46 protein-coding genes (1 of these 46 only partly in view) are annotated in these 57,671 nt (G+C 43.7%); 22 read left to right on the top strand and 24 right to left on the bottom strand.

The features are described 5' to 3' along the window. Positions 1-79 carry the beginning of an LruC domain-containing protein gene (locus INE92_RS11880; protein ID WP_008025957.1) on the bottom strand. It extends 1,310 nt beyond the left edge of the window, so 79 of the gene's 1,389 nt are visible here — the first part of the coding sequence; its start codon is at positions 77-79; the stop codon falls past the left edge of the window. An 82-nt stretch (positions 80-161) separates the two neighbouring features. Here INE92_RS11880 and INE92_RS11875 point away from each other — a divergent pair, with 82 nt between their 5' ends. The 4 genes from INE92_RS11875 (at position 162) to INE92_RS11860 (ending at position 3,734) form a co-directional block, all read left to right on the top strand. Continuing rightward, positions 162-500, top strand: coding sequence for an MGMT family protein (locus tag INE92_RS11875; RefSeq protein ID WP_004312618.1), 339 nt, complete (start codon positions 162-164; stop codon positions 498-500). Between the two features lie 299 nt (positions 501-799). Then, positions 800-2,026: a quaternary amine ABC transporter ATP-binding protein gene (locus tag INE92_RS11870; RefSeq protein WP_015531537.1), complete on the top strand. Its 1,227-nt coding sequence runs from the start codon at positions 800-802 to the stop codon at positions 2,024-2,026. Beyond that, entirely contained in the window at positions 2,023-2,847 is an 825-nt protein-coding gene (locus tag INE92_RS11865; RefSeq protein WP_015531536.1) for an ABC transporter permease, read from the top strand. The genes INE92_RS11870 and INE92_RS11865 overlap by 4 nt, the downstream gene beginning before the upstream one ends. A gap of 20 nt (positions 2,848-2,867) precedes the next feature. Then, positions 2,868-3,734: a glycine betaine ABC transporter substrate-binding protein gene (locus INE92_RS11860; RefSeq protein ID WP_212702039.1), complete on the top strand. Its 867-nt coding sequence runs from the start codon at positions 2,868-2,870 to the stop codon at positions 3,732-3,734. A 152-nt stretch (positions 3,735-3,886) separates the two neighbouring features. Here INE92_RS11860 and nifJ read toward each other — a convergent pair whose 3' ends face one another. Next, positions 3,887-7,435, bottom strand: coding sequence for a pyruvate:ferredoxin (flavodoxin) oxidoreductase (gene nifJ / locus INE92_RS11855; protein ID WP_061448592.1), 3,549 nt, complete (start codon positions 7,433-7,435; stop codon positions 3,887-3,889). Positions 7,436-7,467: 32 nt separating this feature from the next. Continuing rightward, positions 7,468-8,646 (bottom strand): ATP-binding protein, encoded by a 1,179-nt coding sequence (locus tag INE92_RS11850; protein ID WP_004311727.1) that lies wholly within the window; start codon positions 8,644-8,646, stop codon positions 7,468-7,470. A 162-nt stretch (positions 8,647-8,808) separates the two neighbouring features. Between INE92_RS11850 and INE92_RS11845 the strand changes: the two genes are divergently transcribed. Then, positions 8,809-10,011 (top strand): hypothetical protein, encoded by a 1,203-nt coding sequence (locus INE92_RS11845; protein ID WP_015531534.1) that lies wholly within the window; start codon positions 8,809-8,811, stop codon positions 10,009-10,011. 10 nt (positions 10,012-10,021) lie between these two features. Here INE92_RS11845 and INE92_RS11840 read toward each other — a convergent pair whose 3' ends face one another. From INE92_RS11840 to INE92_RS11825, 4 genes are all read right to left on the bottom strand, one after another. Beyond that, positions 10,022-11,578, bottom strand: coding sequence for an ATP-binding protein (locus tag INE92_RS11840; protein ID WP_004315119.1), 1,557 nt, complete (start codon positions 11,576-11,578; stop codon positions 10,022-10,024). Between the two features lie 461 nt (positions 11,579-12,039). Then, a complete protein-coding gene (gene tnpC / locus INE92_RS11835; protein ID WP_151928351.1) occupies positions 12,040-13,809 on the bottom strand; it encodes an IS66 family transposase in 1,770 nt (589 codons plus the stop codon). Between the two features lie 107 nt (positions 13,810-13,916). Continuing rightward, complete coding sequence (tnpB, locus tag INE92_RS11830) at positions 13,917-14,249, bottom strand: IS66 family insertion sequence element accessory protein TnpB (RefSeq protein WP_004316244.1); 333 nt, start codon at positions 14,247-14,249, stop codon at positions 13,917-13,919. Continuing rightward, positions 14,243-14,617, bottom strand: a complete 375-nt coding sequence (locus INE92_RS11825) for a hypothetical protein (protein ID WP_008641868.1) — start codon at positions 14,615-14,617, stop codon at positions 14,243-14,245. The genes tnpB and INE92_RS11825 overlap by 7 nt, the downstream gene beginning before the upstream one ends. Positions 14,618-15,191: 574 nt before the next feature. On the opposite strand from INE92_RS11825, the gene INE92_RS11820 reads away from it, so the two are divergent. Further along, a complete protein-coding gene (locus tag INE92_RS11820) occupies positions 15,192-16,859 on the top strand; it encodes an ISL3 family transposase (RefSeq protein WP_203462761.1) in 1,668 nt (555 codons plus the stop codon). Between the two features lie 131 nt (positions 16,860-16,990). Here INE92_RS11820 and INE92_RS11815 read toward each other — a convergent pair whose 3' ends face one another. After that, positions 16,991-18,457, bottom strand: coding sequence for a glycoside hydrolase family 10 protein (locus INE92_RS11815; RefSeq protein ID WP_004310288.1), 1,467 nt, complete (start codon positions 18,455-18,457; stop codon positions 16,991-16,993). Positions 18,458-18,566: 109 nt separating this feature from the next. Here INE92_RS11815 and INE92_RS11810 point away from each other — a divergent pair, with 109 nt between their 5' ends. Genes INE92_RS11810 through INE92_RS11800 form a run of 3 tightly spaced genes read left to right on the top strand, consistent with a single transcriptional unit; the run spans position 18,567 to position 20,714 of the window. After that, complete coding sequence (locus INE92_RS11810; RefSeq protein WP_004310289.1) at positions 18,567-19,997, top strand: carbon starvation CstA family protein; 1,431 nt, start codon at positions 18,567-18,569, stop codon at positions 19,995-19,997. Further along, positions 19,994-20,224, top strand: a complete 231-nt coding sequence (locus tag INE92_RS11805) for a hypothetical protein (RefSeq protein ID WP_004310290.1) — start codon at positions 19,994-19,996, stop codon at positions 20,222-20,224. Before INE92_RS11810 ends, INE92_RS11805 begins: the two co-directional genes overlap by 4 nt. 4 nt (positions 20,225-20,228) lie before the next feature. Next, positions 20,229-20,714: an outer membrane beta-barrel protein gene (locus tag INE92_RS11800; RefSeq protein WP_004300961.1), complete on the top strand. Its 486-nt coding sequence runs from the start codon at positions 20,229-20,231 to the stop codon at positions 20,712-20,714. Positions 20,715-20,810: 96 nt separating this feature from the next. On the opposite strand, the gene uvrA is transcribed toward INE92_RS11800, so the two are convergent. Continuing rightward, positions 20,811-23,582 carry an excinuclease ABC subunit UvrA gene (gene uvrA, locus INE92_RS11795; RefSeq protein WP_004310291.1) on the bottom strand — a complete coding sequence of 924 codons (2,772 nt, stop codon included), beginning with the start codon at positions 23,580-23,582 and terminating at the stop codon, positions 20,811-20,813. A gap of 16 nt (positions 23,583-23,598) precedes the next feature. On the opposite strand from uvrA, the gene INE92_RS11790 reads away from it, so the two are divergent. Beyond that, positions 23,599-25,185 carry a glycoside hydrolase family 10 protein gene (locus INE92_RS11790; RefSeq protein WP_171035994.1) on the top strand — a complete coding sequence of 529 codons (1,587 nt, stop codon included), beginning with the start codon at positions 23,599-23,601 and terminating at the stop codon, positions 25,183-25,185. A 111-nt stretch (positions 25,186-25,296) separates the two neighbouring features. Here the strand turns inward: INE92_RS11790 and INE92_RS11785 are convergent, their stop codons facing one another. The 4 genes from INE92_RS11785 to purL all read right to left on the bottom strand — a co-directional run bounded on the left by INE92_RS11785 (position 25,297) and on the right by purL (position 34,486). Continuing rightward, positions 25,297-25,845 carry a chromate transporter gene (locus INE92_RS11785; RefSeq protein ID WP_004300958.1) on the bottom strand — a complete coding sequence of 183 codons (549 nt, stop codon included), beginning with the start codon at positions 25,843-25,845 and terminating at the stop codon, positions 25,297-25,299. Positions 25,846-25,963: 118 nt separating this feature from the next. Then, positions 25,964-26,506, bottom strand: coding sequence for a chromate transporter (locus tag INE92_RS11780; RefSeq protein WP_004300957.1), 543 nt, complete (start codon positions 26,504-26,506; stop codon positions 25,964-25,966). Beyond that, the gene (locus INE92_RS11775) at positions 26,503-30,513 is read right to left on the bottom strand and encodes a hybrid sensor histidine kinase/response regulator transcription factor (RefSeq protein WP_008644839.1); all 4,011 of its coding nucleotides are present in this window, start codon (positions 30,511-30,513) and stop codon (positions 26,503-26,505) included. The genes INE92_RS11780 and INE92_RS11775 overlap by 4 nt, the downstream gene beginning before the upstream one ends. Positions 30,514-30,781: 268 nt before the next feature. Then, on the bottom strand, positions 30,782-34,486 hold the full coding sequence (gene purL / locus INE92_RS11770; RefSeq protein WP_009040525.1) for a phosphoribosylformylglycinamidine synthase: 3,705 nt from the start codon (positions 34,484-34,486) through the stop codon (positions 30,782-30,784). A gap of 258 nt (positions 34,487-34,744) precedes the next feature. Between purL and INE92_RS11765 the strand changes: the two genes are divergently transcribed. The 11 genes from INE92_RS11765 to INE92_RS11715 all read left to right on the top strand — a co-directional run bounded on the left by INE92_RS11765 (position 34,745) and on the right by INE92_RS11715 (position 45,039). Then, the gene (locus INE92_RS11765; protein WP_004310295.1) at positions 34,745-35,398 is read left to right on the top strand and encodes a LysE family translocator; all 654 of its coding nucleotides are present in this window, start codon (positions 34,745-34,747) and stop codon (positions 35,396-35,398) included. Between the two features lie 11 nt (positions 35,399-35,409). Beyond that, entirely contained in the window at positions 35,410-35,955 is a 546-nt protein-coding gene (locus INE92_RS11760) for a DUF4924 family protein (RefSeq protein ID WP_015533028.1), read from the top strand. Beyond that, the gene (rfbD, locus tag INE92_RS11755; protein WP_015533027.1) at positions 35,956-36,822 is read left to right on the top strand and encodes a dTDP-4-dehydrorhamnose reductase; all 867 of its coding nucleotides are present in this window, start codon (positions 35,956-35,958) and stop codon (positions 36,820-36,822) included. It abuts the gene before it with no gap. 90 nt (positions 36,823-36,912) lie between these two features. Then, positions 36,913-38,487 (top strand): peptide chain release factor 3, encoded by a 1,575-nt coding sequence (locus INE92_RS11750; RefSeq protein ID WP_009040526.1) that lies wholly within the window; start codon positions 36,913-36,915, stop codon positions 38,485-38,487. 77 nt (positions 38,488-38,564) lie between these two features. Then, the gene (locus INE92_RS11745; RefSeq protein ID WP_008025991.1) at positions 38,565-39,155 is read left to right on the top strand and encodes an RNA polymerase sigma factor; all 591 of its coding nucleotides are present in this window, start codon (positions 38,565-38,567) and stop codon (positions 39,153-39,155) included. A 10-nt stretch (positions 39,156-39,165) separates the two neighbouring features. Beyond that, positions 39,166-40,005 (top strand): FecR family protein, encoded by an 840-nt coding sequence (locus INE92_RS11740; RefSeq protein WP_128859128.1) that lies wholly within the window; start codon positions 39,166-39,168, stop codon positions 40,003-40,005. Positions 40,006-40,983: 978 nt separating this feature from the next. Continuing rightward, a complete protein-coding gene (locus INE92_RS11735; protein WP_004300941.1) occupies positions 40,984-41,244 on the top strand; it encodes an OadG family protein in 261 nt (86 codons plus the stop codon). A 26-nt stretch (positions 41,245-41,270) separates the two neighbouring features. Further along, complete coding sequence (locus tag INE92_RS11730; RefSeq protein ID WP_004300939.1) at positions 41,271-43,106, top strand: biotin/lipoyl-containing protein; 1,836 nt, start codon at positions 41,271-41,273, stop codon at positions 43,104-43,106. Next, entirely contained in the window at positions 43,106-44,341 is a 1,236-nt protein-coding gene (locus tag INE92_RS11725; RefSeq protein ID WP_004300937.1) for a sodium ion-translocating decarboxylase subunit beta, read from the top strand. Before INE92_RS11730 ends, INE92_RS11725 begins: the two co-directional genes overlap by 1 nt. 103 nt (positions 44,342-44,444) lie before the next feature. Then, positions 44,445-44,708: a hypothetical protein gene (locus INE92_RS11720; protein ID WP_004304421.1), complete on the top strand. Its 264-nt coding sequence runs from the start codon at positions 44,445-44,447 to the stop codon at positions 44,706-44,708. Continuing rightward, the gene (locus INE92_RS11715; protein ID WP_004300933.1) at positions 44,698-45,039 is read left to right on the top strand and encodes a type II toxin-antitoxin system RelE/ParE family toxin; all 342 of its coding nucleotides are present in this window, start codon (positions 44,698-44,700) and stop codon (positions 45,037-45,039) included. The genes INE92_RS11720 and INE92_RS11715 overlap by 11 nt, the downstream gene beginning before the upstream one ends. Before the next feature lie 107 nt (positions 45,040-45,146). Here the strand turns inward: INE92_RS11715 and INE92_RS11710 are convergent, their stop codons facing one another. The 6 genes from INE92_RS11710 to INE92_RS11685 form a co-directional block, all read right to left on the bottom strand. Next, positions 45,147-46,418 (bottom strand): TolC family protein, encoded by a 1,272-nt coding sequence (locus INE92_RS11710; RefSeq protein WP_195436562.1) that lies wholly within the window; start codon positions 46,416-46,418, stop codon positions 45,147-45,149. Positions 46,419-46,466: 48 nt separating this feature from the next. Next, positions 46,467-49,499 (bottom strand): efflux RND transporter permease subunit, encoded by a 3,033-nt coding sequence (locus tag INE92_RS11705; protein ID WP_004314201.1) that lies wholly within the window; start codon positions 49,497-49,499, stop codon positions 46,467-46,469. Between the two features lie 66 nt (positions 49,500-49,565). Beyond that, positions 49,566-50,621: an efflux RND transporter periplasmic adaptor subunit gene (locus INE92_RS11700; RefSeq protein ID WP_004304417.1), complete on the bottom strand. Its 1,056-nt coding sequence runs from the start codon at positions 50,619-50,621 to the stop codon at positions 49,566-49,568. 189 nt (positions 50,622-50,810) lie between these two features. Continuing rightward, positions 50,811-50,906, bottom strand: a complete 96-nt coding sequence (locus INE92_RS11695; RefSeq protein WP_149939068.1) for a smalltalk protein — start codon at positions 50,904-50,906, stop codon at positions 50,811-50,813. 49 nt (positions 50,907-50,955) lie between these two features. After that, positions 50,956-51,465, bottom strand: a complete 510-nt coding sequence (locus INE92_RS11690) for an HU family DNA-binding protein (protein WP_087322471.1) — start codon at positions 51,463-51,465, stop codon at positions 50,956-50,958. A 36-nt stretch (positions 51,466-51,501) separates the two neighbouring features. Beyond that, positions 51,502-51,648, bottom strand: coding sequence for a hypothetical protein (locus INE92_RS11685; protein WP_008771318.1), 147 nt, complete (start codon positions 51,646-51,648; stop codon positions 51,502-51,504). Between the two features lie 50 nt (positions 51,649-51,698). On the opposite strand from INE92_RS11685, the gene INE92_RS11680 reads away from it, so the two are divergent. Further along, a complete protein-coding gene (locus INE92_RS11680; protein ID WP_004304415.1) occupies positions 51,699-51,893 on the top strand; it encodes a DUF4248 domain-containing protein in 195 nt (64 codons plus the stop codon). A 3-nt stretch (positions 51,894-51,896) separates the two neighbouring features. Here the strand turns inward: INE92_RS11680 and INE92_RS11675 are convergent, their stop codons facing one another. The 5 genes from INE92_RS11675 to INE92_RS11655 form a co-directional block, all read right to left on the bottom strand. Next, complete coding sequence (locus INE92_RS11675) at positions 51,897-53,696, bottom strand: toprim domain-containing protein (RefSeq protein ID WP_008644865.1); 1,800 nt, start codon at positions 53,694-53,696, stop codon at positions 51,897-51,899. 28 nt (positions 53,697-53,724) lie between these two features. Then, positions 53,725-55,029, bottom strand: coding sequence for a Lin1244/Lin1753 domain-containing protein (locus INE92_RS11670; protein ID WP_149959061.1), 1,305 nt, complete (start codon positions 55,027-55,029; stop codon positions 53,725-53,727). 338 nt (positions 55,030-55,367) lie between these two features. Beyond that, positions 55,368-55,733 (bottom strand): SH3 beta-barrel fold-containing protein, encoded by a 366-nt coding sequence (locus INE92_RS11665; protein WP_004311392.1) that lies wholly within the window; start codon positions 55,731-55,733, stop codon positions 55,368-55,370. 307 nt (positions 55,734-56,040) lie between these two features. Continuing rightward, positions 56,041-56,472, bottom strand: a complete 432-nt coding sequence (locus tag INE92_RS11660; protein ID WP_049703492.1) for a hypothetical protein — start codon at positions 56,470-56,472, stop codon at positions 56,041-56,043. A 734-nt stretch (positions 56,473-57,206) separates the two neighbouring features. Further along, a complete protein-coding gene (locus INE92_RS11655; RefSeq protein WP_004304410.1) occupies positions 57,207-57,614 on the bottom strand; it encodes a hypothetical protein in 408 nt (135 codons plus the stop codon). Positions 57,615-57,671: the final 57 nt, after the last annotated feature.

Raw genomic sequence — 57,671 nt, 5'->3', positions numbered from 1 at the left:
TTGTTTTGTTAATAATAGGGTTGCTTTTAATGGGTACAAAGGTCGGGATTATTTGTAAATAAAGCAAATAAAGTTGCATATTTTATTTGAAATGCTTTTGTTATTTGCAAATTCTCTTCTTTTTATCTAGCTTTGGGAATGAAATAAATAAAGTCCAGGCGATGAAAGATTATAAAGTAGATAAGGCAAGCCTTTCCACATCCTTTTGTCAGGAGGTGTATCAGGTTGTTCGGGAAATTCCGGTAGGTAAAGTTTCTACCTATGGGGGAATTGCCGCATTATTGGGAATGCCTCAATGTTCCCGTATGGTGGGGCGTGCCTTGAAACAGGTTCCGGATGATTTATCTACGCCTTGTCACCGGGTTGTCAATGCATCGGGACGCCTTGTTCCGGGGTGGACAGAGCAGAAACAACTCTTGTTGGAAGAAGGGATCTCTTTCAAGCAAAATGGATGCGTAGACTTGAAAAAGCATCTTTGGAATTACTCCGTATCTGAATGAAATTTGCATATTTAATCTATTTCCCTTACCTTTGTGCCAACAATATGCAAGAACAGACTGTTATTTATTTATGAAAATACTGTTTTCTACTGTTCATTGAGAGGATAATCTTATCAAATTCTATTCCTTTTAAACTACTCAGTCTGTCTTTTAAAACCATTTTAAAAAACGTCGGATCATCATGTTGTCATGTGACATGACTGAACCATGCGAACATTCAACTTGTTTATCGTAAGTGAGAATGAGGAACGCAGCAGTTGAAAACAAAACAACTATTATAATCTAAACCAATATATTATATGAGTAAAATAGAAATAAAGGATTTGTACCTTATCTTTGGTCACGAGAAGCAGAAAGCACTCAAGATGTTGAAAAAAGATAAGAGTAAAGAGGAAATTCTGAAAGATACCGGTTGTACGGTAGGAGTGAAAGATGCCAATCTTTCAATTAATGAAGGAGAGTTTTTTGTGATAATGGGACTCTCGGGAAGTGGAAAATCGACATTACTGCGTTGTATCAATCGTCTGATACGTCCTACTGCCGGACAAGTGCTTGTAAACGGAGTAGATATATCTAAAATATCCGAAAAAGAGTTATTGCAAGTTCGCCGGAAAGAGTTGGCGATGGTTTTCCAGAATTTCGGTCTGTTACCTCACCGTTCCGTATTGAGCAATATCGCGTTCGGTCTCGAACTTCAGGGAGTGAAGAAAGAGGAACGTGAGAAGAAAGCGATGGAAAGTATGAAGCTTGTCGGATTGAAAGGATATGAAAATCAGATGGTGGGCGAGCTTTCCGGTGGAATGCAACAGCGTGTCGGACTGGCCCGTGCTCTGGCTAATAATCCCGAAGTGCTTTTAATGGATGAGGCTTTCTCTGCGCTCGATCCTCTGATTCGTGTGCAAATGCAGGATGAACTGCTGGCTTTGCAGTCGAAGATGAAAAAAACAATTGTCTTTATTACCCATGACTTGAGTGAAGCGATTAAACTGGGCGACCGTATTGCCATTATGAAAGACGGAGAGGTGGTGCAGGTAGGTACTTCAGAAGAAATACTGACCGAACCGGCTAACGATTATGTAGCCCGTTTTGTTGAAAACGTGGACAGGAGTAAAATTATCACCGCTTCTTCTTTAATGATTGACAAACCACTGGTGGCCCGTCTGAAGAAAGAGGGACCTGAAGTATTGATTCGTAAGATGCGTGCGAAGAATATCACCGTATTACCTGTCATAGACGCCGATGATAAACTGGTCGGAGAAGTACGTCTGAACGACCTGCTTAAGTTACGTAGCAGACAGGAAAAATCCATTGAAACGATTGTGCGTACAGAAGTACATTCTGTATTGGAGGATACAGTGTTGGAGGATATACTTCCTTTAATGACAAAGAGCAATTCGCCGGTATGGGTGATTGATGAGACGCATGAGTTTTTAGGAACAATCCCGCTTTCCTCCTTAATCATCGAAGTGACGGGGAAAGATAAAGAAGAAATAAACGAAATAATTCAAAACGCAATAGATTTATGATAAATATAGGACAATATATAGAGATGGCCATCAATTGGATGATGGTACATTTTTCCACTTTCTTTGATGCCGTGAATGCAGGCATCGGTAGTTTTATTATAGGATTCCAACACGTACTTTTTGGAATACCTTTTTATATAACCATTCTAGTGCTTGCTGCACTCGCATGGATGAAGGCAGGACGTGGTACGGCAATTTTCACCGCATTAGGATTATTACTGATTTATGGAATGGGATTTTGGGAGGCTACTATGCAAACCCTGGCTCTCGTTTTTTCATCTACCTGTCTGGCTCTGATTGTTGGTGTACCTTTAGGAGTGTGGACGGCAAACAGTCCGCGTGCAGAGAAAATACTTCGTCCTGTTCTCGACTTGATGCAGACGATGCCTGCTTTTGTTTATCTGATTCCTGCCGTTTTGTTTTTCGGATTGGGAGCAGTGCCGGGAGTGTTTGCCACCATTATCTTTGCTATGCCTCCTGTGGTCCGCCTTACTGGATTGGGAATTCGGCAAGTTCCTAAAAATGTAGTGGAAGCTTCCCGTTCGTTCGGGGCTACCCGTTGGCAGTTATTGTATAAAGTGCAGCTTCCTTTGGCGTTGCCAACCATCCTGACAGGTGTCAATCAGACAATAATGATGTCGCTTTCTATGGTTGTCATTGCTGCCATGATTGCTGCCGGTGGTCTGGGAGAAATTGTATTGAAAGGTATTACCCAAATGAAAATCGGACTTGGGTTTGAAGGTGGTATCGCAGTTGTTATTTTAGCTATCATCTTAGACCGTATCACACAAGGAATGGCAGGACGAAAAAATAAGAACTAAACGGAAAGGATAAAATACGTATGAGAATATATAAAATAGTAGGAATAGTATTGTCAGCTATACTTTTGCTGGCTTCCTGTACTAATTCAGATTTAGAGAAAAAGAAAGTAAAGATAGCCTATGCCAATTGGCTGGAAGGTATTGCCATGAGTCATTTGGCTAAGGTGGTATTGGAAGAACATGGATATGAGGTTGAACTGCAAAATGCTGACCTTGCCCCCATCTTTGTATCTATGTCAGGAAAGAAATCTGATGTCTTTCTGGATGCCTGGTTACCAATAACGATGAAAGATTATATGGATCAGTATGGAGACAGCATCGAATTTTTGGGTGAGGTATATGGAGAAGCCCGTGTAGGACTGGTTGTTCCTCAATATGTTACGATCCAGTCTATTAGTGAGCTGGAAGCTAATAAAGACCGTTTCTCTTCTGAAATAGTGGGAATTGATGCCGGAGCAGGAATTATGAAGACGACCGATAAGACCATTGCTGCTTACGGACTTGATGGGTATACCCTCATGACTTCAAGTAGTTCCACCATGCTGGCTTCTTTGAAAAAAGCGATGGACAAAGGAGAATGGATTGTCATCACGGGGTGGACACCGCATTGGATGTTCGACCAGTTTGACTTGAAATTCTTGGATGATCCGAAGAAAGTATATGGAGACTTGGAAGAAATACATGCTATTGCATGGAAAGGATTCAGTGAGAAAGATCCGTTTGCTGCCGAATTCTTTGGCAACATCAAACTAACGACAGAAGAACTTAGCTCTTTTATGACAGCTATGAAGGATGCCCGGATGGATGAAGAAGAAATAGCCCGTAAATGGAGGGATGAACATCGGCAGTTGGTGGATAGTTGGATTCCGAAGTCAGAGAATAAATAGATTGGAGCATTGTTATTTTTAATTTTAAATATAAAATAGACATGAACTCTAGTGGGAAAAAGGGAGTATTGTTTATGTTAGACAGAGTTCATACAATAAAAAAACGGTAATCTTCTACAAGATTACCGTTTTATATTTATAGGGTATTACTATTATTCAGCACCCCAGTTTTCTCTAGCCAAACGTTTGTAGCTGTTGTAACGCCATTTAGCGTTTTCTTCAGCAGCTTTGAACAGTTCTTCAGCTTCAGCAGGATATTGTTTCATTACAGAAGCGTAACGAACTTCACCCTTCAAGAAACCTTGGAAATCTTCCCAGTTCGGTTCTTTGCTATCCAATTGGAATGGGTTCTTGCCTTCTTCTTCCAAAGCCGGGTTGTAACGCCACAAGTGCCAGTAACCGCACTTAACAGCTTTTTCTTCTTCTTCTTGGCTCTTACCCATACCTGCTTTCAGACCGTGGTTGATACATGGAGCATAAGCGATAATCAAAGATGGTCCCGGATATGCTTCAGCTTCACGGATAGCTTTCAGAGTTTGAGCTTGGTCAGCACCCATAGCGATCTGTGCAACATATACATAACCGTAAGTAGTAGCCATCAGACCGAGGTCTTTCTTACGTACGCGCTTACCAGCAGCAGCGAACTTAGCGATAGCACCTACCGGAGTAGCTTTAGAAGACTGACCACCTGTGTTAGAGTAAACTTCAGTATCCAGAACGAGGATGTTAACGTCCTTACCGGAAGCGATTACATGGTCAAGACCACCGTAACCGATATCGTAAGAAGCACCGTCACCACCAATGATCCACTGGCTGCGTTTTACAAGATATTGTTGCAGTTCAGCGATTTGTTTGCAGTGGTTACATTTATCCTTGTTAGCTTCAACAACCGGAATGATCTTAGCAGCCAATTCCTTAGTCTTGTCCGCATCCAGCATATTGTTGATCCATTCAGCGAACAGTTCTTTTACTTCAGCAGGAGTGCAATCAGCAGCAATAGCCTCGTTCATCACTTTCACGAGACGAGCACGCATCTTTTCGTTAGCCAGTTCCATACCCAAACCGAATTCACAGAAGTCTTCGAACAGTGAGTTAGCCCAAGCAGGACCGTGTCCGTTTTCGTTTGTAGTATACGGAGTAGAAGGAACAGAACCAGAGTAGATAGAAGAACATCCGGTAGCGTTAGCAACCATTTCACGGTCACCGAACAATTGAGAAATCAATTTCACGTACGGAGTTTCACCACAACCAGAGCAAGCGCCGGAGAACTCAAACAACGGAGTAGCGAACTGTGAGTTCTTCACGTTAGCCTTGATATCAACAAGATGTTGTTTAGTCTTCACGTTTTCAGCACAGTAAGTCCAGTTTTCAGCTTGAGCCAATTGGCTTTCGAGGTGTTTCATTGTCAATGCTTTGCCACCCTTCTTCGGATTACCCGGACAGATGTCAGCACAGTTACCGCAACCCAGACAGTCGAGAACGTCCACCTGGATACGGAATGTCATACCGTCGAATGCTTTACCTACAGCTTTCAGTTGTTCGAACTTAGCACCCTTCTGCTCTTCAGCGTCGAGTACGAACGGACGGATAGAAGCGTGAGGGCAAACGTATGCACACTTGTTACACTGGATACAGTTTTCCGGATTCCATTCAGGAACGAATGCAGCTACACCACGTTTTTCGTATTTAGCAGTACCTTGATACCAAGTACCGTCTTCGATACCCTTGAATGCAGATACCGGCAACAAGTCACCGTCTTGTGCATTGATCGGACGAACTACTTCGTTGATGAATGCAGGATCGTTGTTTTCAGCTTTTGCGTCATCCGGAAGGTTAGCCCAAGCAGGATCAACAGCCAAAGTCTTGTATTCACCACCACGGTCAACGGCAGCATAGTTCTTGTTAACAACGTCTTCACCCTTCTTGCCGTAAGACTTAACGATGAATTTCTTCATCTGCTCAACAGCTTGGTCTACAGGAATAACGCCTGTGATACGGAAGAATGCAGATTGAAGGATTGTGTTGGTACGGTTACCCAAACCAATTTCCAGTGCAATTTGTGTTGCGTTGATATAGTATACAGAAATGTTGTTCTGTGCAAAATATTTCTTAACCTTGTTAGGCAGGTTCTTAGCCAGTTCTTCACCTTCCCAGATTGTGTTCAGCAAGAAAGAACCGTTCTTACGCAAACCACGAGTTACATCGTACATGTGCAGGTAAGCCTGAACGTGACAAGCAACGAAGTTCGGAGTATTTACCAGATAAGTAGAACGGATTGGATTGTCACCGAAACGCAAGTGAGAACAAGTGAAACCGCCCGACTTCTTAGAGTCATAAGAGAAGTAAGCCTGGCAGTGTTTGTCAGTGTTGTCACCGATAATCTTTACAGAGTTCTTGTTAGCACCTACTGTACCGTCAGCACCCAAACCGTAGAATTTAGCTTCGAACATACCTTCGCCGCCTAAAGCGATTTCTTCTTTTTGAGGAAGAGAAGTGAAAGTAACGTCGTCTACGATACCGATAGTGAAGTGGTTCTTCGGCATTGGCATAGCCAAGTTTTCGAATACTGAAAGGATTTGAGCAGGAGTAGTATCTTTTGAACCCAAACCGTAGCGACCGCCAACGATAACCGGAGCATTTTCTGCACCGTAGAAGCAGTCTTTAACGTCAAGGTAAAGAGGTTCACCGTTAGCACCCGGTTCTTTAGTACGGTCAAGAACTGCGATAGTCTTAGCAGTCTTAGGTACAGCAGCCAAGAAGTGTTTAGCAGAGAACGGACGATACAGGTGTACGGCAACCATACCCACTTTTTCGCCGTTTGCTACCAGGTAGTCGATAGCTTCGCGGGCAGCTTCTGTTACAGAACCCATAGCGATAATTACGCGTTCTGCATCTTCTGCACCATAGTAATCGAACAAACCGTATTTACGACCTGTGATCTTAGAAATTTCATTCATGTATTCTTCTACGATAGCAGGAACTGCTTCATAGTAGTTGTTGCATGATTCACGATGTTGGAAGAAATGGTCAGGATTTTCAGCCATACCACGAGCTACCGGTTTCATCGGGTTCAGTGCGCGGGCACGGAATTCAGCCAAAGCTTCTTGGTCGATCAGCGGAGCAAGATCATCATTTTCCAACATTTCAATCTTTTGGATTTCGTGAGATGTACGGAAACCATCGAAGAAGTTCATGAACGGAACGCGAGATTTGATGGTAGCCAAGTGAGCAACACCAGCCAAATCCATAACTTCCTGTACAGAGCCTTCAGCCAACATAGCAAAGCCAGTCTGACGAGCTGACATTACGTCTTGGTGGTCACCGAAGATACACAATGCGTGAGAAGCCAATGTACGAGCAGATACATGGAATACGCAAGGCAAGAACTCACCGGCAATTTTGTACATGTTAGGGATCATCAGGAGAAGACCCTGGGAAGCAGTGTAAGTAGTAGTCAACGCACCAGCCTGAAGAGAACCGTGAACTGCACCGGCAGCACCACCTTCAGATTGCATTTCCTGTACTAATACTGTTTCGCCGAAGATGTTCTTACGTCCTGCGGCAGCCCATTCGTCTACGTACTCAGCCATAGTCGAAGAAGGAGTGATGGGGTAGATAGCTGCTACTTCAGAGAACATATACGAGATATGCGCTGCAGCCTGGTTACCATCACAAGTGATGAATTTCTTCTGTTTAGTCATAACTAAATTAAATATTTAAGTAAATAAATCTTTTAATATAAAAAGCCGAACATCCAGAGAGGTATCTGGTTGCCCCGACCTATTTCAGCCTTATGCAACGCGTACGTTACATTCGGATTGTTCTTGATCTTTGCGCCTTCCTGGCAAATTTTGAACGGCATTACTTCGTCCACCATAAAAGAGACGTTTTTATCTCCTTTATGTACCTTATGGTCTTTCCATAAAGAATTTGCAAAGAATGTGTCGAGCACATCCTGCTCTTCCACTTTCACCGGATAGATGGAATACATCAGGTTGGAGTTGTGCATCATTATCTTTGAAGGTTTTTTAGGGAATTCTTCCCCTTTCGGATAAACCAGATTAATGAGTCGCGCATCTGCCAGATACTTGATATAGTTCATCACCGTGGCGCGAGATGTCTGTATGTCGCTTGCTAGTTGGCTCACATTTGGAGCTTTCGGCCCGTCGACAGCGAGCAAATATAGTAATTTTTTTATCTTTGAAAGATATTTCAGTTCAATTTGTTTGATGAGAAGTATATCTACTTCCACCATCATGTTCATCGTTTTCAGCAGATTCTCCGAAAAGTTACGCTTTTCGAGGAAGAACGGATAGAAGCCGTGGTGCAGATAATCCTGGAAATAATCCAACGGACGGACTTTGGAGAGTACTCCTTTGGCAATCTGTTCGTGAGTGCTAAGAATTTCTTCGAGACTGTATGCCCTGAATTTCATGCCTGTTTGCAAGTTTAGGAATTCACGGAAAGAGAATCCACGCAGGTTATAGCTCTTGGCGATATCACGTAATTCAAGATTTTCTTCTTTCAGTCGCATCACGGACGAGCCGGTGAAGACAATTTTCAGGTTAGGAAAACGGTCGTAACACATGCGTAACTCTTTGCTCCATTCCGGATGTTTGAACACCTGGTCGATCAACAATACTTTTCCGCCACGTTTCTGAAATTCGTTGGCGAAGTCTACAATGCTGTGGCCCGAGAAATAGAAGTTGTTCATGTTGATGAACAGACAGGAACGGTCGTTCCCGAATTTCTCTTTGGCGTATTGGAGAAGGAAAGTGGTTTTTCCTACGCCACGTGTCCCTTTGATACCAATCAGGCGGTCGCTCCAATCGATCTCGTCCATAAGATCGCGGCGAACGGGGGCATTGGTGTGCTCAACGAGGTAGGCGTGTGTGCGGTAGAATGATTCCATTTCAGTTCTTTGTTTTTCGGGTGGCAAATATACTGCTTTTTTTAGGATTTGCAAAGTAGAGATGGCAAAATTGTGTGTTTAATTCCAACTTTCTGTTTATTGTAGTCATTCCTGACTATTTCCTGTATATATTTGCAGAATAAAGTTTTGAATTCATTTGAAATGACAAAAAAGGCTCTTTATATATTCAATCCGGAACATGACTTGGCGTTGGCCAGCGGTGAAACTAATTATATGGCTCCAGCTTCGGCCAGACGTATGGCTTCCGAGTTGGCTTTGCTTCCGATGTGGTATGCAGAGGAGGGGAGTGCTGTATTAGCTTCTTCCGCTTATAATCTGGATTATTTGAAGCAAATGCAGGAATTGCTGGGAGTTTCGATTCATTTGATGACTGAACCGGAACTTGCTGTCGGACCGGATTTGGATATTCGTCCTTGGGGGTGGGATGTAGCTTTGCGGAAACGGCTTTCAGGGCTGGGCGTGGATGAAGCCCTGTTGCCTTCTATGGAGCAATTAAACGGTCTGCGGGAATACTCCCATCGTTCTAAAGCCGTCTCATTGCTTCCGGAATTACAACTGAATGAATATTTCTGCGGAGAATCTTATTATTTGAAGACACAAGAAGAATGGAAAACCTTTGTGGAAGAGCGGGAATGCTGCCTGTTGAAAGCTCCGCTTTCGGGAAGCGGTAAAGGCTTGAACTGGTGTAAAGGCATATTTACTCCTTTTATATCCGGTTGGTGTACGCGTGTGGCTGCTTCGCAGGGTGGAATCATTGCGGAACCTATATATAATAAGGTAGAAGACTTTGCCATGGAGTTTTATTCCGATGGTACAGGTGAAGTGACATTTATGGGATATTCCCTCTTCCATACCGGAAAGAGTGGAATGTATGAAGGGAATCGTTTGCTTTCTAATGAGGCAATCTGGAAACAACTTTCGCAATATGTCCCTTCAAAGGTTCTGACGGATTTGGAGAACTGTTTGAAATATAGACTTTCTGCGTTGGTAGGAACCGTTTATAAAGGTTATCTTGGGGTTGATATGATGATTTGTCGGTTTCCGGAAAATGAAAAGCCGGTTTTTCGGATTCATCCCTGTGTGGAAATTAATCTGCGCATGAATATGGGAGTTGTTGCGCGTTTTTTATATGACCGTTATGTACGTTCTGGTTCAACAGGGCGTTTTGTGATTGATTATCATCCTTCGGAAGGTGAAGCCTTGCAGGAACATGAACGAATGTCCGCAACTTATCCGTTGGAAATCAGGGAAGGTAGAGTGTACTCCGGTTATTTACCTTTGGTTCCTGTTCATAGGAGAAGTTGCTATCGCGCATGGATATGGGTAACTCCTGATAATATTTAACTTTATCTGTTCACACCAGCCAGCGACTGATATTGCGTTTTTCCGCACTGAACTCTACCCCGATCTTTATCACTTCACGTCCGTCTGCCTGATACGGTATCAGATAGCCTTTATCGTCGATCTGCTTCAATGCCGCTTCTGCTGTGTCATGCAGCTTGAATTCGAAGACATAGATATATTTAGGTGTTTTCACTACGGCATCTGCACGACCGCGGGCGCTGCGTACTTCGGCATCGGTGAACTGTCCCATAAGTTTGAAGACAATATAGAAAACTACTTGGTAGTGACGCTCTGTCTGCTCGTTCAATTCGTAGGTGAAATCGGCAAAGAAGGCTTGCAGGCGGGTAAGAAAGGCATCGTAGTCTCCCGAACGAAGTTCTTGTACAAACTTGCCGATGTAAAATCCTTGGTCACTGTTTCTCACTCCGGTGTAAAATGGAACCAGGAAATTAATGAAGCCGTAGCGGACTTCATCATTAGGAAATTGCAATAGATAGTTACCAAATTCCCTATCGAAATCTTTTATCGTCAGATAGCCACTTTGGTAAATTAACGGAATCGGATTATTGGAATCTACACGATATTCGGAGAACATGGAAGACGGTGCTTCGATCCCGTCAAGCAAAGTACGCAGGTCGTATTCGGTTTCTTGCAGCATCTCGACGAGGAAAGTCGGTGTGCCGGTCTGGAACCAGTAATTGTCGAACACTTTTGATTTCAGGACATTCAGTACACTGAACGGGTTGAAGATACCTACTGAATTAATGCAAAAATGATAGCCATCGTAGAGACGTGTCATTCGTTGTACCGCGTCATCATAAGAAATGGAATTATTGGCTGCCAGTATCTTGATTTCCGGCTGGAAGGTATCCAATAATTCTTGAAGAGTGATGCCGCAAAGGGTTCCGTAATCGGGCCATAAAGTGATGTCCTGCAATTGGTTGAGGTCACTGAATACACTTACTTGTGAGAATTTCGTTACTCCTGTGAGGAAGACGAAACGTAGGTAGCGGTCGGCACTTTTCAATACTCCGTAAAAGGCTTTCAGAGTTTTACGGTATTCATCCAGTAAGACATCATTGCCTAAAGCTTGCAATAGAGGTTTGTCGTATTCGTCTACCAGAACTACGACGCTGCTACCGGTTTGTTCGTAGGCACGACGGATGACGCCGGAGAAACGACCGGAAAGAGTGTTCTCGTCTATTCCTTTGCCATATTGGATTTCCCATAAGGTGAGTTGACGGCTGAGGATATCATAAAGTCTTTCTGGGGAATCGTACTTCTCGGCATTTAAATCCAGATGCAGCACAGGATGCTTTTCCCATTTCGTTTCCAGTTTTTCAATGGCAAGCCCTTCGAAGAGTTCTTTCTTTCCTTCAAAGTAGGCTTCAAAGGTAGAGAGAAGAAGACTTTTACCAAAACGGCGTGGACGACTCAGGAAGTATGGAGTAGATGTATAAGCTATTTTCCATACAAGCTCTGTTTTATCTACATATAGATAATCGCCCTTACGAAGTTTCTCAAAGGTCTGTATCCCGATAGGGAGTTTACGAAGCAGGTCATTCATTGTTATTTTCCTTTTAGTGGTTCAAAGATAATCATTATTTTCGTAATATTTCGTTTTCAATATCTCAAAGAACGGGCGTTATAATTTTGTTTAACTGGAAAATTATCATTTAGCTCATTCTTGCACGGTTTTCACCACAGAGGACACGGAGGACACAGAGGTGAATTTGTTTTATGACTTACGGTTGTGACCCTAATTTTAATGCGTAATCCTCCTCTATAAAGTTGAAAAAACATGAAAACATCTGCCACCTGCAACCAAACGCATGTAATACAGTAGTTAATAAGTAGTTAGAACGTGGCAGATACCTGCGACAGATAGGTTGCAGATAAAGTATCTGCAACACAGTATAAACCTTACATAAACTAATTCTCCATGAGTGCAAAAGTAAGCACTCATTGTATGGCTGTCCCTTTTTCTATACTCTGTAGTGGAGTATATAGCATCTCTTTATCCAATAATTAGTATTCTTTATTATTGTTGATAGGTAATAGTGACATGTAATTTGTTTCTCCTGCCGTTAATTTAGTTAAAATTTCCGCTATATATTTCACCGGCCTTAATCCATTCATCTTACATGTTTCAATAATTGAGTATAACATAGAAGCATTCTTTGCCCCTAGTTCCGATCCGCAAAACAGATAATTCTTTCTTCCCATACAAATGGGCTTCATCATCCTCTCGGCCGTATTATTATCAATTTCCGCCTTTCCATTTTGTACATAACGCGATACTGCTTCCCATTCATTGACAGCATATCTGACCGCTTTTAGAAAAAGGTTGGCTGTATCCCCGCGTGTTTGATCAAAAACGGGTTTTATCATCTGCCATATTTCTGCCAATATAGGAATTGCCCTCTTCTGACGTTCCATCCTGCGTTCATCTTCGGAGAGAAGATTAATTCTGCAATCCGCCTCCACCCAGTATAGGTTTGATATCAGGTTGATTATGTCTGCAGACCGATGGTCGGTCTGTAATGCATCGACAAACTTTCGCCTGACGTGTGCCATACATCCGTACCGTGTTATTGAGGAATCTTCCCGTTCAAACATTTTATAGACATTGTAGCCGTCGGTGGTGACACTTCCCCGGAAGCCTGCGAAGAACTTTTGGGCGACCTTCATGCTACGGCTGCCGTTGTCATACAGATAATAAGCTATTTTCCGGTCGGGATTCTTTATTCCCCAAATGTATTGTTTACGGTATTCATACTTACCCTTCTGCTGGTTGTACACTCTGACCTGTTCGGTAGTCTCATCACTGAACAGCATGCTTCCGGGTGTGAGAAGCAACTGCCGGAAAGGTTCCTCAAGCTTGCACAACTCCTTCATGTGCCTCTTTATCCAAGCCAAAACGGTAGAGGTGTTGAAACGTGCACCGGCATCCTTGAGACGGTCTACGACCCGTTCAAGAGACAAACCGTACTGGTATTTGTCAACCAAAATGCGGGCCATCAGTTCAAAATCCACAGGATATCCTTCAAGGACGTTCTCAAACGGTCTGCGGGTATCATTTTTGTCTGTAGGCTGATAATAGTTCGAGATGTTTCCCTGTGTATCCACCAGCCGTACAAGTTTGAATACATGTTTGACCACTTGATGTTGAATCGAGTATTGAATCCATTCACGTATGCCTATCTTGCGTGCACCCGAAGGGATATCCGATTCATCACAGTAATGTACCACCACATTCTCCGCACCGGTGGACTGCTTGCCATAATCCTTACGGCAGGAAGGGGATTCAGGCCGGGGAGCGGCCTCAGAAGAGGCTGATTCCGCAGCTTTCTGCTCCAAGTCTTCAACCGGAGCCGAAGGAGCGGAGCCGTCAAAATCATCCTTATCCTCTTTGAGGTCTTTTTGCTTCGTTGCGGACAAGGAAGATTTCTTCTCGGATTTACGCCCGTATAACTGCCGTTTCTGTCTGGCAATCTCATAAAGCTCATCAGCACGCGTATTCTCGAGCGCTTCAAGGGCACTGGAAAGCTCCTGTATTTTCTCTTCTGCGGCTGACTTGGCCTCAAGGGCCCGGGAAAGACGGTTGGAAAGCGCCTTGTTGTCATGTCTCATGCTTTTCAGTTCCTCAAGTGCCCTGTCAAGTTTAGACAGGATCTGCATATTACCCGACTGCTGTTCACGCTGCAAGTCGTCAAGCAGGTTTCGAAGCCGCAGGATCTCATCATCCTTTGACAGTAGCTGGGCGATTAATACGTTGATCGTTTCCTTGTCTTCCATGTCGCAAATATACAAAAAAAAACTGACTTATGCAAGACTTTTAATATATTAATATATTGATAGTCAGATATATAACCGCATACAATCGATTCTTCTGTAACCTCGTACTACCCTACGAGTAATTCTTTGCGGACAGTACCCTGGAGCAGAACCACGAGTTTCTCCCAACCGATTTCATAACGATGACTGGCCTTGCAGAAAACAGGCAGGAGGAAACGGTCTTTGTCCAGCTTCTTCCAATAAAGCACGTATCCCCCTGTATCATGATGAAGGATTTTGATGTTCCGCCGGTCCTTACTCAAAAAGATGAAAATGTCCCCTGTGGAGGGCTCTTTGCCCATAATCTTGCGTACCAGTTCGGCAAGGGTGAAAATACCTTTTCGCATATCTACCGGACCTTCGCACAGGTAGAAGCGCATGCTGGGATTCAGCCCTAACATAATGTTCCCAGGTTTTGAAGCAGAGCTGTTATGCTCTCAAGATTAGTGTTACATTTTCGGATCTCAACTCCGTTGCCCAGTTTTAGACGAAACGAAACAATCTCAAAGTTGTCCGATTTGACAGATTTGGGAGATAATGTACAACGTGAATGACCGGAGGGGGAACCGTTCACATGAATAGGAGTCAGCTGCATACCGGAAGGGGAAGTGGGGTTAGTTAATTGACACTTGTAATGACGATACCAGCCAAGGAATTTATAATAATCAACGCCAAAACGATGGCAATACTCCAAAAGAGAGACTTGGCAACCACTGTCGGATGACTGATAAGCAGAAAGAATCTCTAAAAAACAATCAGTAGAGTCCATAAGAATAAAATTTTAAGTTCTGTGCAAAGGTAAAACTGACTGATAGGATAAACAAGAGCCATACAATGAGTGCTTACAGTGCAAAAGTTTATTGTATACATTAACTTCCCGTTTCCAGGCGGGGAACTGTCGTTTCCGGCATTAGAAATTACAGTTTCCACGGCAGGAAACGAGAGTTTCTAAGGCGGGACACTACAGTTTCTAGGTAAGGATACTGTCGTTTCCCCGTAGAGACACTGTCATTTCTCCATAGAGTGATCCCAATTATCCCATAGCTTTGCATAAAGGAATCAAGGCTTTTTCTTTGATTATATAACGTGTTGCAGATACTTTATCTGCAACCTATCTGCCACAGGTATCTGCCACGTTCTAACTACTTATTAACTACTGTATTACATGCGTTTGGTTGCAGGTGGCAGATGTTTTTATGTTTTTCAAGGTTCTTCGTCAAATTTGGTGGTAATCTCTTTTTTATTTCGATGGTTTTCCTCTTCTTCTTTCTTAATCCTATAAAAAGTTGTAGATATGTTTGCTTTTTAGTAACTTTAAAGACACCACATCATTAAGAGTTACAATGCAACAAGCCATATCTACAACGTACAAATATACATCAAAAAAAGAAAATCCTCCTACAAATAGGGGATTATTCCATGATTTCAGATTCAGTCCTGGCTACGATAATCTGCAACAAGATGGTATCTCTGAAGCTGTTGGTTCATTGACGGTCTTTTTACATACGGCTGGCAAGGGGGCTTCCTGTCCTTATTGCGGACATTTCAGTCACCGATTACACAGTTATTACTCCCGTCATATTCAGGATCTTGAAGTTTACGGTCATACTTTGGAGTTAGTCATAAAGGTTGGCAAATATTATTGCGAAAATGTTTCTTGTCCGCGAAAAATATTCTGCGAACCGTTGTCTTTTCTGGCTCGTCGGTATGGTAGACGGAGCTATCTTGTTGAGGAACGCATCAGATCGATAAGCTTGGAACTTACTTCCCGAAAGGCCTCTTCTCTTTTGCAGCTGTTCCATATAACGGCCAGTAGCTCTTCCTGCTTACGCATCCTACAACAGTGCGGGCAACATAATCCTATGCATAATAAAAGTATTTATGTAGGTATTGATGATTTTGCCTATAAAAAAGGTAAGGATTATATGAGTGTGGTCGTAGACCAGATGACACACATGCCTATTGCTTTGTTAGAGGATAGAAACGGAGAAGCGCTTGATAACTGGCTCACCCGGAATCCTCAAATACAATATATAACGAGAGACCGTGGAAGATGTTTCACAGAGGCTATAAACAGAATAACCCCTGGTGTTACACAAATCTGCGACCGGTTCCATCTAACCAAGAATATGACGGACACGATGATACCGGAAATAGAGAAAATGATTCGTCAGACCAAGCAAAAGCTCAAATACGAATATCCTGACAGAGACACGGCTTCTTCGTTAATTCTTCAGGACATATTTAACATGGGAGATGTCCGACACAGAGAAAAATTGAAGATATACAGGGAAAGCCTGAACTTAAAAATGCAGGGGATGACCATTGAGCAGACAGCCGCGCATTTGGGCAAGAAAAGTCGCTACATTTATAAGCTCATTCACAACAGGAGAATAGGGGCATACTTGAATGAGCAACAGAAGACAGCTCTTAAATATGTATCCGAACTGGCTACAATCATTAGTGCGGGCTGTATTACCCGAAAAATATTGGCACAAAAAATGGGGAGTAAAATCAGTGGCGCACTTATTGGAAGGATAACATCCAGCTTGCGAAAAATGTATCAACAAAAGAGGAAGGAAGTCAAGGAGCATAATGAGAGCATTGAAAACGGAAGTAAAACACAGAGAGTTTCACAGAATCAGATACGCAAATACATTCTAAAGGGAGAATCGGATAATCCTAAACTAGCGGAACTATATAAGTCCTCACCACAGATTAAAGAACTCTTAAGCGTGTGTCAGAATTTCAGAGATATGATTAATGGGAACACTTATGATAAGGATATTAGAAAGTGGATTGAAAAAGCGAAGGCAACACGGAATATGGCACTGACGAACTTTGCATATGGTATTGAAAAAGACTGGGAGGCAGTACAGGCAGCTATTGATATCCCCTTCAGTAACGGATTACTGGAGGGGACAGTGAATAAAATTAAAGCGGTAAAAAGGCAGATGTACAATAGGGCAGGAAGCAAACTACTGAGAGCCAAGATTCTTTATTCACAATAGAAGAAGTACCACCAAATTTGACGAAGAACCTTTTTCAACTTTATAGTAGGAAAAACTTTCGTTCATTTCTGCACCGTTTCATTCTTTTTTATACTGTTTTGAAACAAATAAGTCGATTCTAAATACTTGGTTTACTGCTGGACCGTTTGCTCCTGTGTCGCTGTACTTTCATTTCCATAGCGGTCAATAGCCGTCACTGCGAAGTGCTTTTTTGCATTCCAAGGCAGGATAGGGGCATATACGTAACTCGTCTCTCGAATATTTTGTGCAACGATATTTTCTGGTCGGTTGATATCTACCGGATAATCATTAGAAGCATAAATAACATACATGGGCTTGTTGCGCTGATCGTTATCAGTAGCAGCCTGCCAGGTTAATTCCGTATATCCATTATCAATGTGAGTAACTTTCAGTACAGAAGGAGCAGTTGGCGCAACATTATCTAACCATGGCATCGGAGGCTGTAAAGCAGGGTATGCATAAAAATTCTCGGATAATTCATCATAAATCCCCTGCGTGTTCTCCATCAGGTATTTCACCCGGTAATGCCCTTCACCCGCCATTTTCTGCTTGCGGATAAAGTTCATCTGACGATCTATTTCGTCGCGTGTCCATTTACCTTCATCGGGATGGAGAAAATAAATGCCGAGTCCCGGAATCACCTGCCGTCCGTTGCTCTGTTCCTGCCAGTCGAGGGCGAAAGGGTAGAAATTGTTTCCCTGGAAATACATCATCGGATAAATTTGATCCATAATACCTTCTCCCATCCAACCTTGCGGGTCCTGATAAACGGTAAAGAAAGCATTCCATCCCCGGGAGGGGTAACGAGAAGTATCACGGTATTTACCTACCGGGCAGGTACTAACTTTCACCCAAGGTTTCATAGCTTTTATACCTTTATATATATAACGTACAATTTCGGAGATATTATCCCGGCGCCACTGATTCAGTGTGCGTCCTTTATTGTATCGTCGGAAATCATATTTATCAGGAAAAAGAGGAGCATTCTCCGGATAACGCAGATAGTCGAAATGCACTCCGTCCACATCATAACCGCTAACGACTTCCCGCACCAGTTTCATCAAATACTCCTTCGTTGCCGGATGTCCCGGATTGAGGAAATATTCGCACTTGTAAGGAACGCATATTTCTTTCATCCGCTTGGTGACAGACTGACTGCCGAGCGAAGCAACATGCTTCTTATTCCCTAGTGGGATAGTTACCATCCAGGCATGACATTCCATCCCTCGCTTATGACATTCTTCAACGGCAAAAGCCAGTGGATCATATCCCGGATTTCCTCCTGGCTTTCCGGTCAGGATCGAATTGAAAGGTTCGATTGCCGAAGGATATAATACATCTCCACGAGTACGGGTTTGAAATAGGACAGTGTTGAAGTTGGCAGCCTTTAACTTATCAAGAATATCTATTAACTCTTCTTTCTGCTTGCGGATTGTTTGAGGGTTTGTCGCACGTGTGCGAGGCCAATCCAGTCCGTACACCGCTGTCACCCATGCGGCACGAACTTCGTGCTTGGGTTGCGCAACAATTGAGAGGAAAGGATACAAAAGTGAAAGAATGAAAATAGTATAGTGCATATTCTTTATTTTTTGTTTTAAATCCCTGCAAAGTTAGTAAAAGTGTCGGTATTGTTGGGCTGTTTCGTGAGATTATGTTACATTTGCCAAGTTAAAAAAACGACACGCTATGATTACATTTACTCTATGCCTGCTGGCGTTGATAGTAGGCTATTTTACGTATGGACGCCTGATGGAACGCGTCTTTGGTCCTGACGACCGTAAAACACCGGCTCTTACCAAGGCGGATGGAGTGGACTATATTCCATTGCCCACCTGGAAGATTTTCATGATTCAATTTCTCAATATTGCCGGATTAGGTCCTATTTTCGGAGCAATCATGGGAGCGAAATTTGGTAGCTCTTCATACTTGTGGATTGTGCTGGGAAGTATTTTTGCGGGGGCAGTGCATGATTATTTTGCCGGAATGCTTTCTTTGCGTAATGGAGGTGAAAGCCTGCCGGAAATTATAGGTCGTTATTTGGGACTGACTACCAAGCAGGTGATGAGAGGATTTACTGTCATTTTAATGATTCTGGTGGGGTCAGTTTTCGTTGCAGGTCCTGCCGGATTGTTGGCAAAACTCACTCCGGAAAGTTTGGATGCTACGTTTTGGATTATCGTTGTATTTGCATATTATATTCTGGCTACTTTGCTGCCTGTTGATAAAATAATAGGTAAAATCTACCCATTGTTTGCGGTTGCCTTGTTGTTTATGGCAGTAGGCATTTTGGTGATGCTCTATGTTAACCATCCGGCTTTGCCGGAGTTATGGGACGGATTGCAAAATACGAACCCGGAAGCGAGCGAACTTCCTATCTTCCCGATTATGTTTGTGAGTATTGCTTGTGGTGCCATTTCAGGTTTCCATGCTACGCAAAGCCCATTGATGGCCCGTTGTATGACTTCGGAACGGCATGGACGTCCGGTATTTTACGGTGCAATGATTACCGAGGGCATTGTTGCTCTTATTTGGGCTGCTGCCGCTACTTATTTTTTCCATGAAAACGGAATGGAAGAAAGCAATGCTTCTGTTATCGTTGATGCCATCACAAAAGAATGGTTAGGGGCAATCGGCGGAGTACTCGCTATTTTGGGGGTGATTGCCGCTCCGATAACTTCGGGTGATACGGCTTTCCGTTCGGCACGTCTGATTGTGGCAGACTTCCTGGGGATGGAACAAAAAAGTATGCGCCGTCGTTTGTACATTTGTATTCCGATGTTTGTACTAGCTATTGGTTTGCTTTTGTATAGTTTGCGTGATGCAAACGGATTTAATATGATATGGCGTTATTTTGCCTGGGCAAATCAGACATTGGCTGTGTTTACCTTGTGGGCTATAACAGTTTTTCTGGCGGTATCCAAGAAACCTTATATCATTACTTTGGTACCGGCACTGTTTATGACATGTGTATGTTCTACTTATATATGTATTGCTCCTGAAGGATTAGGACTCTCGCATACAGTCTCCTATGGCGTTGGTATAGCGTGTGTAATGGTTGCGACTGTTTGGTTCTATATCTGGATAAATAAGCAAAAAACAAGAAAATTATCAGAATGAAGAAAATAAGAAAATCAACAGGAGTGGCGCTTGCATTCCTTATTTATGTATCTGTAACAGCGGCTTATTTGTTGCCTCGTAATACGGAAGTCAGCCTGACAGAGAAAATAATTACGGTGGCAGTTTCTTATGTCATCGTCCTCCTTCTTTGGCTGGTGCTTCGGAAAAAGGAACAAATGCGTGAACGCCGCAAAAAAGACGAACAATATATTCACTTAAAAAAGTAAGTTTATGAAGAAATTAGCTTTGGCTCTTTGCTTATTGGCAGTCTCTTTTACTGCACAAGCGCAATTTGAGAAAGGAACTACGATTATTAATCCTTCATTGTCGGGGTTGGACTTTTCGTATAGTAAAAACGATAAAGCAAAGTTTGGAGTTGGTGCACAGGTCGGTACATTTTTTGCCGAGGGTATTGCCTTGATGGTAAATGCTGGAGCCGACTGGTCGAAACCAGTAGATGAGTATACACTGGGTACAGGAGTACGTTTCTACTTCAATAAAACTGGTATCTATCTGGGTGGCGGACTCGACTGGAACCGCTTCCGTTGGAGTGGTGGAAAACATCAGACAGACTGGGGACTGGGCATCGAAGCCGGATACGCTTACTTCCTTTCGCGTACGGTGACCATTGAACCTGCCGTTTATTATAAATGGCGTTTCAATGATGGAGATATGTCGCGTTTCGGTGTGAAGATTGGATTCGGTTTCTACTTGTAAGAGAGATTGATTTTTTTCATATATTAAGCCCTGCAGATATAGAACTTCTGCAAGGGCTTAATTACATAGATGTATTATTATAGTTTTGACGATTGCTTATCCTAGTTTTTCTTTCAGAAACTGCCCTGTATAGCTTGCTCCGCAGGCAGCAACTTCTTCCGGGGTACCCACTGCTACGATATTTCCACCCTTATCTCCACCTTCCGGTCCGAGATCGATTACATAATCGGCACATTTGATGACGTCCATGTTATGCTCGATGATAACGATGCTGTGTCCCCGGCGAATCAATGCGTCGAAAGCATCCAGCAGTTTGCGGATATCATGAAAGTGTAATCCTGTAGTCGGTTCGTCAAAGATAAACATCGTTGGGTCAGCTTTCTCCTGACTTAAATAAAATGCGAGTTTGACACGTTGGTTTTCACCACCGGAAAGGGTAGAAGAAGCCTGTCCTAATTTGATATATCCCAGTCCTACGTCCTGCAAAGGAAGTAACTTCTTCACAATTTTCTTCTGTCCATGTTCGTTGAAGAACTCAATCGCTTGGTTGACGGTCATCTCCAATACATCGTAGATGCTTTTATCGTTGAATTTCACTTCCAGCGTGTCGGATTTGAAACGTTTTCCGTGACAAGATTCACACTCCAACACCAAGTCTGCCATAAATTGCATTTCTACAGTAATGGTTCCTTCTCCTTTACACTCTTCGCAACGTCCGCCTTCGCTATTGAAACTGAAGAATCCGGGGGTATATCCCATTTGTTTCGCCAAAGGCTGTTCGGACCATAGTTTGCGGATTTCGTCGTAAGCCTTGATGTAAGTCACCGGATTTGAGCGCGATGATTTGCCAATCGGGTTCTGGTCTACAAATTCTACATTCCGCAGGTCACGCAAACTTCCTCCGATTGAAGTGAATTCTCCCGGTCGGTCACTACATTCGTCTAATTCACGTTTCAATGCCCGGAAGAAAATATCTCTTACCAATGTACTCTTCCCGGAACCGGAAACACCCGTAACAACTGTCATTACATTGAGAGGGATACGTACGTTTACTCCTTTCAGATTATTCTCACGTGCGCCTTTCAATTCTATATAGTTATTCCATGGCCGGCGATGCTTCGGAACGGGTATTTCATCTTCTCCTAAAAGATAACGTACCGTATAACTGTTGCTTCCCTTCTTTAAATCCTTCATATCTCCCTGGTAGACAACTTCTCCACCTAGGCGTCCGGCATTGGGACCTATGTCGATAATGTAATCGGCTGCACGGATAATTTCTTCATCGTGCTCTACCACCACTACCGTATTTCCTAATTGTTGCAGTTGACGCAACACATGGAGCAGACGGTCTGTGTCACGGCTATGCAGTCCGATACTTGGTTCATCGAGAATATAAAGACTACCTACAAGGCTACTTCCCAGCGAGGTTGCCAGATTGATACGCTGGCTCTCTCCACCCGATAAGGAATTACTAAGCCGGTTCAAAGTCAGATAGCCCAAACCTACATCAATTAGAAAACGAATCCGGCTATTTATTTCAACCAGGATACGTCGGGATACGTTGTTGTCGTGTTCGTCCAGTTCCAAATGATCGAAGAATTCCTTCAGCTCTGTGATAGGCAAATCTACCAGTTCGGAAATGTTTTTTCCACCCACTCGTACATATCCGGCTTCCGGTTTCAGGCGGGTGCCGTGGCATTTCGGGCAAAGCGTCTTTCCCCGGTAACGCGCCAGCATCACCCGGTATTGTATCTTATATTGATTCTCTTCCAGCATCTTGAAAAAATCATTGATGCCGTGGAAATATTGGTTGCCCTCCCAAAGTAACCTGCGTTGCGCGTCTGTCAACTCATAATAAGGAGTGAAAATGGGGAAGTCGAATTTCTCCGCATTATGAATTAATTCTTCTTTCCATTCACCCATCTTTTCGCCACGCCAGCATACGATAGCTCCTTCATGCACCGATAATGAACGATCCGGAACGACTAAGTGCTCGTCGATGCCGATTACTTTGCCGAATCCTTCGCACGCCGGACAAGCGCCGATAGGCGAGTTGAATGAAAACATCTGGTCGTTCGGTTCTTCAAAGATGATGCCGTCCGCTTCGAATTTAGTGCTGAAAGTATGAAGTTTCGTAGTTCCATCCGATAGAAAAAAACGCAGCATACAGGTTCCGTCGCCTTCATACATGGCTGTTTCGGCAGAATCAGTCAGCCGGCTGATGGCGTCTTTGCTGTTGGCAACAGCCATACGGTCCACCAGTAGATATACTTCATCACCTGCCACAGGCGTATATTCATCAATACGCTTCATCTCACCGTTCACTTCGATACGGTTGAACCCTTGTTTCAGGTCTATCTCCAGTTGCTGTTGCAAGGTGCGGTCTTCACGCAGGCGGATGGGTGTCAGTACCGTATATCTTGTACCTTCCGGGTATGAGAGCATGCAGTTGACAATGTCTTCTGTAGAGTGCTTCTTTACTTCTTGTCCGCTGATGGGGCTATACGTTTTCCCTACCCGTGAATATAACAGGCGTAGATATTCGTAAATTTCAGTCGAGGTGCCCACAGTAGAACGGGGATTGCGGCTGTTCACTTTTTGTTCGATAGCAATGGCGGGAGGAATCCCTTTGATAAAGTCACATTCCGGTTTGCTCATTCGCCCCAGGAACTGGCGCGCATAGCTGCTTAAACTTTCCACGTAGCGGCGTTGTCCTTCTGCGTAGAGCGTATCAAAAGCAAGAGATGATTTTCCCGAACCCGATAATCCGGTGATGACAACAAGCTTGTTGCGGGGAATATCTACATCGATGTTTTTTAGGTTGTTGACGCGTGCGCCTTTGATCGAAATATAGTTGTTTTCTGACATAAAATACTCCTTTTTTATGGTAGTCGGCAAAGTTAGCGAATTTATCGGGAGTTTGTATTATCTTTGCGTCACATTATTACGATTTAAGAATATTATGAAGCTGAAAAACTATCTTTTACTTTTAGCTCTTCTTCTGGTGGTAGGAGTGAGGGCACAGGTGCCATCAGGCAATAAATATCCTAAACGTGAATTCCGTGGAGCGTGGATACAAGCTGTTAACGGTCAGTTTCGTGGCATTCCCACAGAGAGGCTGAAACAAATATTGATTAGTCAGTTGAACTCTCTTCAGGAAGCTGGTATTAACGCAATCATCTTTCAGGTACGCCCTGAAGCGGATGCATTATATGCTTCCCAGCATGAACCGTGGAGTCGTTTTCTGACAGGAACGCAAGGTCAGATGCCTTCTCCTATGTGGGATCCGATGCAGTTTATGATTGAAGAATGTCAGAAACGGAATATGGAGTTTCATGCCTGGATCAATCCTTACCGTGTGAAGACCTCATTAAAAAATAAGTTGGCGCCGGAGCATATTTATCACCAGCATCCGGAATGGTTTGTTACTTATGGCGATCAGCTATATTTCGATCCGGCACTTCCCGAAAGCCGGGAGCATATCTGTAAAATTGTGACCGATATTGTGTCTCGTTATGATGTAGATGCTATTCACATGGATGATTATTTCTATCCTTATCCGGTTAATGGATTGGATTTTCCGGATGATGCAAGTTTCGCCCGTTATGGTGGAGGTTTCACCAATAAGGCAGATTGGCGTCGTAGTAATGTGAATGTGTTGATAAAGAAGCTTCACGAAACGATTCGTGGCATCAAGCCTTGGGTGAAGTTTGGTATCAGTCCGTTCGGTATTTATCGTAATCAGAAGAGCGATCCATTGGGAAGCAACACCAATGGTTTGCAGAACTATGATGATCTTTATGCCGATGTACTCCTTTGGGCACGTGAAGGATGGATTGATTATAATATTCCGCAAATTTACTGGGAGATTGGCCACAAAGCTGCCGACTATGAGACACTGGTGAAATGGTGGGCTACTCATTCGGAAAACCGGCCGTTGTTCATTGGTCAGTCGGTGCCAAAGACAGTTCAGTTTGCCGATCCGCAGAATTCTTCTATCAATCAGCTTCCCCGCAAGATGGCTTTGCAACGTGCTTACCAAACAATCGGAGGTAGCTGTCAATGGTATGCAGCAGCTGTTGTTGAGAACCAGGGTAGATATCGCGATGCTTTAATCAGTGAATATCATAAATATCCTGCTTTGATTCCAGTCTTTGATTTTATGGATGATAAAGCTCCGGGCAAGGTACGTAAAATGAAAAAGGTATGGACGGAAGATGGCTATATCCTTTTTTGGACAGCTCCGAAAGCTGATACAGAGATGGATAAGGCAGTTCAATATGTAGTCTATCGTTTTGACAGTAAAGAAAAGGTGAATTTGGACGATCCTTCTCATATTGTAGCTATCACGCGCAATCCATTCTATAGACTTCCTTATGAAACAGGAAAAACAAAATGCCGTTATGTAGTGACAGCTTTAGATCGTTTACATAATGAATCGAAATCCGTAAGTAAGAAGTTAAAACTGTAAAGGTATAGAATAAACAACGATAAAACGGTGAACACTCTGCTGAATGATAACGCAGTTTATTCACCGTTTTTTTGTTTACTGTTTTTTTGTTTACTGTTCAGCCGCTCGTTATTAATAGAGCAGCAAACCTGCAATACCACAGGCGATAATCATTAATATCGGATTGGCTTTATATTTTCTTGTTCCGATGAATGCAATCAGAAAGATAATGATACTGATAACGAATGAATAAGTATCTTCCGTAGGCGAACCGAAGTTTTCTGCGTTCATTAATACCAACGCGGCGGAGGCGAGTAATCCGACTACTGCCGGGCGTAATCCATTAAAAATAGATTCTACTATCGGATGTTTCTGGTATTTTAGGAAGAATTTACTGATGGTCAACATCAAGATGAAAGAGGGAAGGACTACGGCAAAGGTAGCAATGATGGAACCCCATACGCTACCCGTAGAAGTAAACCCTACATAAGTAGCTGCGTTGATACCAATAGGTCCTGGAGTCATTTGGCTGATTGCGACAATATCCGTGAACTCCTGCGAACTCACCCATCCATAGCGGGTTACCACTTCGCCTTGAATCATGGAAAGCATGGCATAACCGCCACCGAAGCCAAAGAGCCCGATCTTGAAAAATGTATAGAATAACTGTAGGTAAATCATGTGATTAATAATTTATTATATAATAATTTTAGGCATGGATTACACGGATTTCCCGGCTTTTAGAATTATGAATCTGTAAAACAACAGCGTTAATCCGCGCCTTCTCAACTCTCCATTCTCAACTCTCAACTTTTCTAAATTTCCCCCACAGGAAACCTCCTACACCGGCCGCAATAATAATCCAGATAGGGGAGAAGCCCAACAGCCAGATTAATATTGCCGAGACAACAGGAATCCACAGATTGTAGCGGTTGATTTTTGCGGATCGTCCCATGGTAAAGGTCGGCGCCGCGATGAGTGCCACCACTGCCGGGCGAATTCCTTTAAAAATACGTTCCACTATCGGATTGTCTTTGAAACTATGAAAGAACAGGGCGATAGCCAATATAATAATGAAAGACGGCAAAATTGTTCCCAATGCTGTGATAATACTTCCCCGGATTCCACGCAGCTTATATCCTATAAAGATAGAAATATTGACTGCCAAAATTCCCGGTGCGGATTGGGAGATAGCCAGCAGATCGATAAAATCTTCCTGCGCAATCCATTTCCGTTTGGTGACAATTTCATTTTCAATCAGTGGCACCATTGCATATCCTCCTCCAATAGTAAAGGCGCCTATTTTAAAAAAGATTCCAAATGCTTCGAGATAAATGTTCATTCTTTCTTTTCTCCTCCTTCCTTACTAACTGCTTTTTTCTCTTTGCCATATTGACTGGGACTTACATTATAATGCTTCTTAAATACTTCGCGGAAGTACTTGGCGTCACTGAATCCCGTCATTTCTGCAATTTCTGTTATGCTATGTGTGTCTTCTTTTAGTAATTGTACGGCACGTTTCAGACGAATCAGCCGGATATAATCTCCCGGTGCCTGATCGGTTAATGCCCTTAATTTATTGTAAAAACTTGTGCGACTCATTCCCATCAGGCTGCATAATACATCTACCGTGAGAGCAGGATTGTCAATGTTATCTTCCACGTTCTTTTTGACGTTTGCTATGAATTTCCAGTCAATGTCTTGCGAACAGTTGATGCAGTCTTCATCATTTTCCTCATCATTCAGATCTAAATTTGCGAATTTGCTGCGCAATAGTGCACGGTTAGCCAGCAGATTGGCAACATTAGCTTTCAATATACCAATATTGAATGGCTTCACAACGTATTCATCCGCACCAATCTGAAGTCCCGAGAGAATATCTTTCTCATTATTCAAAGCAGTCAGCAGGATAACAGGAATGTGGGAGGTTTCGATATTATTCTTGATAGCTTGGCATAATTCATCCCCCCGCATTTCAGGCATCATAATGTCTGAAATAACCAGCTCTGGTTTGTACTCGGGAATAATCGTCAATGCTTCTTTTCCATTGGAGCAAACCTGTACGAAATACTCCTCGGATAACGTTTGCGACAGATAGTTGCGCAACTCATCATTATCTTCCACAATCAAGATGCGACGATGATTAATGTTCTCTTTCTTTTGTGCATTTTCGTAAATTTCAGGTGATGGAGGCGGAACGTTATCAATCGTATTTTCTATACGCTGTTTGCTCGGAGTTGCCAGATGTGCTTTCCGGAAGCGCTTGCTGTCTTTAGGGAATGTTATTTTGATAACCGATCCCTGGTTTTCGATGCTTGACAGATTAATCTTTCCTTTATGCAGGCGGACTAGCTTCCATACAAGCATCAGTCCGATACCACTTCCTGTTACTTTGGAATTAATAGCATTGCTGCCACGGAAATGAAGTTTGAACAATTTCTTTTGTTCATTGGCCGGGATGCCGATTCCTGTGTCTCTGACTTCCACGCTCCATGAGTCAGATGTTTCTGAAACGAAAACCTGTACATTTCCATTTTCCGGAGTATATTTCAGTGCGTTCGAAATGATGTTCTTAAAGATAGATTCCATCTTTTCTTTATCAAACCATACGTTCATATACCTGAAATTACTTTCATAAGTGAAGTTGATATGTTTGATGTTGGCGTACTGCTGGAACGCGTTGAATATTTCATTCATAAACGTGTTTAGCTCATGCTCTGAAATATATAATTCGGAAGAATATACGTCCGCTCTTTCAAAGTTGATAAGATTGGTGGTAAGACGTAATAGGGCATTTACGTTTCGTAATGCCGTATTCATGTTCGAAATACCTTCTTTACTCAACTCCTCTTTCTCGCGTAGTTCTTCCAAAGGTGCTTTGATAAGCGTCAATGGGGTACGGATATCATGTGCCGTATTGATAAAGAAGTGTATTTTCTCATCGGAGACTTTGCGTTGCTTCCTCAAAATCAGTATACGCAATAGGACGATGGCAATGAGACAAAGGATAGCTGTATAAACCAGCATGGCCCAGAATGTCAGCCAGAAAGGTTGGGCTATGATAATATCCATACTTCTTTCTTCAAGCATGATGCGTTTGTCTTCATTGGAGATGGCACGTACCCTTAGCGTATATTTGCCCGGGGCAAGATTGGTGTAACGAATCGTGTTCTCTGTTCCGGGTTTGCTCCATTTATCATAGAAACCTTCTAGCCTCCAAGAGTAAAGAATATTGGAAGGATAGTCATAGTTGATGGAAGAAACCTGCAAAGAGAATCTGTTTTGATTGTATTTTAACTTTAGTACCTTTGTATCATTGATGCTTGCTTTCAACGGAGAATCCTCATCACCCGGATAGATTGTTTGATAAAAAAGCTTGAAATCGCTGAAAATCATTTTAGAAGAATAACTTCTGGGCAATTTCATATCCTTGTCAAATTCCACTGCTCCGTCAGAACTGCCTAAAATGAATTTATTGTTTTTCCGTAACGTACCTGATAGCGCATTGAAATGGGTGGTCATCAATCCCATATCTTTGGTCCAGTTATAGAATTTTTTCTCATTGGGATAAAAACTTGTCAATCCGCTTTCTGTACTCATGATTATATCTTTGTCCGCATCCGATAATATGGTATAGATATTATTGGATATCAAAGCACAGTTTTCCGTGTGGTAATGAGTGAACAGTTTTTTATTAATATCGTAAATCAATAGTCCCGACCCGCTGGTACCTATATACAATGAACCGTTTTTTGCTTGGTACAGGGAATAGATATAGTTCGACTCTACCGGAAGTTTTATGCGCTCGAATTTTCCGGATTCTTTATCTAAAAGACATAGGCCGGTGGCACTACCGATCCACATACTTTTTTCATCTTTCTCAACGATGGCGGTAATGGAATTTAATCCATCATAAAACCGTACTTCCTGCGTCTTCAGATTAATACGCTTGAGGTTGTAGAATCCTCCCGACCAGATATAACCCTGCATATCTGTACGAATATCACGTATATATTTATCCGGTCGCTTGTTTGTATGAGTGTACAAAGGCGGCATGAAATAGCTGACACTGAACGTTTTCTTATCTATCTGGTAAGCACCGGAAGAGTACCCGCCTGCCCAGATAATTCCGGGAGCCACTTCGCATATAGTAAGAAAGATATGGCTTTTATTACCTTGCGACTCTTCAAAAGCACTAAGCACCGATCGCCATTGTCCGGTCTTTGAATTAAAAAAACTGATGCCATTGTTCGTTGCAAACCATAAATCTCCCTCTCTGTCTTCAATAATGGCATTTACTTGATCGTTGATTAAAGACTGTTTGTTACCGATGGAGTGCTTAATCCATTTGTAGCTCGTATAACGGTTGTTTTGTATCGTGATTCCGATGGGATAATTAGCCAGCCATATCCGTTCTTCATCATCCACAAAAATGTCATTGATACTGTTACCGTTCATGCCACAATTACTGTTATAATCAGCCACAATTTCGGGTACTATTTGATAAGTATCCATATTTATTTTGTGTACTCCTCCGCCATCGGTAGCTATTAATAACTCTTTGTCATTTAGCGGCTTGAACCGTGTGATACTGATATCTTTCAGGTTATAATCCGGTCGTATGACGGATTTGGTATTCATATCATAAACCATAATTCCCCGCAAGAAAGTGCCGATGAATAGTTTCCGAATCTTTTTGTCGAAGTGTAAATCGCTTACTTGGGCTTTCACGCTCTCCAACTTATCGCAATTGATAAGTTTCAATGCGTTGTTTTCTAATTGGGCATAATGAATCCCCATTTCCGTACCGATGAAGAAATGCGATTCGTCTATTTGTTCAATATCAGTGATTTCTTCACTTATATCATTCTTTATATGGGTGACTTGTTTGGTGTCCGTATTATAGAGAAAGATAGTATCTTTATTGCATAGCCAGATGTGTTTGTTCTGGTCGAGCCAGGCATAAGTGACCGGGTCCGGCTGTTCGCTGAAACTTTCCATCGGTAATTTATATACAAGACTGAAGCAGTCGTGAATCTGGTCATACCGGAATACTTTTCCTTTTTTCCCGATTTCCCATAAGACTCCTTCCTGATCAATATAAAGCCAGTTTAGATTTAACAGAGAGTTCACTTCTGCGTCACCATCCATTAACTTATATCGTTTAAACTCTTTTCCATTGTATCGATCAATACCTTCGTGCGTGAGGAACCACATGTATCCGGTTTTATCTTTTTGAATGCAGTAAACCCGCCGGTTACTTAACCCATCCTCCACTCCGAGATATCGATACGTCTGCGCGACACAAATTAGAGGAAACAATAAGATTAGAAAAAGCCATTTTTTCATACAAATAGGACTTTTAAGGGTTATTGAATCTTTTATGAGGGGGAAAGTTTGACAAAATTAAGAAGATTTTTTGATATTACAAAATTTTGATGAAAGATAACAGCGCTCCAAAAATGAAGAAAATAGACTATTTTATAACTATTTGTATATACTGTTTGTTTTCGGTATTTTGGTATCTATCAGAAGTCTTCCGGTAGAATGGAAAGTTCCGTAAAATAAGAGGCTGGCACTATTTAAAGTACCAGCCTCTGTAAAATATGGAAATGATTTATTTCATTTTCGCTTCCACCCACTTGCGGGCATTGACAAACGCTTCTATCCATGGAGTAACCTGATCGCTGTTCTTGCGGTCGGCCGGATAGCAACCGTTCTGCCATGGGAAGATGGAACGTTCCAAGTGAGGCATGATAGCCAAGTGGCGTCCGTCTGCGCTGGCCAGTGCTGCGATAGAATAATCGGAACCGTTCGGATTGCCCGGATATTCATCATAGCTATACTTCGCTACTACATTATATTTATCTTCGTCATATGGCAAAGAGAATTTTCCTTCTCCGTGAGCTACCCAGATACCCAGTTTGCTTCCACTTAAAGAGCCGAACATCACACTGCGGTTAGTCGGGATAGTAAGACCAAGGAAGCGTGATTCGAATTTGTGTGAATTGTTATGTAGCATTTTTCCTTTCTTCTTCAGTTCCGGGTTGATAAGATTGAGTTCCATCATCAGCTGGCAACCGTTGCAGACACCCAATGACAATGTATCTTCGCGTGCATAAAATTTATCCAATGCTTCTTTAGCTTTCGGGTTGAACAGGAATGCGCCTGCCCATCCTTTAGCAGAACCCAGTACATCGGAGTTAGAGAAACCACCGCAGTAAACGATCATGTTTACGTCTTCCAGTGTTTCGCGTCCGCTGATGAGGTCGGTCATTGTAACGTCTTTTACGTCGAAACCTGCCAAATAGAGTGAGTAAGCCATTTCGCGCTCACCGTTTGTACCCTTCTCACGGATGATAGCCGCACGGATACCGCTTGGGGTACGACGATCCGGAGTGATACCGTATTGAGAAAGCTTACCTTTGAATTCCGGCATGAAAGCGAATTCAACAGGTTGCATCTTATAGTTTTCAAAACGTGCTTTTGCGCAACCGTTCATAGATTGTTTGCGGTCGAGCAGGTAAGAAGAAGAATACCATACGTCACGCATATAATCGATACCAAACTGGTAAGTAGCACCGTCTTTAGATACCAAAATGTGGCGTTCGTCAGTCGGTTTACCCAGCTTTATATAGCCTACGCCTGCATCTTCCAGAATCTTCTTCACTTCATCCTTATGCTTGTCGCTGATCTGGATAACGATACCCGGATTTTCAGCAAACAGAATCTTAACGATATCCTGTTCTTTCATCTTGTCGAGGCTGATTTCCATACCGCCTTCTACATTAGAGAAGCACATTTCGAGCAATGTAGTGATCAAACCACCGGCAGAGATATCGTGTCCTGCAAGAATCAATCCTTTGTTGACAAGTTCCTGTACGGCAAGGAAAGCATCACGGAAATATTCGGCATCTTGTACGCAAGGTACTTCGTCACCAACTTTACCCAGAGATTGTGCAAAAGCCGAACCACCCAGTTTCAGTTCATCGAAGCTGAAGTCAATATGATAAAGCGTAGTCTTTTCATTGTTAACCAATACCGGAGATACCACTTTCTTCACGTCGGAAACTTCACCACCGGCAGAAACAATCACAGTTCCCGGAGAAATCACTTTCTCGCCGTTCGGATACTTCTGTGTCATAGATAGAGAGTCTTTTCCGGTAGGAACATTGATCTGCAGCGCGCAACAGAAATCGCTTAAAGCTTTTACAGCTGTGTAAAGACGGGCATCTTCACCTTCTTGAGAGCGGCAAGGCCACATCCAGTTGGCAGACAGTGAAATGCTATCCATACCTTCCGCCATTGGAGCCCAAACAAGATTGGTCAGCGCTTCAGATACAGAAAGAATAGAGCCGGCAGCCGGATCAGCCAATGCTGCTTGCGGAGCATGTCCGATAGAGGTAGCGATACCTTTCTCGCCACGGTAGTCGAGTGCTACGACACCGCAGTCGCTCAACGGCAACTGAAGTTCACCCTGACATTGCTGACGAGCCACTTTGCCTGTTACCGAACGGTCTACCTTGTTTGTCAACCAGTCTTTGCAGGCTACAGCTTCAAGCTGCAATACATTCGTCAGATATTCATGTAGTTTAGACAATTCGTATTTCGGCATTTCATAATGACGTTCTACGGTCTTGTCTACCATATAGGTTTTGGGAGAAGAACCGAACATCTGTTCTACGGCAAGGTCGAACGGACGTACACCGTCAGCCTGTTGGAAAGCGAAACGATGATCACCGGTTGTTTCACCGACTACGTACATTGGAGCGCGTTCGCGTTCGGCAATCTTACGTACATGTTCAATAGCCTCTTCTTTAATCAGCAGACCCATACGTTCCTGACTTTCGTTAGCGATGATTTCTTTGGCAGACAAAGTCTTGTCACCGATAGGCAACTTGCTCATATCGATCAAACCACCACATTCTTCCACGAGTTCGGACAGACAGTTTACGTGTCCGGCAGATCCGTGGTCATGGATAGAAACCACCGGATTCACCTCTTCTTCACAAAGAGCGCGTACTACGTTATTGGCACGTTTTTGCATTTCTGCGTTGGCACGTTGCACGGCATTCAACTCGATGCCACTGCTGTAACGACCGGTATCAACAGAAGATACGGAACCGCCACCCAGTCCGATACGGTAGTTGTCACCACCGATAACCACTACTTTGTTTCCAGCTTCCGGTGTGCCTTTCAGGCAGTCGCGTTGTGTACCGTAACCAACACCACCGGCAAGCATGATTACTTTGTCGTAACCATAAACTTCTTTGTTTTCTGTATGTTCGAAAGTCAGTACCGAACCGCAGATCAGCGGTTGGCCGAACTTGTTACCGAAGTCGGAAGCACCATTGGATGCTTTGATTAGAATCTGTTCCGGAGTCTGGTATAGCCATTTGCGTACCGGAAGAATCTCTTCCCATTCGCGTCCTTCTTCTGTGCGTGGATAAGAAGTCATGTAGACTGCAGTACCTGCAATCGGCCATGAACCTTTACCACCACCCATACGGTCGCGGATTTCACCGCCGGTACCGGTAGAAGCACCATTGAATGGCTCAACAGTAGTAGGGAAGTTATGAGTTTCCGCTTTCAGTGAGATAACACTCTTGATGTCCTTTACTTGGAAGAAATCAGGTTTTGAATGATCTGCCGGAGCAAATTGTTCCACAACCGGACCTTCAGCGAAGGCTACGTTATCTTTATAAGCAGAGATTATTTTATTCGGATTTTCCTGTGTAGTCTTTTTAATCATCTGGAACAGGGAAGATTCCTGCTCTACGCCGTCGATGATAAACGTTCCGCCGAAAATTTTGTGGCGGCAGTGTTCGGAGTTGATTTGTGCGAAACCGAATACTTCAGAGTCGGTCAGCTTCCGTCCGAGGTCCTTTTCTACTTTCTTCAGGTAGTCCATTTCTTCTTTGGAAAGAGCCAAACCTTCTTTTTCGTTGTACACTTCGAGATCTTCAATGTAGATGATTGGTTCCGGCTGACGGTTTGTCGTGAATACGTTTTGGTCGAGTCCTTTGTACATGCGTTGGAGCATCGGGTCGTAATCGGCATTTTCGTCCTTAACAGGGAAGTACTCCTCGATGCGGCTTATGCCTTCGAGCCCCATGTTTTGGGTGATTTCTACTGCGTTTGTACTCCAGGGAGTGATCATTTCGCGGCGTGGGCCAACGAAACAGCCTTTCAGGTTTTCTTCACTTTCCATCACGGCTTCGCCAAAAAGCCAGCAGAGTTTATTACTTTCGTCAGGGGTGAGCTGATGGTTGCTCTCTACGGCAATCACGCTCTTGGAAGGGGTTCTGAAAAAAAGAATCATGTTGTATATTTACGATTTTACGATTTACGATTTTACGATTGAAGTTCCTGCAGGAGAAACTCTTCTCTTTTTCTGTGGCGCAAAGATAATCAATTTCGTTGGTGGTAGGAAAAAAATAGAGAATAAATTCCTATACCTTATTTAATATGTTTATTTTCGATGTACGTTTTACTTATTATCGCTATATATAGTGATTCTTGTGTGGAAAAAACGTTAATATACTATCCCCATATCACAAAAAAGTGCGATATTTGCGACATGATTCAGATAGAGACAATATTCGATATATTAGTGAAAGGCTTTATTATTGGCGTTGTTGTGTCCGCACCCCTCGGTCCGGTGGGCGTATTATGCATCCAGAGGACTTTGAATAAGGGGCGTTGGTATGGATTTGTAACAGGTCTGGGAGCCTCTTTGAGCGATATAGCATACGCTTTGCTCACCGGCTACGGGATGAGCTTTGTGTTCGATTATATTAATAAGAATATTTTCTATCTGCAATTATTGGGGAGCATCATGCTACTCCTTTTTGGTATATATACCTTTCGTAGCAACCCGGTGCAGTCCATTCGTCCGGCTTCCTCCAGCAAAGGTTCTTATTTCCATAACTTTATTACCGCATTTTTCGTCACTCTCTCCAATCCCTTGATAATCTTTCTGTTTATCGGACTTTTCGCCCGTTTTGCCTTTGTGCAGCCGGGGGTGCTGGTCTTTGAAGAGATCACGGGATATCTTGCAATTGCTATAGGAGCATTGACCTGGTGGTTGGGTATCACTTATTTTGTGAATAAGGTGCGCACTAAATTCAATTTACGTGGTATCTGGATACTGAATCGTGTTGTAGGAAGTATCGTAATGCTGGTATCTGTTGCCGGATTGATTTATACTTTGTTGGGAGAGTCACTTTATTAAGAGATAACATAATGAATCAGATAGCACAACAACTGAAAGAGAAGAATATTGCCGAATACCTTATATATATGTGGCAAGAGGAAGACTTGATCCGTGCCAATCATTGTGAACCGGAAGAGATGGAGGCAAATGTAATTGCCCGCTATCCGGAAGAACAGCAGCCTGCCATGAGAGAATGGTATACCAACCTGATTACGATGATGAGTGAGGAAGGAGTACGGGAAAAAGGTCATTTGCAGATTAATAAGAATGTGATTATCAATCTGACAGAATTGCATAACGCATTGGCTTCTTCTCCTAAATTTCCTTTTTACAGTGCCGCCTATTTCAAGGCATTGCCGTTTATAGTAGAATTACGGAATAAAAACGGCAAGAAAGACGAGCCCGAATTGGAGACCTGTTTTGAGGCGTTGTATGGAGTGCTCCTGCTTCGTCTTCAAAAAAAGCCTATCAGTGAAGGTACTGCTAAGGCAGTGGAAGCTATCACTAGTTTCCTTTCTATGTTGGCAAACTATTATGATAAAGACCGTAAAGGTGAATTAAAACTGGATGAATAAATGAGAATTTTGGTAACGGGTGCCAACGGTCAGCTTGGCAATGAGATGCAGGTGCTTGCAAAAGAGAACCCGCAACATACGTATTATTTCACGGATGTAGAGGAGCTTAACATCTGTGACAAGCAAGCCGTTTGGGCTTATATCGCAGAGAAGCGGATTGAGCTTGTCGTGAACTGTGCCGCATATACGGCCGTAGATAAAGCGGAAGATAATTCGGAACTAGCCTATCAATTGAATTGCGAAGCACCGAAACAATTGGCAAGTGCGGCACAATTCAACGGAGCCGCCATGATACAGGTATCTACCGATTATGTCTTTGACGGTACTGCACACACTCCGTATACGGAGGATTGCGACCCTTGTCCGGACTCCGTATACGGCACCACCAAACTGGAAGGAGAATATGACGTGATGAATTATTGCGAGAAAGCAGTCGTAATCCGTACTGCATGGCTTTATTCCACTTTCGGCAATAATTTTGTGAAGACAATGATCCGTCTTGGAAAAGAGCGTGACAGTCTGGGAGTTGTTTTCGACCAGATCGGAACCCCGACTTATGCTAATGACCTGGCACGTGCCATCTATACCATTATAAATAAAGGTATAGTCCGCGGCATCTACCATTTCAGCAATGAGGGAGTTTGTTCCTGGTATGATTTCACGGTAGCTATTCATCGTCTGGCAGGAATAACCACCTGCAAAGTGAAACCTTTGCATACAGCCGAATATCCCGCGAAAGCAAACCGCCCGGCATATTCCGTGCTTGATAAAACAAAAATAAAAACAACGTTCGATATAGAGATTCCTCATTGGGAGGAGAGCCTCAAACAATGCTTGATAAAATTAGGAATGAAAAATGAAGAATGAAGAATTTCGATGCGGCTTTATAGATAGCGTAACAATTCTTCTTTCATCATTCATCATTCATCATTCTTCATTCTTCATTCATATTAATATATGGCAGATAATACAGAAATTTTGAGACGGCGAACGTTCGCCATTATTGCGCATCCGGATGCCGGTAAGACATCATTGACGGAAAAGCTATTGCTTTTCGGTGGTCAGATACAGGTAGCAGGTGCTGTAAAGAGTAATAAGATAAAAAAGACGGCTACGTCCGACTGGATGGAAATCGAGAAACAACGTGGTATTTCGGTAACGACTTCCGTGATGGAGTTCGACTATCGGGATTATAAAATCAACATTCTCGATACTCCGGGTCACCAGGACTTTGCTGAAGATACATACCGCACACTGACTGCTGTAGACAGTGTTATCATCGTTGTAGACGGTGCGAAGGGGGTGGAAACGCAGACGCGTAAACTGATGGAGGTATGCCGCATGAGAAAGACTCCGGTAATAATCTTCGTCAACAAAATGGACCGTGAAGGAAAAGAACCGTTCGACTTGCTCGATGAACTCGAAGAAGAACTGATGATTCAGGTTCGTCCCTTGTCCTGGCCGATAGAGCAGGGAGCACGTTTCAAAGGAGTATACAACATCTACGAACAGAAACTGGACTTGTACCAGCCATCCAAACAGATGGTAACGGAAAAAGTGGCAGTCGATATTCATACGGAAGAACTGGATCAGCAGATTGGCAAGCCATTGGCAGACAAGCTGCGTGGTGATCTGGAACTGATCGAAGGTGTTTATCCCGAATTTGATTCGGAATCCTATCTCGCAGGAGACTGTGCACCTGTATTCTTCGGATCAGCGTTGAACAACTTCGGTGTGCAAGAGCTGCTGAACTGTTTCGTGGAGATAGCTCCCAGTCCTCGTCCCGTACAGGCAGAAGAGCGTGAAGTGAATCCCGACGAACCGAAATTCACCGGATTCATCTTTAAGATCACAGCCAATATTGATCCCAATCACCGTTCTTGTGTGGCATTCTGTAAGATTTGCTCCGGCAAGTTTGTCCGCAATGCTCCCTATGTGCACGTTCGTCATGGAAAGACCATGCGTTTTTCGTCGCCTACCCAGTTTATGGCACAGCGTAAAACAACGATTGATGAAGCTTATGCAGGAGATATTATTGGTTTACCGGATAATGGTACCTTTAAGATTGGCGATACGCTGACAGAAGGTGAAATGCTTCATTTCCGCGGATTGCCGAGCTTCTCGCCGGAGATGTTCAAGTATATTGAAAATGCCGATCCGATGAAGCAGAAACAGTTGGCGAAAGGTATCGATCAGTTGATGGATGAAGGTGTGGCACAGTTGTTTGTCAATCAGTTCAATGGCCGTAAGATTATCGGTACGGTGGGACAGTTGCAGTTTGAGGTCATTCAGTACCGTTTGTTGAATGAATACAATGCGTCCTGTCGCTGGGAACCGGTAAGTCTTTATAAAGCCTGTTGGGTAGAAAGCGATGATCCCGCAGAACTGGAAGCCTTCAAGAAACGTAAATACCAGTATATGGCAAAGGATAGAGAAGGGCGCGATGTGTTCCTGGCAGACTCCGGTTATGTACTTCAGATGGCGCAGATGGACTTTAAACACATCAAATTCCACTTTACAAGTGAGTTTTAAAACATATTCCGTTGATTTTAACTAAAAAATCAGGTAAAAAAAGGAAAAACATATCTCATATAAATGAGTGAATAGAAATGAAGACACTATCCTGGGATAAAATTCAGCAAGGGGATGAAGAGGCATTCCGGCAGCTTTATGAGCAATATGCAGATTTACTGTATGGATATGGCATGAAGATAGCCGGTGATGAGACTCTGGTAACCGAGGCGATACAGTCGTTGTTTGTTTACATCTTTGAGAAAAGAGAAACTTGCACGGCTCCTCAATCCATACCCGCTTACTTATGTGTTTCGTTGAGACACATGATAGTGAACGAACTGAAAAAGGAGAATAGTGGCTCATTAAAATCACTGGATGAAGTAGGCACAAATGAATATCAGTTTGATCTGGAGATTGATATTGAAACTGCTATTATCCGTTCAGAGTTAGAAAAAGAACAGCTAGAAGTTTTGCAGAAAGAGCTGAACAATTTGACAAAGCAACAGCGGGAGGTATTGTATCTTAAGTATTATAAGAAGATGAGTCCGGAAGAAATAGCCCAGGTGATGGGACTCACTTCACGTACGGTTTACAATACTACTCATATGGCTATCTCCAGTTTGCGGGAGCGTATGAGCAAATCTTTCTTGTTGTTGGTAGCAGCTAATTTGTGGATTTTTAATTGAGGTGTGAGATATGGAAAAGTGGACAGAATCTTTAGATAAATACTTAGAAGAAGGAAAACTTCCTCTGGTTGGCGAAATCTTTTCTCGTAAAAAAGAAATAGGTGATAAGCTGAAGTTGCAACGTGAGGAGAGCCATAAGATCGCCTTAAGCCGGGGAAGAAAGCAAGGTGCGGGGAGAAGTTTCTCTTTCTCATGGGGAGTGGCAGCGGCAGTTGTCCTTCTTTTGGGGATAGGCGGTTACTTCCTGGCAGAAGAAAAGGTGGTGACTGATAACACTGCTATGAACTATGAATTGCCGGATGGCAGTACTGTGCAGGTGATGGAAAATTCCCGCCTGACTTACAATCATATCACATGGCTTTGGGAGCGCAAATTGCAACTATTGGGTAAAGCCTCTTTTAACGTAACCAAAGGCAAGACATTCACGGTCCGTACAGAAGCCGGCGACGTAACCGTACTGGGAACGAAATTCCTCATCGATCAGCAAGGAAAGAAGATGACCGTCAACTGTGAGGAAGGAAGTGTGCAAGTCGAGACTGCTGTAGGTAAGCGTACATTGCTTGCCGGGGAAAGCGTTCATTGCGATGAGAACAAGATTGTGCCGGTAGAGAAAAAGGCAGAAGAATCGGAGTTCCCCGAGGTGTTGGGGTATGAAGACGATCCGCTAATAAATGTAGTGGCAGATATTGAGCATATATTTGAAGTAACAGTCGTCGGACATGAGAAATGCGAGGGGCTGACCTACAACGGGACGGTCTTAACAAAAGACCTGAACGCCACACTGGAAAAAGTCTTTGGATCGTGTGGAATCAGTTATCAAATTCGAGGGAAAGAAATTATTTTAAAATAAAAAAAAGCCTCTTCTGACTATCCAGAAGAGGCTTTTTTGTTTTTCTTCAAATTTTCTTCATTTTTTCTTGGTAAAAAAACAACGGATGCTTCTCTTTCTAATAGATGAGCTATTTAATGATATTTGAAGAAAACGGTAGAATTGATTAGAAGATTAAATGTTGTAGAAGAAATTAGAAATTATCCGGCAGAAATAAGGCCGGGATTCAGAACAAACAATAGATGTTTTATAGAGAATTACAAGCTAAACTCAAAACAAACAATAGATGCTTTTTATAAAATTTAAATTTAACCCAAAACAAACAATGTTTTAAAAGAAATGCAAACTAGGGCTCAAAGCAAACAATAGACAGCGGCAGATGAATTATTCCTGCCACAAACGTAAGCCGGAAAGATTCCCTCATCGGACGTGATATGAGCTTTAGAGGCTTGTTTTTTCCGATTAAACAGACTTAGTTGGCTTAAAAAAAAGGGTTTTTCAACTAGACTGCTACGCTAATTAAAAGAATGAAAGCCGTGATGGCCCATGAGAGGTTTAACAAGACCGGTTTTTTATCTGGTAGTTTAATAGTAGGTTAAGAGGGTATGAAACCAGAAAAGGGCTGAACCGGTCTATCATTGAGTATTTTTATTTAATAATTGTTTTATCAGAGTGTGAGAGAAAGTTGAGGGGCTTTCTCTCACATTTTTTGTAGGAACAATAGATAGGACGATTTACTATTGGACTATTTACCATTTACTATTTGGGTTATGCAATAGAAGCAGATAGTAAATAAGATAAATGGGAATTTAGTTTAGATGTGGATGGCACGCTAAATCATAAATCATAAATCATAAATCATTAAACTTCCCCAGTTTTCCAATCAGAGAAATGACGTTTTTATACATTATATTCCTTTCTTAATTTATTTTATAATAAAAATTTGGTATTTTCGGACGCTTTTTAGACGAACAACTTAAAATACTAATAGTTTATTATATGGAAAATATCGAAACAGCGATCCTGCTGATGGTGGTCGGAATGGCTACCGTGTTTGTTATTCTGCTGATTGTGATTTATTTAGGTAAGTTGTTGATTACATTAGTCAACAAGTATGCTCCTGAAGAAGTGGTTCCTGTGAAGCGGGAAGCATCGCAAGGTCCTGCCCCTGTTCCGGGAAACATCTTAGCCGCCATTACAGCTGCTGTAAATGTGGTGACACAAGGTAAAGGAAAAATCACTAAAGTAGAAAAATTATAAATCTATAAAGAATATCACTGAAAGACATGAAAAGAGAAGTAAAGTTTAGTTTGGTTTTCCGAGATATGTGGCAATCTGCCGGAAAATACGTACCTCGTGTAGACCAACTCGTAAAGGTAGCTCCTGCCATCATTGAAATGGGCTGTTTTGCCCGCGTAGAAACAAACGGCGGAGGTTTTGAACAGGTAAATTTATTGTTTGGTGAAAACCCGAATAAAGCGGTACGCGAATGGACAAAACCGTTCCATGAAGCCGGTATTCAAACCCACATGCTCGACCGCGCACTGAACGGACTCCGTATGAGCCCCGTTCCGGCAGACGTCCGCAAATTATTCTACAAAGTAAAGAAAGCACAAGGAACAGACATTACCCGTACGTTCTGCGGATTGAACGACGTGCGTAACATTGCTCCTTCCATCACATACGCAAAGGAAGCAGGCATGATTTCGCAATGCTCGCTTTGCATCACTCATTCGCCTATCCATACCGTAGAGTACTACACCAATATGGCGCTGGAACTTATCAAACTGGGAGCAGACGAAATCTGTATCAAAGACATGGCAGGTATCGGCCGTCCTGTATCGTTAGGTAAGATCGTAGCAAATATCAAGGCGGCACATCCCGAAATCCCCGTTCAGTATCACAGTCATGCAGGTCCCGGATTCAATATGGCAAGCATCCTCGAAGTATGCGAAGCCGGTTGCGACTACATCGACGTAGGCATGGAACCACTATCATGGGGAACAGGCCATGCTGACTTGCTTAGTGTGCAGGCGATGCTGAAAGACGCCGGATATCAAGTGCCCGAAATCAATATGGAAGCCTACATGAAAGTGCGCGGCATGATTCAGGAATTTATGGACGACTTCCTCGGCTTGTATATCAGCCCGAAAAACCGTCTGATGAACTCTTTGCTGATTGCTCCCGGACTTCCCGGCGGTATGATGGGTAGTTTGATGGCCGATCTCGAATCCAATCTGGAATCAATCAATAAATATAAGGCAAAACACAATCTGCCGTTTATGACGCAAGACCAGCTTCTTATCAAGCTGTTTGATGAAGTGGCATACGTATGGCCTCGTGTCGGTTATCCTCCATTGGTGACTCCGTTCAGCCAATACGTGAAGAACCTCGCCATGATGAATGTGATGGCTATGGAAAAAGGAAAAGAACGTTGGGGAATGATTGCCGATGATATCTGGGATATGATTCTGGGTAAAGCCGGACGTCTGCCGGGCAAACTTGCTCCCGAAATCATTGAAAAGGCAGAACGTGAAGGCCGTAAGTTCTTTGAAGGTGATCCGCAGAATAACTATCCCGATGCCCTCGACAAATATCGCAAACTGATGAAAGAGAACAAATGGGAAGTAGGACAGGACGACGAAGAACTCTTCGAATATGCTATGCACCCGGCTCAATATGAGGCTTACAAGAGTGGCAAAGCAAAAGAAGACTTCCTGGAAGACGTAGTCAAACGTCGTGCCGAAAAAGATAAATCTCCGGAAGAAGATGCCAAACCGAAGACACTGACCGTACAAGTGGACGGACAGGCCTATCGTGTGACGGTAGCATACGGTGATACCGAACTACCTGCTGCTCCTGCGGGTGCTGCCGCTGCTCCGGCAGGAGAGGGTAAAGAAGTACTTTCTCCGTTGGAAGGCAAGTTCTTCTTAGTGAAAGGTGCGCAGGAAACTCCTTTGCAAGTAGGTGACACTGTGAAAGAAGGTGATGTAATCTGCTATGTAGAAGCGATGAAGACCTACAATGCCATCCGTGCAGAGTTTGGCGGTACAGTGACTGCTATCTGTGTCAACCCGGGAGATGCTGTTTCAGAAGATGACGTATTAATGAAGATAGGATAATGAACGAAATATTTGAGAACTTATATGACATGACTGCGTTCAGCAATATCATTGCCGAACCGCAGTTCCTGATAATGTATGCCATCGCGTTCGTTCTGCTCTATTTGGGTATTAAGAAACAGTACGAGCCGTTGCTGCTTGTCCCCATCGCTTTCGGTGTGTTGCTAGCCAACTTCCCCGGAGGAGATATGGGCGTGATTCAGGCCGACGAAAATGGTATGGTGATGGTAAACGGAGTGTTGAAGAACATCTGGGAAATGCCTTTGCATGACATTGCCCACGAACTGGGAATCATGAACTTCATCTACTATATGTTGATTAAAACAGGTTTCCTGCCTCCGATCATCTTTATGGGTGTCGGTGCGTTGACGGACTTCGGGCCGATGTTGCGTAACCTGCATCTTTCTATATTCGGTGCAGCCGCACAGTTGGGTATCTTTACCGTATTGCTGGTAGCCATCCTGATGGGATTCACTCCACAGGAAGCCGCTTCTCTGGGCATTATCGGTGGCGCGGATGGTCCGACAGCCATCTTTACCACCATCAAACTGGCGCCGCATTTGCTGGGCCCGATTGCCATTGCCGCTTATTCGTACATGGCGCTCGTTCCGGTGATTATTCCGCTGGTAGTGAAGCTGTTCTGTACGAAGAAAGAGTTGAGCATCAACATGAAAGAACAGGAAAAGAAGTACCCTTCGAAGACTGAAATCAAGAACCTGCGTGTATTGAAGATTATCTTCCCGATTGTGGTAACTACTATTGTTGCCCTCTTCGTGCCAAGTGCAGTGCCTTTGGTGGGGATGTTGATGTTTGGTAATCTGGTGAAAGAAATCGGAACTAACACATTCCGCTTGTTCGATGCCGCTTCCAATAGCATCATGAATGCTGCCACCATCTTCCTCGGACTGTCTGTAGGAGCAACGATGACAGCCGAAGCATTCCTCAACTGGACAACAATCGGTATTGTGATCGGTGGATTCCTTGCATTTGCACTTTCTATAACCGGTGGTATTTTCTTTGTGAAACTGGTAAATCTCTTCTCGAAGAAGAAAATCAATCCGCTTATCGGTGCTACTGGTTTGAGTGCCGTTCCGATGGCGAGCCGTGTAGCCAATGAGATTGCTTTGAAATACGATCCGAAGAATCACGTATTGCAGTATTGCATGGCAAGCAACATCTCCGGAGTAATCGGTTCTGCCGTAGCTGCGGGTGTGTTGATCTCCTTCCTTGCATAAGATAATTCCTGCCTGAAAAAGACTTTTTATACATTCACACTTGGAAGATTCGTTTGATAGCGTTATCTTTGTGTGAATGTATAACAGTAAAAATAGCAAGCGTATGAGTGCAATGTCATTGGAAGCCGAAAAGAACGAACTGATTCGGCGGATTCTGGATGTGGATGATGTCGCTATTCTGCGGAGAGTGAAATCGATGTTGAGTTGTGAAGAAGAGCAAACGAATGTTGTCGCAGAGGAAGCAGCTCCCTACCAGACAAAGGCGGAGATTCTGGCAAGCTTAGATCAGGCGTGTAAGGAACTGAAACTGAATCTGGAGGGTAAGTTGGAGTTTAAGTCATTAGATGATGCCCTTAATGAAATATAGAATAAGCGTTACCCTCGAATTTTTAAGGGAAATGAAGCATTTGTCAAAACGGTATAAATCGTTGAAAGAAGATCTTAGGAATTTTGGAAATGATTTGTTATTAAATCCTGAACAAGGAGTCAGTTTGGGCAACAATCTTCGTAAAATACGTATAGCGATAACTTCGAAAAATAAAGGTAAAAGTGGAGGTGCACGGGTGATAACCTATACGATAATCTGGACAGAAATAGATACAGAGATAAAATTGCTCACTATTTATGATAAGTCAGAACGTGCAAATATCACAGATAAGGAAATAGAAGATATCCTGAAGCAAAACGGTATTTTGTAGTCCTTATGATATAAAAAGAAATCGTCCTGTTTCACGGTTACGTGATAACAGGACGATTTCTTTTATAAGACTAAGACTTTGTGAACAAGTTTCTTTTGTTTCTAAATTTATTCACTGATAACCTTTCTGTATTCCGCTACCGCCATCTTTTCCGACAGATACGCATTAATCAGATTGGTGTGCGCCTGCGTCCATGACAATTGTGCGGAGAGTACATCCACCATATTTGCCTTTCCTTCATTATACGAGAAAGAAACCAAATCAAGATTTTCATTAGCCAGATTCATAGTCTCTTTGGCGGTTTTCACTTGATATTCCGTTTCCGTCAGTTTGGTTAGGGCGGCAGAAAGTTCCTCGTTGATATTATCCGTCACATAACTTTGTTGCAGTTTCTGTATGCTGATATACGCTTTCTGCTGACGGTTTGTTTTGAACCGGGCTCCCCAACGGAAGATCGGTATATTCAGGTTAATGCCGACGATGGGATTGAAAGAAACATCATAACCGAGGTTAGGTGTAGCTGTAGCCCATCCACCGCTGAAATACATATTCAATTGCGGGTTGAACTGGCTAAGAGCCGCTTTGCGTTGCGCCTGACTTTTCATGATATTCACCTCCGTACTTTCGTAATCCGCGCGACGTTGCAGTACATTCTCCAGAGAAAGGATCTGCACCGGAGCGGAAGCCGTGTCAATCGTGTACAGACTGTCTACGGGATTGTTCGGCTCTTCTCCCATCAGGATATTCAGCTTTTGCAGCGCCAGCGTATAGTTCTGACGCGCCTTGATATATTGCAATTCCGCTTCTTTCAACCGGGTGGAAATCATTAATAAGTCCGTGCGACTAATCATCCCGTCGTTGAAACGATCCTGAATGATGTCATACTGTTGCTTCACAATACTTTGATACTTGTCCGCCGCCTGCAACATAGCCTGTGAAGCGGAAGCATTCCAATAAACTGCATCGCTCTGATAATGAATCTGGTCGATGGTAAGCTCCTCATTTAGTTGATTCAGCTTTTCGTCCGCTTTGGCAATCTTGTGCTGGGCGTTGAGTGCCCCGCCCGTGTACAACGGTTGCGAGACGATAAATACACCTTGATAGGTATGGTTGCGGTATTCGCCTACCGGTTCGTTCCAAGCATTAAGGTCGCTCATGTTGAGGGTCCCGTCCGCATTGACATCTATTTTTGGCAAGAATCCCGTGTGAGCAATCTTCCGTGCTTCCGTACTTGCCATTGTCTTTAGTTTCTGTTGCTTCAGAATTTGACTGTAAGCTTCCACTTTATCCCGGTAAGCTTCCCGGCTAAGATAGGGCTGCTGTGCCCTGGCAGTGAGACCGAGGAACAGCAGAGACAGAGTTATAAGTTGAGTTTTCATTTTATTCAATCTATACAATAAATTCAAGTTTCATATAAGAGAAGGCAATTAGCCTTTGATTCTCTGAATGGCACAATAAGCTACCGGAAGAACAAACAGCGTCAGAGCCGAAGCCACCAACAGGCCTCCCATAATCGTAGCCGCCATACCGCCGAACATCGCGTCGAACAACAATGGCAACATACCCAGAATGGTAGTGCCGGACGCCATTGCTACGGGGACAATACGACTCGTTGTAGCACTGACAACAGCATCCAACGGTTTTTTGCCCGTTTTTGCTTCCAGATCAATCTGTTCCACCAGTACAATCGCATTTTTGATATTCATCCCAATCAGTCCGAGCAAACCAAGGATGGAGAAGAAGTCGAACGACTTGCCTAGCAACACCAATCCCAAAACGATACCGATAAAAATAAGCGGTAACATCAACAAGATCACTGTCGGCTTACGATACGTTCTGAACAGGAACAACAGCGTGACGAACATCAGGAAGAACGTCAACGGTAAATTCTTGGCCAACGCCTCGTTAGACTCCACCTGACTTTCCTGTTCCCCGAAATACTTCATCGTATACCCCTCCGGCACTTTAATCTCTTTCTGCACCAGCGGCCAAACCTCATTGAAAGCAGCAATCGCATTCACTCCGCGACGCGGATCGCATTGCGCCATCATCACCATTTGCCGGTTGTAATCTTTCACATTCGAGAAACGATATTGGAAATCAAATTCCGATACCACCTGTTCCAGACTGGTCGTCTCATTCCCCGTGCCGAACACGGGCAACGTGCGCAGGTCATTGATGCGGAACGAATCCACTGTGTTATCCTTCAATAAGATAGGAAGCACCTGATCGCCCTGCCGGTACTCTCCAAGCGTCATACCTGTGGTTCCGATCTGGATACTTTGTGCCATTCCCTGACGCGATACCCCTAACGGTTGCGCCCGTTCGGGACTATATACAGGCTTCCATACAGGAACTTTATTTCCCCACGAATTGCGCACATTGATTAAATCCGGATTCCGGTGCATAATCTCCAAAGCCTGGTTGGTGAGCGCCACAAGCGTGTCCACATTCGGACCGATAAATCCGATTTCGATAGCGGCATCCACCGCAGGCGACAGTTTGAACAGACTGGTACGGGTAATCGCATTCGGATAATTCGCCTTCATGTACGCGTCGAAATCTTCCTCATACTCTTTTGTATATTTACTGTCCGTCAATTCAACCAATACATTGGCAAAATTCGGTTTCGGACCTACCGAAGTAGAAGCCAGATAATACCTTAACGGCGTGCTGCCGAAGGTGATCGACACTTTCTTCACTTCCGGCTGCTTTGCCAGATGCTCTTCCACGGATTTCATCTCTTTCACTACATCATTGATGCTATACCCGTCGGGATAAAACACGTCCGCCCGGAAATAAGGCTTATCGAGAGAAGGGAAGAAGTTTTGCGGCATCATTCCCATGATAACCAGCGAAGCAACAAAGAGCACTACCATCGAACCCAGGGTCAATGTTTTCCTGCGAATCAGCGTGCGGAGGATGGAGGCGAATTTGTGATAGAACGGTTTGTCATACGGGTCTTTCGTGCCGTCCTTTGCTTTCGCTTTCAGGATGAAGTTACCGAAAACAGTGGTCTGCGTCAGCGCGAGCACCCAGCTCAATCCCAGTGAGATGGCAAGCACCACAAAAAGCGGTTTCACGATTTCCGCCACGGCAGAAGGAGCAAGGTAGAGCGGGAGGAACGAACAGATAGCGATGAACGTAGCCCCAAGCAATCCCCATTGCGGACCGGTTGCTCCGTCTATCAGCGCTTTCCGTCGGTCTACTCCGCGGGCGATGGCAATCTGTGCGTTGTCTGTTACCACGATGGCGTTATCCACCAGCATCCCCATGGCGATGATAAATCCCGCCAATGAAGTACGGTTCAGTCCGACACCGAAGAAAGACATGATAAGCAATGTGCCGCCAATAGAGAAAATCAGTGATGAGCCGATCAGCACACCTGCGCGCAAACCCATCACCAACATGATAATCACAATTACAATCAGAATCGATTCGATCAGATTGATGATAAATCCGTTGTTGGCTTCGTTGGCAATTTCGTTCTCCAGATACAGGCTTTGCAGTTCCAGTCCCACAGGCATCAGTGGCAACAATTCGTCCAGTTTGGCTTTCACGTTCTTGCCCGTCTGCACCACGTCCCGTTGCGGGTCGGTGGAGACGCCGATGCCGATGGCACGTTTGCCGTTCACGTGCATGATGTTGGATGGAGGGTCCATGTATCCTTTTTCGATGACGGCGATATCGCCCAGTTTCACCTGTCCGGCTTTGGTGGTAATCACCTGGTTGCGGATATCGTCTACGGTGGTATACATACCGTTGGCAGTCACCCGGAGCTGTTGCTCGCCGGCACGGATTTCTCCGGTATTGATAATCTGGTTCTGCGATTGCAACAGACTGGCAAGCTGTTTCGGGTCGATGCCCATACCTACGAGCTTATTGGTGGAAATAAAAATATTGACCACCTCCGTCTGCGTCCCGAACAGGGCGACTTTCATCACCCCGTCCGCCGTCACTACCTGCGTCTTGATCCGTTCCGCCCAGTTGCGCATCTCTTCGTATGTGTAACCGTCGTCCGCCGTCAGACCGTAATAGATACCGAACACGTCGCCGAAATCATCGGAAACCGTCGGTGCGGAAGCACCGCTCGGCAATTGTGGCTGTATATTTAGCACCTTCCGTCGCAACTCATCCCACTTCTGCGGAATGGAGCTTGCCGACAAGGAAGGTTGCAACTCGAATGTGATTTTTGAGAGCCCGTACATCGATTCTGATTTTATCTTGTACACACCGCTCATACTTTGAATTTCACGAGAGATAGGCTCGGTAATCAACCGCTCCACTTCTGCCGGTTCGGCACCCGGATAGCGGGTCATAATAACCGCCGACTTTATGACGAAAGGAGCATCCTCTTTCTTACCCAGCTTGCCGAAGGAAGTGATTCCCCCAATCAGCAATACAGCAAGAAAGAAATAGATGATTTTCGTATTATCTAATGAATATTTGGCTAAACTCATAATAAATGATCGTTGATAATTGATGAATGACAGCGGATAAATGATTACATAATCATTTACCAACTATCACCTGTCAACAGTTGTGATAGATTCTCCTTCTACTAGTTGGTATACGCCTGCTATGACGATTTTTTCACCGGGTTTCAAACCTTCCGAGATGAGCGCCTGTGCTTCTCCGGTCGGGGCGTTGACGGTCACTTCCCGTTTGTGGACTTTATTGTCTTCTACCACCCAGACATACATTTTATTCCCTTCGCTTTCGCCGAATACGGCACTAAGCGGTACAATCGTCCAGCTATCCTGCACCAACGGACCTACATCTGCCGTGAAACGGATGCTGCACGTAAAACCGGGTTTCACTGCATACAGATCGCGGTCGAATGACGGATCGTCAATCGTGATGCTGACCGGAATTCCTGTGCCATCCGTAGAAATATCAAGATATTCTTCCAGTTTCGCTTGAAACACGTGTCCTTTAAATGTGTCGAACTCTACAAGGAAACGCGGGTCTTTGGCGCGCAACAAATAAAGATACGCATCCGGAATGGTGAATTTGATACGTAGATTGTGTGTATTGACAAGCTGCACGATACCCTCACCGGAGTTGACACGCTGATAGTTTTCCACCAGTCGTTTTTCGATAGAACCGTCGAAAGGAGCTGTCAGCTTGGTGTCGCGCATATTGTTGGCAGACAGTTCGTATTCAGACTTCGCCTTCTGGAAGTTGGCGAGGCTGATTTCATATTCCTGCACGGAGATCGCTTGCCGGGAGAGGAGCCGTTTGTTACGTTCCACTTGTGCCGAAGCCGTTTCGTATGCCGATTTCGTAGCGGCATATTGCAACGCGATGTCTCTGGGGTCGATAGCTGCGATGAGCTGTCCTTTTTTCACTTTCTGTCCTTCGATGACAGGAAGCTGAATGATTTGTCCGTTGACCCGGAAAGCCAGCTTCACATATTCCACCGCTTCCACGATTCCCGAGAAATCTTTTCTGATAATCGATCTTGACTCGACAATCGTAGTCTTTACGGGACGTGCAGTTGTCGTTGTCGTTTCTTTTTTCTGTCCGCAGCCAGCCAGCAAGATTGCAGCCGCCAGGACGAATCCAAATTTCTTTTTCATATACCACGTTGATGTTTAGAGGTTTTGCGTTGATAAATAGCGAATAATATACTAAAACAACTCCTGTTTATTTATGTTCAACATTCCTGTCTTTTCATATCCTGCCTCTTAACCTTTATATGGAACACAAAAAAACGGGAACTTTACCGTTTCTAAGGTAAAATTCCCGTCCAACTCTTTTGTGTCATTTTACATCATCAGGTTCTGACCTCCAATGACGCCTGCAATAGCAGTAGCAACCGCAATGACGACTTTTAAAATCGTATTCCAAATGGATTTCTTCATAATTCAACACCTCCTTTCCATACCACACTATCCTCTATCACCTATTCTATTACGCTGCCGGATCGGGCGCTTCCTGACCACCGCCACCCGGTTTGTCATCACCCGAACCTCCGGTGTTGCCACTGCCTCCCGCTCCCAGTGCTTTCGTCAACTGGTTGACGTGGATATATGACGCTCCCTGAATCAGCGCACGGGTGATATTTCCACCGGCATCCCGCGTATATTCCGGGGTAAACTGGCAACGCAATCCCGTGATTTGTGCCGGACTAACATCGGCTTCCGCATCCACCCCCTTGCAGCGTGACTGGCACACCATGGTAAATGTGCCCAATCCTTCGAGTTTCACTGTCCTGCTGTTGAGCAACTGCTCGCGCATCACTGCCATCAGGTTTCGGATCACGTTGTGCACGTCACCGGCCGTCAGTGATGACCGTTCGGCAATCGTTTCGCCAATCATTTGCGTATCCACTACGTTTCCCATTTTAATCAGGCAGGGATGCCATTTCTTCTTTTTGTCCTTCGATGCGATATTGGACTGAACCGCTTTGTAAATCAACATACTGATTTCCTCCTTTTTAAGTGAATAAATAAGATTTTATTGAGTCAGTAAACGAACGTTTTCTGTCTCTTTTACAGTAGCAAAGATACCCCAACCGGCAGGGGAGGAAACATGAAACGGTATCTGCCGGTAAGTGAAGGCAAACGCTTGAATATCTGTGTATTTGCTTGCATTTCTACGCAAAAAACAGTATCTTTACATGACGTAAATAATAAATTAAAAGAAGAAAATCTATGAAGAAAACGGAATTGGCATTACTCTATATGCCGTATGCAAGTGCCGATGTGGCAAGAAGACATTTAAATAAATGCATCCGCCGAAACCGGGAGCTGCTGGAGGCTCTCGAAGCTACCGGCTGGGCGTTTTGGATACATTGGCTCACACCGTTGCAGGTGGAGCTGATTGAGAAGTATTTGGGAGAGCCTTAATCCCTAAATCCATCCCTCTGACGAGAATAAGTCTTTGGCTCCCTTCCACGGTTGCACCTGCATGCCCGGTTCGGGTGGCGGCGTACAAGGGGAATATCTTCCGTTGGTCACATCGTAGCAGAACGCTGCGTTTCCCTTTGTTCCGAAATTACGGAAACGGGTTTTCTCGACGTGTATATACACGATCCCCATTTCATCCTGACGGTCTACCACAATTCCGTAGTCCGTCATGTTGAAAAAGTTGGCCGAGCCGTTGATGTCATACATGGTGGGAACTTCCGTTTTCTGCGTGCCGTATTGCTTGTTCATCTTTCTCGGATGCGCCACCAGAATGACGAGGCAGGAGTTGAGCCGGGCAAAACGTGCCAGACTATTCATGAATGAACCGATATACCCTGTCTCCGTCATGCCTGCCGGGATCTGATGGTTGATGTAATTGTACGGGTCGATGACAAACACACGGATGCCGTGACGGTGTACCAGTTCGCGTGCCTTCGACAAGACGTTGCCCAGTGTGAAATCCCCGTCCGGGAGAATGTGCCAGACGCGTTGCGAAAGATAATCCACTACGCGGGCGAATTCCTCCTCCGTAGAGAAATCTTTGCGGAAACGGTGTCCCAGCAGTTTCTCCGCCAGTTTGGCATGATGATACTCGATTGGCGTGTTCTCCGGACTGAAATATCCCGCTCGCCAATCTTGGCGGGTGCAGAGCCGGAGCACTATCTCATCTACAAAGTCCGATTTGCCATGTCCGGGAATACCGGTGACGGTGAGCACCCGCCCCGTTTCCAGCCTCATGATTTCGTCCAGATTCGGTATTCCCAATTCCACGCCCGAAGTATACCCCTCTTCAAACAGTTGGTGCAACCCCTCCCGTAAGTCTTCTGCCGTAAACGTACCTTCCAGGCGGGGGATGGGCGCGTCCTCCAGTGCCTTCAGTAGTGCGTCCGGGCCTTCCGCCACGAGCAGTTCGTTGGCGTCCTTGTATGCTTCGCCGTAGGTGACGATACGGCAGCGGTCTACCCCCAGCCGTCGGGAGAGTTCCCGGCACAGTTCCCGTCCCTTGCGGTCGGTGTCCACCGACAGATAAATCACTTGTTTCTGCTCGAAATGAGATTCCGACAATTCGTCCAGCCAGTCCAGTTGACTGTTGGCACCGTTCGGCACGGAAATGACATCCGTCCGGCCGACAGCCATGTAGGAGAGGGCATCAAATTCCCCTTCCACGAGGATGCACTCCGGCGTGTCGCGGATGGCGTCGATGTTGTAAGGGATGGTGCGCGCTCCTTGCAGTAATTTGAAGTGCTTTTGTGAGTCGCGGAACTTCGTGTTCACCAATTCCCCGTTTTCGAAAAAGTTGAAGCAGAGACAGTCCCTCTTTTCCCAGCCTTTCTCCTTTCCGGATATAGGCATCGAGATGGAGGCGAAAGCCACGCCAGCTTCCACCAATACTTCCGGCGGAATGTGGCGGACGTCACGACACCATTCAATTTGCTTCTGTGTGAGTGCCCCTTGCTCTGGGTCGCCGTGCGGCTTTTCAGAGGGCGGACAACTGGAGTTGCTACCTGTTGCCGTTGGAAATTTGACCAACGGATCACCCAGCTTTCTGCCTTTTCCGGCATATATGGCTGCCGAACCGTGTGCGCCGCAGTAGTGGCACAAATACAGTTTGGTATCGAGGTTGACACTTAGTGATTTATCACGCTTATCCGTCCGTTGGGCATGACACCAGGGACATTTTGTTTTCATTTTGCCGCTTGTGCGACCGTGGGTATCAATACCCAGTTCTTTGAATCTATCCATATTTAGTAAATGATTGAGAGATAATATGCTATCGTGTCCATTCGTTCGTCACCGGATTCCAGATATGTGCCGCCGAAGGTCGCGGCTTGGCATAAGCGGGGATGGGATGCCCGTCGTAGGTACGTATTCCGTTGGTGATGGTTTCGTAGGGCGAACATTGCTGTTGCTCTTGCCGGTTTTTGAGAAACTTCTTCAATGCCACCTGCGTTGTGGATGACACATGGCTTCCCTGCCGGGTGAGATTGGCGAAATAGTTTTTTATTTCGTGCAGGCTGTTCATCGAGCTTTCATTCCCCCGTAAGATGATTTGCTCCCGTAAATAGTTGAAGAACCATTCTTTTTCTTCCATCATCAGCCGGGGGATGCCCGACTGAATGGCTACGACTTCATACCAGGATGTGTCGTTCATTGCCTCCTGTAGATTTTCTTCCCATGCGTTGGGGCGCATATCGGGTGTCACAGCGTTCAAGTCCGTCACCTTCAAACCATTTTCTTCTTCTTTTTCTTTTCCGCTTTCTTCAGAAGAAGAATTTTTTTTGTTTATTTCTTTATTTATAATGGGGGATGGATTTTTCTGTATATTTGACGTATTTTTCATTTCCCGAGTGTTAAAATTCTCTGCATTTCCGTTGGCTTTCAGAGAGTTATTGACGTGCGGTTTCGTGTTGCGCTTTTTTTCATCTTCCATGTTGTCAAGTGCTTCCCTATAATCGTCTATTGCTTTAGAATGGAGGTTCATTTTCTCATCCAGATAAAAGAGTCCGTAATTGTATAATACACTTTCCATCAGTTCGTCGCTCACATCATAAAGGTTCTGGATGAAGGAAGCAGTTTGCGGTGCCAGAAAATGTTGTGGCTGTTGATAGAGCTTTTCCATCACAAGCCAATATAGTCCGTAGGCTTTCAGTCCGTCTTGCATAATCATCCGCAGCAGTTCGTTGTCGGTGTATGCCAGTAGGGGGTGCGGAAAATAACTTCTGATGGCAGATTCTTCGCAAAAGTCGGCATAGAGTATATGCGAGTTGTATCCTTTGCCGGGACGCCGGAAATAATGGTGGTAGAGGAGCTCGAGATGTTCGGGTTGGGCATGGAATATATTGGCGATGATTCCCATTGTCTGGATATTGACGCAGCATTTAAGCTGTGCATGAGCTTCTTCGAGCATCACCCAGTATAGTCCGTATATTTCCAGTCCTTGTTCCCGTATCAAAATACTCATGGGTATATTGCTGGAAGAAGAAGTGGGATGATTGAAGTAACCGTTATGAATCGGTTTTCTCTTTTGTGATGCGTTGTTCGATTGTTTGGTATTTGCTGAATTAGATGTTGTCATAATAAAATATATTAGTTTCTGTTTTAAATTCTATTTTTCTGAAAATACAGATACGAAGAATCCGGCCACTTCTTTGGAAAGCAGCAAATATCGTACTCATTCTTCATGATGGAATCGGAGTATTCTCTTCGTGTATGTAATCTGTAATATAGGGAATTTTCGGAGCAGGGGAGATTTAATTCCGAAGTTCTGAAAAAGCAATGCTGGAAAAACAGATAACTGCTTCTGTCAAAAAACAAGGAAGCAGCATTGACATGATTTTTTCTCTTACTTGCGGTTGCAAAGTAACTACTTTATTTCGTATATGTCCTACAACTTTCCTTATTTAATCCATGAAATTAATTTTTTTTCACAGAAGAGCCGAATACAATCCCTGCTACTCGACACGTAAGCCATTTTCTACAATGCACGTCATAGTATGGGAGAAACCTGTTGGAGGGGTTTTCGTAGTAGGGGCGGCCGAAATAGTGTTCATATTCTGTCAGTGTCCCTGTAATGGAAAGGCAGGTTCCGTCTGTTCGTTGCAGGCAGAAATCGGCGTTGTCCCATCTCATCCGGTCTATCAGTTCTTCTACTTGGTATGCACGGCGCATAGATTCTCCCAGTGTCAACAGTGTACCGTAATTCTCTTCCGCATCTTGGCGGATAATAGCTGCCCGACGGGAAACCGTCAGGCAACTGTCATTCTTCATCGTTTTTTTCATACAGATTTCTTTGTGCTGAAATGCTCACATTTCAGTTCTTGTTAGTGGTGTAAATGTAGTGAATTTACTTGACTTTACAAAGGATAAAATTACTTATATAATGGATGATTAGTTAAATAAATGGAATAAAATATTTTGTATTTTTCATTGTCTGAATATAGGCTTTAAAGAGCTTATGGAGGAGTTTAAAGAAAGCTGTGGAGGGAATGGGAATAGGCTGCAAAGGGCAAAGGACGGCCCTCCTTATCCTCTGTGGTGAAAACCGTGCAATAATGTCCCACATGGTAATTGGTACACTGATAATTATTCACCATTGAAACCTTTTGCGCAGCCTTTTTATCCAACTGTCGCTACGTATAACATTATTATTCTCTCCAATCGCTTTTTTCAAATCCCGGATCCGTTCATTTTGTCTCTTCATTGCTGCCTGTATTTCGTTTATCAACGTATTTATTTCCTTCTGCAGCTGAATTTCCTCTTCTTTCAATTGAATAATGTGGGCGTATTTTTCGCAGACCATTGTTTTGTCTATACACAGTTGTTCCAGCGTATCAATATATTCTGCTGTAATGCCGGCTTTACTTCGGCGAAAGAGTTCCAGAATACATTCTTCGTCAACGTTCGGAACATTGTCTATGTATAACATAGGGAATTGTCCCATTTCCACCCAAAGCAGGATCGCTTCTTTTTCGATGTGATACTTAATCACTGCTTTTTCTACACTAATCCATTTTGGCATATTGCTTTTGTTTTAATGTGTTATAAAAAAAGGAGTAAATAACGTATTGTCCGGAGAGGTGCAACGAACACCCACGGTTTTTATGATTTCGGTCGGGTGGGGAATTGGTTGGGGTATAAGGATTGTTGAAACCGACCGGATACAATAAAAGCGTGAGTGCTGTTGTACCATTATCTAAACTTAAGGCTTAGCAATACCCTTCACCAGATAATGATAAACAACAGACACCCACGCCAAACGTTTATATATAACAAATCTCTAATCGATATGTTGATATACGACTATCTACGTGGAGTATCTGTTGTATCATCTCTCGGTGTGAAAAAACTGCTAATTTTTAAGTTTGATAGACAATACGTTATTTACTCCATTAAGGAATAAAAACCGCTTTTGCCTGTTTCATCACGCTGATGGGCAGAAAGCGTGTGACAAAGATATATGTTTTTTTCGGAATAGGATGGAAAAGAGGAAATAAATGCAGGAAATATGGTATGAGAATAGAGAGTATGGTATAAAGATGGTAAATATGCTATACGGGTGGCAAATATAATGTGATGATAAAAAGGAGGGAGCCAAAAGTGAAACCATCTATTAGATTGATATTATTTAGGTACGGATTACACGGATTTCGCGGCTTTTAGTCTAATGGAACCGTGAAATCCGTGTAATCCGTGCCTAAATGAAAGCCATAAAAGTCTTTTGACCTCGCATTGTCTTTCCGTGCAATTCTTTTTTTAGCTGCGATTTCTTTTGGGCTTTCCGGAGAAGATAGTCAGTTCAAGAATTGCAAAGATGATTTCCGTTGTGGTATATCCGGTAAATGTATATTCCAAATTTTCATTTTCGGAGAAGTATTTGAGATAAACGGTTGGAGTGCCATTGTGGAAGTCGAGAAAAAGATAAGAAGTATAATCATAGATGCCAAGATCGGCAAACTCGTTCAGAATCGCTGTGTTGAAAATCGTGCATTGGCCTGTCTTTGATTCATTTCCGGACATTTCGAATCTGCGATGTTCTTTGGCGAGATCGTCTTTATTCACATGTCTGAATTGTTCTTGCAGTTCTTTACTGAAAGAAAGGCGTTGTCTGATGAAATTAAAAACTTCTTCCTTTGTCATTTGTTTTAAATCGGTTATTTCCATTTTTTATTAATTAGTCGGGTAAAGGTACTTTCTTTATTTGGTAATAAATCGGATTTA

The organism is Bacteroides xylanisolvens, from assembly GCF_018289135.1.
GTDB lineage: Bacteria > Bacteroidota > Bacteroidia > Bacteroidales > Bacteroidaceae > Bacteroides > Bacteroides xylanisolvens.
Note: the sequence above shows the minus strand (reverse complement) of the source record. Positions and strands in the feature narration are given on the sequence as shown.

Excerpts from the sequence above, each read along its gene's own strand:
- uvrA (WP_004310291.1), bottom strand. The coding sequence starts at position 23,582 with ATGTCAGAAAACAACTATATTTCGATCAAAGGCGCACGCGTCAACAAC.
- INE92_RS11875 (WP_004312618.1), top strand. The coding sequence starts at position 162 with ATGAAAGATTATAAAGTAGATAAGGCAAGCCTTTCCACATCCTTTTGT.
- INE92_RS11765 (WP_004310295.1), top strand. The coding sequence starts at position 34,745 with ATGATTCAGATAGAGACAATATTCGATATATTAGTGAAAGGCTTTATT.
- INE92_RS11705 (WP_004314201.1), bottom strand. The coding sequence starts at position 49,499 with ATGAGTTTAGCCAAATATTCATTAGATAATACGAAAATCATCTATTTC.
- INE92_RS11655 (WP_004304410.1), bottom strand. The coding sequence starts at position 57,614 with ATGGAAATAACCGATTTAAAACAAATGACAAAGGAAGAAGTTTTTAAT.
- INE92_RS11785 (WP_004300958.1), bottom strand. The coding sequence starts at position 25,845 with ATGATTTACCTACAGTTATTCTATACATTTTTCAAGATCGGGCTCTTT.
- INE92_RS11790 (WP_171035994.1), top strand. The coding sequence starts at position 23,599 with ATGGTAGTCGGCAAAGTTAGCGAATTTATCGGGAGTTTGTATTATCTT.
- INE92_RS11665 (WP_004311392.1), bottom strand. The coding sequence starts at position 55,733 with ATGAAAAAAACGATGAAGAATGACAGTTGCCTGACGGTTTCCCGTCGG.
- INE92_RS11695 (WP_149939068.1), bottom strand. The coding sequence starts at position 50,906 with ATGAAGAAATCCATTTGGAATACGATTTTAAAAGTCGTCATTGCGGTT.
- INE92_RS11845 (WP_015531534.1), top strand. The coding sequence starts at position 8,809 with ATGACAAAAAAGGCTCTTTATATATTCAATCCGGAACATGACTTGGCG.
- INE92_RS11660 (WP_049703492.1), bottom strand. The coding sequence starts at position 56,472 with ATGCCAAAATGGATTAGTGTAGAAAAAGCAGTGATTAAGTATCACATC.
- tnpC (WP_151928351.1), bottom strand. The coding sequence starts at position 13,809 with ATGGAAGACAAGGAAACGATCAACGTATTAATCGCCCAGCTACTGTCA.
- tnpB (WP_004316244.1), bottom strand. The coding sequence starts at position 14,249 with ATGTTAGGGCTGAATCCCAGCATGCGCTTCTACCTGTGCGAAGGTCCG.
- INE92_RS11725 (WP_004300937.1), top strand. The coding sequence starts at position 43,106 with ATGAACGAAATATTTGAGAACTTATATGACATGACTGCGTTCAGCAAT.
- INE92_RS11730 (WP_004300939.1), top strand. The coding sequence starts at position 41,271 with ATGAAAAGAGAAGTAAAGTTTAGTTTGGTTTTCCGAGATATGTGGCAA.
- INE92_RS11680 (WP_004304415.1), top strand. The coding sequence starts at position 51,699 with ATGAAGAAAACGGAATTGGCATTACTCTATATGCCGTATGCAAGTGCC.
- INE92_RS11870 (WP_015531537.1), top strand. The coding sequence starts at position 800 with ATGAGTAAAATAGAAATAAAGGATTTGTACCTTATCTTTGGTCACGAG.
- INE92_RS11740 (WP_128859128.1), top strand. The coding sequence starts at position 39,166 with ATGGAAAAGTGGACAGAATCTTTAGATAAATACTTAGAAGAAGGAAAA.
- INE92_RS11775 (WP_008644839.1), bottom strand. The coding sequence starts at position 30,513 with ATGAAAAAATGGCTTTTTCTAATCTTATTGTTTCCTCTAATTTGTGTC.
- INE92_RS11735 (WP_004300941.1), top strand. The coding sequence starts at position 40,984 with ATGGAAAATATCGAAACAGCGATCCTGCTGATGGTGGTCGGAATGGCT.
- INE92_RS11700 (WP_004304417.1), bottom strand. The coding sequence starts at position 50,621 with ATGAAAAAGAAATTTGGATTCGTCCTGGCGGCTGCAATCTTGCTGGCT.
- INE92_RS11670 (WP_149959061.1), bottom strand. The coding sequence starts at position 55,029 with ATGACAACATCTAATTCAGCAAATACCAAACAATCGAACAACGCATCA.
- INE92_RS11850 (WP_004311727.1), bottom strand. The coding sequence starts at position 8,646 with ATGGAATCATTCTACCGCACACACGCCTACCTCGTTGAGCACACCAAT.
- INE92_RS11815 (WP_004310288.1), bottom strand. The coding sequence starts at position 18,457 with ATGCACTATACTATTTTCATTCTTTCACTTTTGTATCCTTTCCTCTCA.
- INE92_RS11865 (WP_015531536.1), top strand. The coding sequence starts at position 2,023 with ATGATAAATATAGGACAATATATAGAGATGGCCATCAATTGGATGATG.
- rfbD (WP_015533027.1), top strand. The coding sequence starts at position 35,956 with ATGAGAATTTTGGTAACGGGTGCCAACGGTCAGCTTGGCAATGAGATG.
- INE92_RS11760 (WP_015533028.1), top strand. The coding sequence starts at position 35,410 with ATGAATCAGATAGCACAACAACTGAAAGAGAAGAATATTGCCGAATAC.
- INE92_RS11750 (WP_009040526.1), top strand. The coding sequence starts at position 36,913 with ATGGCAGATAATACAGAAATTTTGAGACGGCGAACGTTCGCCATTATT.
- nifJ (WP_061448592.1), bottom strand. The coding sequence starts at position 7,435 with ATGACTAAACAGAAGAAATTCATCACTTGTGATGGTAACCAGGCTGCA.
- INE92_RS11690 (WP_087322471.1), bottom strand. The coding sequence starts at position 51,465 with ATGTTGATTTACAAAGCGGTTCAGTCCAATATCGCATCGAAGGACAAA.
- INE92_RS11825 (WP_008641868.1), bottom strand. The coding sequence starts at position 14,617 with ATGGACTCTACTGATTGTTTTTTAGAGATTCTTTCTGCTTATCAGTCA.
- INE92_RS11745 (WP_008025991.1), top strand. The coding sequence starts at position 38,565 with ATGAAGACACTATCCTGGGATAAAATTCAGCAAGGGGATGAAGAGGCA.
- INE92_RS11675 (WP_008644865.1), bottom strand. The coding sequence starts at position 53,696 with ATGGATAGATTCAAAGAACTGGGTATTGATACCCACGGTCGCACAAGC.
- INE92_RS11715 (WP_004300933.1), top strand. The coding sequence starts at position 44,698 with ATGAAATATAGAATAAGCGTTACCCTCGAATTTTTAAGGGAAATGAAG.
- INE92_RS11780 (WP_004300957.1), bottom strand. The coding sequence starts at position 26,506 with ATGAACATTTATCTCGAAGCATTTGGAATCTTTTTTAAAATAGGCGCC.
- INE92_RS11805 (WP_004310290.1), top strand. The coding sequence starts at position 19,994 with ATGAAGAAAATAAGAAAATCAACAGGAGTGGCGCTTGCATTCCTTATT.
- INE92_RS11810 (WP_004310289.1), top strand. The coding sequence starts at position 18,567 with ATGATTACATTTACTCTATGCCTGCTGGCGTTGATAGTAGGCTATTTT.
- INE92_RS11840 (WP_004315119.1), bottom strand. The coding sequence starts at position 11,578 with ATGAATGACCTGCTTCGTAAACTCCCTATCGGGATACAGACCTTTGAG.
- INE92_RS11800 (WP_004300961.1), top strand. The coding sequence starts at position 20,229 with ATGAAGAAATTAGCTTTGGCTCTTTGCTTATTGGCAGTCTCTTTTACT.
- INE92_RS11860 (WP_212702039.1), top strand. The coding sequence starts at position 2,868 with ATGAGAATATATAAAATAGTAGGAATAGTATTGTCAGCTATACTTTTG.
- purL (WP_009040525.1), bottom strand. The coding sequence starts at position 34,486 with ATGATTCTTTTTTTCAGAACCCCTTCCAAGAGCGTGATTGCCGTAGAG.
- INE92_RS11820 (WP_203462761.1), top strand. The coding sequence starts at position 15,192 with ATGCAACAAGCCATATCTACAACGTACAAATATACATCAAAAAAAGAA.
- INE92_RS11710 (WP_195436562.1), bottom strand. The coding sequence starts at position 46,418 with ATGAAAACTCAACTTATAACTCTGTCTCTGCTGTTCCTCGGTCTCACT.
- INE92_RS11720 (WP_004304421.1), top strand. The coding sequence starts at position 44,445 with ATGAGTGCAATGTCATTGGAAGCCGAAAAGAACGAACTGATTCGGCGG.